Source organism: Thalassospira sp. UBA4513, from assembly GCF_002388495.1.
Lineage (GTDB): Bacteria > Pseudomonadota > Alphaproteobacteria > Rhodospirillales > Thalassospiraceae > Thalassospira > Thalassospira tepidiphila.
The window spans coordinates 62980-120246 of the sequence record NZ_DGMR01000021.1 but is presented as its reverse complement, the minus strand read 5'-3'; the positions used below and the strand labels follow the sequence as shown (position 1 = coordinate 120246).

Here is a 57267-nt window from a genome sequence, read left to right as displayed (position 1 = left end):
GTCACATGGCTAAAGAAGACGTTATCGAGTTTCAGGGCACTGTCGTTGAACTTCTGCCCAATGCGATGTTTCGCGTGAAGCTGGACAATGACCACGAAATCCTTGCTCACACCTCGGGCAAAATGCGCAAGAACCGTATCCGCGTTCTCGCAGGTGACCGTGTCAGCGTCGAAATGACCCCTTATGACCTGACCAAAGGTCGTATTACCTTCCGTTTCAAGTAATCTGAAACCACGACCAAGCGCAAATTGACCTTGTCTGGCGGGGCGTTTACCCTTGCCGTCAGGGCGCATTTTGTTGCCTGCATCGAAATGTGAGTATTTATCACATTTTTGGTCGGAATGGTCTGGGACGGATATCCGGGAGCCACATCTTGTCGAAACTGATATTGGCATCTGCATCGCCGCGCCGTCTTGAGCTGCTTGCGCAGATCGGAATTGTGCCAGATCAGGTCGTTCCCGCAGATATCGATGAAACACCCATGCGCGATGAAAGTCCGCGTCGGCTGGCGCTGCGTCTTGCCGAGGAAAAGGCACGTTTTGTTGCCAAATCCAACGGCGGGGCCTTTGTGCTTGCCGCGGATACTGTTGTTGCGTGTGGCCGGCGTGCGCTGGGCAAGGCCGAAGACGCGGCAGAGGCACGCAAGTTCCTTGAACTCCTGTCCGGGCGTCGCCACCGTGTTTACGGGGGGATGTGCGTGATCGCCCCGGACGGAACTGAACGATCGCGCGTGATCGAGACACAGGTAAAATTCCGAACCCTTGGTTCTGATGACCTGAAACGTTATCTTTCCCATGACGAGTGGCAGGGCAAGGCGGGAGCATACGCCATTCAGGGCTTTGCCGCGACCTTTGTGAAGGCGATCTCGGGATCGTACTCCAACGTTGTCGGGCTGTCGCTGTGCGAGGTGGACGGTCTTTTGCGCGGCCTTGGCTATCACCCCAAAGAGGTTTGATCATGGCAGTTGGCGGCATCCATAACTCCCGCCTGCTGATTGATGCCGTTGCGCTTGAGCGCAGGGTGGCTCTGATCGAAAATGACCGCCTGACGCGTCTGTGGATTGATCGTGGCGGTCCCGCAAGATTTGATATCCATCTTGGCCGTATTTCCAAAATGATGCCTGAAATGGCCGCCGCCATGGTTGCGCTTGACGGGCTGCCTGACGGGCTTTTGCCGTTTGATCGCTATAACGGCCCGCTGCATGAAGGGCAGTGGGTTCTGGTGCAGATCTCCCGCCTTGGTTTTGACGACAAGGGGGTCAAGCTTACCGGGCGGATCGCGATTGAAGGAGTCGGCATGATCCTTCGACCGGGGGCCAACCATATCGAGTTGCCGCGCAAGCTTAAGGATGGCGATCGGCGCACCGAACTTCATGAATTGCTAAGCTCTCTTCAGGCCGGACAGGACGGGATCATGCTGCGTTCCGTGGCACTCGACTGGACGCGTGATGCCATCACTGCCGAATACAAACTTCTGAAATCGCAATTGCAAAAGGCCGAAAAGGCCCTGTCCGAGGCATCGAAGCCGCAACTGGTCAGCGAGGCACAATCAGAAACCGATCAGGTGATCGAACGGCATCTGATGGCGGGTGGGCAATGCGTTGTCGATGGCACAAACGAATTCGTGCGGTTGCGTGGATTGCTGACGATGCTTGGCAAGTCGGATGACAATCTTGCGCGCCATGCGGGCAGCCGACTGTTATTCAATGATCAGGATATCGAAGACGAAATTGCTGCTGCCTTGGCGCCGCGTGTCGAGTTGCAGGGTGGGGGCTGGATTGCGATTGACCCGGCAACCGCGCTTTGTGCCATTGACGTCAATGCCGCCGGGGCAGATGCCGGGCGTGATAGCGAAACCCGTGCGGTCGAGGTCAACCTTCGGGCCGCAGCCGAAATCGTGCATCAAATCCGACTGCGCAACATCGGTGGTCTTGTGGTGATTGATCCGCTTCGCATGAAATCACGGGCAGGGCGCGACAAGTTTGATGCCGCAATCCGTGATGCCTTTGGCAGCGAGCTTGACGGTGCGGTTCAGATCGGTGGCTTCACGCGATTGGGGCTTTATGAATTCAGTCGACAACGTGCGGGCGAATCGCTTCGTGCCACCTTGTTTGCCAAACAGGAACACACCCCTCTTTTGCGAGATGCTGCGCTGAATGCCGTTGTGCGCGCCGTTGTTGCCGAAAGCCGAAACGGGGTGACCGGGATGGTAAATCTGTCTGTAAACCCCGGTGTGGCGAAGGCACTTGCGGATCAGGCCGATGCGATCCAGATCCTGACAAATGCATTTGGGGGTGCGCCGCAAATTGTCGCGGACCCGACACTTGAAGACGATGCCTATCGGTTGGAGAAAAACCACCATGAATGAAAAAAAGATAACGAAAACAGCCAGCTCCGACTGCGTGGTTTGCGGCAAACCGGCTGATGAAAAATACACGCCGTTTTGCTCCAAACGCTGTGCGGATCTCGACCTTGGCAAATGGATGAATGAAAGCTATGCCATCCCCGCCGCCGAGCCACCCGAGTATCTCGAAGACCTTGAAGATGAAGAAGAATTTTAATCCGACGCGTGATCGCAAAAAAAATGCGATTTGAGGCTGGACAAGCCCCAAAGGAGTTTGTATAACCCCGCTCGTTCCGCAGGGAACACTCCGGAAACGGAGACGAAAGTCGGATTTGCCCAGGTAGCTCAGTTGGTAGAGCAGTGGACTGAAAATCCGCGTGTCGGTGGTTCGAGTCCGCCCCTGGGCACCATCTTTCGGTAGCCAAAAAAGCCCGGCCTTCTGGCCGGGTTTTTTGTTTTTCAGCTCATCTACCGGTCGATTTAATTCGGGATCGGCAGGTCAAACCCGACCTTTTCCCCATTGATCGCATTGCCGATGCCCAGAATGTTTCCCTGTTGGCTCAGCTGGAATTTCCCAGCAGCGTAGCTGTCATCGTGGCAGATCAGTTCCCACCAGCCATGGGCGGGGGCCAGTCGATCATCGCGGACAAATTTGCCAAGGCAGGTCTGCGCGCCATAAACATCAAACATTCCGCCAAAGGCATTGGCCCGAACCCAGGTGTCATAGCGCGAAAACGGCCCGATGCGCGACCAGTTCAGATTGATTTTGACCATGGTGTTGGTGCTGTAGGGCACGGTCGATGCAGATTGTTTGGCCTGCCAAGCGTCATAGCTGATTTCAGGGGCGGTTGTGGTGGTTGTTGTTTTGCAGCCGCTGATCAGCATGGCAATCCCCATGATCAGGGCGGTCTTGAAAGTGTGGTTACGGCTAAGCATCTTCGCCCTCTGGCAGATTGAATTTGAACAGACTGTAACTGACAAAACGCAATTCGCAAACGGTGCGAAACTGTTATCAATATATGACGGTGCAACCATTCAGAATCGCCCTTGCATCAACGACTTGATGGGGCCTGTGTCAGGGGTGAATGCGCAAGGTATGTGCAAGCAATCTGTATCAAATGAACCTGATTGCCCCTATTTGTTTTCAAATGAAAACAGAGGGTTGTGCAAAATGCTGATCGGTCTTTTAAGGCTTGATTTTGGGGGCGTTTCTGCCTTTTGTTGCGAAAATCTTACATTCCGCTACCATCATTCCCGCTTCTTGTTTCAACCCGCTGAAACATAAAATTGGTTACTACTTGGTGGCGGAACAGCGCGACGTCGCGCTGTGACAATAACTCGCTTAGGGGAACCAGATGGCCGAGAAGCAGATCGAGATCGAACTTAAACTTCGCATCGATCCGAAACATGTCGCGCGTCTTAAAAACGCGCCGGTCCTGCGCGAGGTCAAGGAAGGTCGTCGTCTGGTGACCACGCACCTTGTCTCCATCTATCACGACACGCCGAAACTCTCGCTGGCTGAAAAGGGCCTGGCGGTCCGTCTGCGCAAAAAGGGCGCGAATGGTTGGGAGCAGACCATCAAGGCGACCAACGGCCTGCGTGAAGCCTTGCCCGAGCGTAATGAATGGACGGTCGAGCTTGAAGAAGGTGTTCTTGATCTTGACCGGTTTACAGACAAGGACGTCAAAAAGCTTCTTAAGAAGTTTGTGAAGAAAAAGAAGATCGACCGCATTTTCGAAAGCGACCTTAAGCGCGGGGCGGTGGATCTGACCTATCGCGATGCGGTGATTGAACTCGCCATTGATCAGGGTGTTGTCCGATCTGGCGAGAAGGAAGTGCCGATCTCCGAGGTCGAGTTCGAGCTCAAGGAAGGCCATCCGGCAGCCCTGTTTGACCTTGCACTTGAGCTGCAACGTACCGTGCCGCTGTTGCTGAGCATGCGGTCCAAGGCATCGCGCGGACGTGACCTGTATCTTGGCAATGGGCCGGGTGCATATCGGGCGGCGGCGGTACAACTGACCCCGGATATGTCGGCGGAAACCGCGTTTCGTGCCGTGATCGCGCAAGGGCTTCGCATGATCCTCAGCAACGAGGTCTGCGTGCGTCAGGACCTTGATATCGAAGGGTGCCATCAGATGCGGGTTGGCATGCGCCGCCTGCGCGTGGCCCTGAACCTGTTTAAGAAAAACCTGCCTGCGGGCGAGGCCGTGTTGCTCCGCCGGTTGTTGAAACTGTGCAGCAAGGGGCTTGATGGCCTGCGCGATTGGGATGTGTTCCTGACCGAAACACTGCCGATGATCGAGGAACGCTTCCCCGATCATGCGGGGGGGGCCGAGCTGCGCAAGGCCGCTGAAAAGCAACGCGAAGCCGCCCTTGCAAACGCACGGCATATGCTCGATCAACCGGAATATGGACAGTTGCTTTTGCTGCTTGGCGCATGGGCAAGCTATTCGCGCTGGGCATCAGGTGCCAGTGCCGAGCAAATGAAGGCGATGGCAGCACCCGTGTCGGAAATGGCCGAACCGCTTTTGGAGCAGGCCTATAAACGGGTCACCAAACGCGGTGATCATGTTGCGGGTCTGACGACGCCGCAACTTCATGCGCTTCGTCTTGATGTGAAGCAGATGCGCTATGGGACGGAGTTCTTCGGGGCCATTTACGGGTCGAAAAAGGTCAAAAAGTTCCGCAGCAAACTGACGACGATGCAGGAAATCCTCGGCCAGCTTCAGGATGCGGCTGTTGCCGAGGCCCGTTTGATGGCACTCGCACCACAGCTTTCAAAAGACGGGATGATTGCGGTCGGTCTGATATCGGGCTGGTTCGGGGCGCGCGCCGATCATCGTCTTGAGGGGATCGAAGACGCCATGCACGATTTCATTGATCAGAAGATATTTTGGAAATGAGGTTTCCCGGATTATTCCTTGATTGGGAATTCTTCGAGAATGTGTTTCGGTTGGTTATCCGCCCGATACTGGCATTATTCTTTACGTTTGAAGCGCCTGTGGCTCCTGACGATCAGATTGTAAGTCGGGCCACGCAGTTGAATATTGCAGAGGCATCCGGCAGAACAGTGACGTCTGTGAGCGAAATTGAACGCACAGGCATCTATAAGGACGCCGAGTTTGCCCAAAAATGGATACTGGATAATGGATGGGGGTATGTCCGTATCGGGTTCTGGGATGCAGGTATTCCAGCAGGGGCGGAACGCCTTGCTGTTTCAAGGAAGAACTTTGAAAGAAATACTGCAGTTCTGATTAAGCATAAAAAGCTTGTGAAGAAAGTTTCTCATCCAAATGGTGCCGAAGGAATGGTTGCCTTTGGCGACGGTGTAAACCACCAGCGCTGCTCCTTTGGCTTGGCTCTATTAGACCTTGATGGGTATCAAGGTTTCGACACGTTGATTGATACTGCGATATGCTCCGACGGCCCGTTAAAGCCAAACAGCGTTGAAAACCTGATCTGGTATCTAAAAATGGAACCGTGATCGGAGCATGCTTACGCAGCAGCCTGTTTCATATCCTGATAGGCGCTTAGAGCCCGCTCACGGCCTTCTTTCAGCCCAATTAAGGGCTCGGGGTAGGTTTTTCCCAAAGTTACGTCAGCGGCCTTGAGGATGAGCGGGGAGGCTTCCCACGGTTTGTGGATATATTGTTCGGGCATGTCTCGCAGTTCCGGGACCCATTGACGGACATAGTCGCCCTTCGGATCAAACTTTTCGCCCTGAAGCACCGGGTTGAAAATGCGGAAATAGGGCGCGGCATCTGCCCCGCATCCGCCGATCCATTGCCATGAAAACGGATTGTTGGCCGGGCAGGCGTCGACAAGCGTGTCGTCAAACCACGCCAGACCATCGCGCCAATGGATCAAAAGGTGCTTTACCAGAATCGAACCCACAATCATCCGAACCCGGTTATGCATATAGCCGGTATGCCAAAGTTCGCGCATGCCGGCATCGACAATCGGAAAACCGGTTTCACCCTTTTGCCAGGCGCGAAGGCCATTTGCGTCATCTGACCAGGGGAAATGCTTGAACTGGCCCTGAAGAGGCACAGAACGCAGATCGGCTGCATGATACAGGATGTGATGGGCGAATTCCCGCCAGCCAAGTTCGGCGATGAATTTCGAGGCGGTCTTGCCCTTGCCGGGATTGGCATCGGCATAGTGATTGGCGGCATGCCAGACCTGATAAGGGCTGATTTCACCAAAGCGCAAATGCGGCGAGAGTTCCGACGTTACCCGGCGGTCCGGGCGATCGCGCAGATCAGCATAATCGGTAAGACGGTCATCGATGAAGTCAAACAGCTGGTCTTTCGCGCCCTGTTCGCCGGGAGTAAAACGCTCCTCAAGGCCACCGGCCCAATTCACCGGCTTTGGCGAAAGGTCAAAGTCGGTGATGTTGATTTGTCCATCAACTTCACCTTTGAACAGCGCAATGTTGTTCGGGGCAGAATGGGGTTCGCGCGGGGTGGGGAGCTTCTGGCACGCCCGCCAGAACGGGCTATAGACCTTGAAATCGGTGCCTGATCCGGTTTTGACTTCCCACGGTTCAAACAAAAGATTGGCCTTGTGGCTTTCGCAGCTCAGGCCGTGGTCCTGAAGGGCTGCCTTGATATCTGTATCGCGCTTGGTCGATGGCTTGTCATAAAGCCGGTTCCAAAACACCGCCTTAACCGGTTTGTCATCGGCAAGGGTTTCGAGAACGGCTTTTGCATTCCCTTTAAACAGGCGAAGGGCGCGATCAGACTTTGTGTCGCCAAGATCGGCGATATCGCGGTTCAGCGCCGTCAGGCTTTTTTCCAGCCACCATTTCGCCGCGCCACCCAACTGATCTGAAATGACGTCGTCCAGAATAAAAACTGGAAGGACAGCACCGTCATTTTCCTTGGCCCATTTGATGGCTGCCAAAAGGGCCGGATTGTCCGCCAGTCGCAGGTCGTTTCGAAACCACATCACGGCGATCGGGCGTTCGGTCATCTGTCTTCCTGTGTTTTTTGGCGCATTTCGGGGGGGGATTTTAAGCCGGAGGGGAGAGAGCGTCACGACTGTGACAGCATCTAGAGGGAAGTCGTGCCGCTCTCTCTGGCTCGGGGTACATCAAGACTTACGTCTGATGGTTCTGACCAGTTCACTGAAACTTTCCGAAAGCACATCTTTTTTCCATCCGGCGAAACCAAGCACAAGACCGCGCACGGGTTCGGGCCCACTTTTTGACCGGGGATCGTGGAAATACGAAGACAATGCACGACAATCAAGGTCCGCCTTTACCAAGGCTTCCTGCATTTCTATGTCGTCCTGATCGCCGATCAAACGGGCACAAAGATGCAATCCCCCGTCCGAAGGCATCACCGACAGGATATCGGATGCATCCGCCGTGATCAGGTTTTGAAGGTGCGAACGTCGTTCGCCATAGCGCAGGCGCATCTTGCGCACGTGACTGCCAAAATGCCCCTCGGCAAAAAAGGCGCCAAGGGCGGCCTGTGTCGTCGGTGCCGGGACGCCATCGGCAAAACCGCGAATGCCGCGAAAGGCCGGAACCAGTGCGGGAGGCAACACAAGGTAACCAAGCCGGATGCCTGGGAACAGTACGCGCGAAAACGTGCCGACATAGATCACGCGGTTGTCGGTATCCAAGCCCTGCAGCGAAGAAAGTGGTGGCCCGTCATAGCGATACTCGCTGTCATAGTCATCTTCGACAATCCAGGCATCATTATCCTGCGCCCATTGCAAAAGGGCGAGGCGCCGGGCAAGCGAAAGCGTTGTACCCAACGGATAGTTCCGTGATGGCGTGGTGACCACTATTCTGGCCGGGGAAGGCGTTCGGGCAAGGCCTTCGATGTCGAGCCCATCCTCATCAACCGTAATCGGTTGAACCACAGCACCACTTGCCGCCAGAACGCCCCGAATGCCTTCATAGCCCGGGTCCTCTGTGGCGATAATGTCGCCGGGATCGACAAGGGCGCGTGCGGCAAGGTCAAGCGCCTGCTGCGCGCCCGAAACGATCATCACCTGATCGGCATTGCAATTCACCCCGCGTGATTGCCGCAACCATTTGGCAATTTCAGAACGCAGCAGCGGCAATCCAAGCGGATCATCGGGGATGGTCAGATCAATATCCGGCGCCCGCCAGGACCGGCGCAACAACCGGGCCCAAAGATCGAACGGAAAACCATCAAGATCGGGTGTTGCCGGGTTAAACGGACGGGCAATGCGAAAGCGCGGAAAGCGTCGCTGATAGGTCAGCATGCGCGTGGCACTTTGACTAAGCCTTATGGGGCGGTCATTTGCCGTCTGGGATTTTTTATCCGGGCCTTGGTCGCCCGTTTGCATATCCCGGTCAGGCAGGGTGCTGGCGACAAAGCTTCCGGCACCGACACGGGTTTCAAGATAGCCTTCCGAGGTTAGCAGATCGAAACTGGTCACCACCGTGTTGCGCGAAATACCAAGTGATTTGGCCAAATCCCGACTGGCCGGAAGGCGTTCGCCCGGATGCAACCGGCCATCCAGAATGGCGGATCTGATCCCGTGATACAGGCGGCGATAGGTGGTGGTGCCGCCATCATCGGCGGTATTGTCCGACTGGCTTGGATAAATCCAGCTGTAATCACTGCGCACCATCGCGACCCCGGTGAAAATTGGTTCTGTCACTTTTATTATAATGGACCTTTTGAAAAGTCCAATTTGATCCATGATCGGGCCAAATTCGACGCCTGATTTTTGACGAAGAGGTCCCGCCATGTCTGATCAATACGAAATCCATCCCCACACCAAAGTTGTCCGGGGGCCTAATCGCGCCAGTTATGACCGCGATCAGGTGCATGGCATTATTGATGATGCCCTGATTTGCCATGTCGGAACCGTGGTCAATGGGCGCCCCGCCATGATCCCGACCGCCCACTGGCGGGTGGGGGAGCGGATCTATATCCATGGCGCGTCAAAGAACCGCATTCTGGCCGCAATCGCAGATGGGGCAGAAGCCTGTCTGTGCATCACGCATCTGGATGGTCTGGTGATGGCGCGTTCGGCGTTTCACCATTCAGCCAATTACCGTTCCGTCGTCATTTATGGCAAAGGAACGGTGGTGAGTGAAGACGCCGAAAAGATGGAACATTCCCGGCTGTTTACCGAAAAACTGGAACCGGGCAGGTGGGAACACATCCGTCATCCCAACAAACAGGAACTCAAGGCAACCATGTTCTTGGGCTTTGATCTGGACCAGGTTTCGGCAAAGGTCCGTGCCGGCGATCCGGTCGATGATGATGAAGACTATGACTGGTCCGTCTGGGCCGGTGTCCTGCCCTGCACAACGACGTGGGGCGCACCGGTGGATGATGCGCGCATCAAGCCCGGGTTCGAGGGCAAAGGCTATCAGCGCAGGTAAACGCAAAACAGGCTGGCAAATCTGCCAGCCTGTTTCTTTTGGTCTTTAAGGATGGTCAGCGCCAATCAGTCGACCATGGCAGCGGCAATTTTCGCACCCAGGCGCGCATTGTTGCGCACAAGGGCTATGTTGGCTTCAAGGCTTTTGCCCTTGGTCAACTCGGTGACGCGGGCCAGAAGGAACGGGGTCACATCGCGCCCCTGAATGCCTTTTTCCTTGGCCTCGATCAGGGCATCTTCAATTGCCCCTTCGATTGCTTCGCGCGCCAGTGCCTTGTCGGCTTCTGGCGGGTTGCCAATAACGGCGCCACCTTCGAGGCCGAATTCCCATTTCGAATTAAGGAAAGCGGCAAGTTCTTCGGGGGTGTCAAGGCGCAGCGGCGCTTTTTGACCGCTTTCAACCGAATAGAATGCCGGAAATTCATCAGTGCCATAGGCAATAACCGGCACGCCAAGCGTTTCAAGATGTTCGAGCGTTTTGGGAATATCAAGGATCGCCTTTGCCCCGGCACAGACAACCGCAACACCGGTTTTGCCAAGCTCGGTCAGATCGGCCGACACATCGAAGTTACCCGCAAGGTCGCGATGCACACCGCCAATACCGCCCGTGGCAAAAACGCGAATACCGGCCTTTTCAGCCAGGATCATGGTTGCCGATACGGTGGTGGCACCATCACGTTTCTTGGCAAGGCAATAGGGGATGTCACGGCGCGACAGTTTGAGGATGTCGGTCCCCTTGGCGAAATATTCCAGTTCGTCGGGCGACAGGCCGATCTTGCAACGACCGCCAATCACGGCGATGGTGGCCGGGATCGCACCGTTATCGCGCACATCCTGTTCAACCGCACGCGCGGTTTCAAGGTTCTGCGGATAGGGCATGCCATGGGAAATGATGGTTGATTCAAGGGCAACAACAGGCTTGCCTGCGGCAAAGGCCCCTGCGACCTCGGGGGCGATATCAATATAGTCCGACATTCCGATATGCTCATATCTGGTTTAAAGTTTTAAAGGCCAGAATTAAACAGATCGGCCTTTGAAATCCAGCGCAAAGCAGGGTGTTTTGCGAATGGCTGCTGTGCGTTGCGGGGGCAACCGATGCCGCGTCGGCACGGCACCTGTGTCAGGCACTGCATTGTAAGTCGCTGATTTGGCGGCTATCGTAAACCCACCACCAACCCGTTCAAGGCCCATCTGAGAATGCATTCCAAGCCCACCCTGACCACCGGCCTCCTGATCTTTATGGCGGTCGGAAGCGGTCTGTCCGTTGCCAGTCTTTATTATGTTCAGCCATTGCTGGAACTGCTTGCCCGTGAATATGGGCTGAGTGAAACCAGTGCCGGTTTTCTGGTAACCGTGGCGCAGCTTGGCTATCTGACCGGGTTGATTGCCGTGGTGCCACTGGGTGATCATCATGAACGGCGCAAATTACTGACCGTGACCTCGGCCCTGACCGCGGTCGGGTTGCTGGCGATGGGGCTGGCACCGTCCTTTTTGATGCTGGTGGTGTTTAGTATTTCGGTCGGGATCACGTGTGTGACCGCGCAAATCCTTGTGCCACTGGCCGCCCACCTGGCGACGGATGATAAACGCGGGTCTGCGGTGGGGGCGGTGATGAGTGGCCTTTTGCTGGGCATTCTTCTGGCCCGGACATTTTCGGGCATCATGGCGGAGCTTGCCGGATGGCGGTCGGTGTTTATCGCCGCCTCTGTCCTGATGGCGATTTATGCGGTGGCCTGTTACCGGATTATTCCGCATATCCCGCCGACATCACACACCAGTTACCGCACGCTGTATCTTTCGATCCTGCATCTTTTTCGCGATGAACCGGTCTTGCGCCGCCGCAGCCTGATTGGCGGGCTGCAATATGCCGTGTTCGGGATTTTCTGGACCTCGATGGCCTTCATGCTGGTGCGCCAGTATGGCATGTCCGAAGCGGTGATCGGGCTTTATGGCCTGATTGGTGCAATCGGCATTCTGGCCGCCCGCATTGCCGGAAAGCTTGCCGACAGGGGCTGGGCACGGCTCAGCACCGGTGCTTTTCTGATGACCACCGTCTCAAGCTGGGGACTGCTGTATTGGGGGCAATGGTCACTGATTGCCTTTGCACTTGGCGTGGTGCTGATCGATCTGGGCATTCAGGGGGCGCATATTTCCAATCAAAGCGAGGTTTATCGCCTTAACCCCGAGGCCCGCAGCCGTCTGACCACGGGCTATATGGCCAGTTATTTCCTTGGGGGTGCCTGTGGCTCCGCCAGTTCGGCCATCGCCTATGGCATGGGCGGCTGGCCTGCTGTTGTGGTTCTTGGGGCCGGGGTGTCGGTCCTGTGTGTTGTGATCTGGGCCGGAACCGAATTGCGCTTTCCGGTTAAACAGATGAAACACGGCGGATAAGCCAAACCCGAAATGCCCAAAGCAAAACGGCCGCCCCATCAGGACGGCCGTTTGCGCAAAAAAGGATCTAAGCTGTGCTTAGTTCTTTTCTTTGTCGACGAGCTGGTTTGCAGCAATCCACGGCATCATCGCGCGCAGTTTGGTACCAACTTCTTCGATTTCATGTTCAGCATGCAGACGACGGGTTGCCTTGAACATCGGCTGACCACAATGCATTTCCTGAACGAAGTCGCGGACGAACTTGCCTTCCTGAATGTCGGTAAGAACTTCTTTCATGCGTTCTTTGACAGACGGATCGATCACGCGCGGGCCGGTGACATAGTCGCCGTATTCTGCGGTGTTGGAGATCGAGTAACGCATGTTGGCCATACCGCCTTCATACATCAGGTCAACGATCAGCTTAACTTCGTGCAGGCACTCGAAATATGCCATTTCCGGCGCATAGCCAGCTTCGGTCAGGGTTTCGAAGCCGTATTTGATCAGCTGGGTCAGGCCGCCGCAAAGAACAGCCTGTTCGCCGAACAGGTCGGTTTCGCACTCTTCACGGAAGGTGGTTTCGATAACGCCCGAACGACCGCCGCCGATTGCCGATGCATAGGACAGAGCAACTTCAAGCGCGTTGCCAGATGCGTTCTGTTCAATAGCTACGAGGCACGGAACACCGCCGCCACGCTTGTATTCGGAACGAACCGTGTGGCCAGGACCCTTCGGTGCGATCATCATGACGTCAAGATCAGCGCGCGGCTCGATCAGGCCAAAATGCACGTTCAGACCGTGTGCGAACAGAAGAGCAGCACCCTGTTTCAGGTTGTCGCGCAGCTCATCAGCATAGATCGCAGCCTGATGCTCATCGGGGGTCAGCATCATGACAACGTCTGCCCAAGCAGCAGCTTCGGCCGGGGTCATGGTTTTCAGACCGGCAGCTTCGGCTTTCTTGCGCGAGCTGGAGCCTTCACGAAGACCAACAACAACTTCCTTAACGCCGGAATCATGGAGGTTCAGCGCATGGGCGTGGCCCTGCGAACCGTAACCAATGATGGCAACTTTTTTGGATTTGATCAGATTAACATCTGCATCGCGGTCGTAATAAACACGCATCTTTCGATACCTCTGGACGTTGGACCACGCTGATTTTCATGCGTGGCGGATGGTAATAATTATTATGGGGCAGGCCCCAATGCCGTACCCGATGCGGATCACCGGGCAGGGCAAACTCACATCGTCAGTGTGCCGCGCGAAATCGCTGCCACACCGGTACGCGAAATTTCCGAAAGCCCAAGCGGCTCCATCAATTTGATGAAGGCGTCGATTTTTTCTGGGCTGCCGATGATTTCATACACGAAGGAATTGTTGGTCGCATCCACTGCGCGTGCCTTGAAAATGTCGGCAATGCGCAGGGACTCCACACGTTTTTCACCCGTTGCAATCACTTTGACCAGGGCCAGCTCGCGCTCGACACTTGGCCCGGCAAGGGTCAGGTCACTGACCTTGTGTACCGGAACAAGGCGCGAAAGCTGTGCCTTGATCTGTTCGATCACCATCGGGGTGCCCGAGGTAACCACGGTGATGCGCGACTGGTGGGCATCCGCGTCGACTTCGGCAACGGTCAGGCTTTCAATGTTATAGCCACGACCGGAGAACAGCCCGATGACACGGGCCAGAACGCCGGACTCGTTATCCACCAGAACGGATATGGTGTGTTTCGAAATTTCGGTTTCTTTCACGGTTTCGCTCCGCTAGGGCTCGGTCGGGGCAGAACGTGCCGCCCGCGCCGGCCTTTTCATTTTGATGTGATGGGATCAATTCGCACAGATTGTTTGTGCGGATCAGACCAGAACCATCCCTTCGTCGGAATCAATGGCTTCGTCGCCGTTGGTTTCCTGCCCAAGCAGCATTTCATTATGCGGCTTGCCCGACGGAATCATCGGATAGCAGTTTTCCTTGTCATCGACAGCGACGTCCAAAATCACCGGACCGTCAATTTCCAGCATCTTCTTGATGGCATCATCAAGATCAGCCGGGTTATTGCAGGTCATGCCGGTGAAGCCAAAGGCTTCGGACAGTTTGACGAAGTCGGGCAGGGTTTCGCTATAACTTTCGGAATAGCGCGACCCGTGCAGAAGCTGCTGCCACTGACGGACCATGCCCATATAACGGTTGTTCAGGATCACGGTTTTGATCGGCAGACGATACTGCGTCATCGTCGCGCATTCCTGAATATTCATCATGATCGACGCATCACCGGTGAAGCACACAACCGTCGCATCCGGGTGGGCGACCTGAACGCCAAGGGCAGCCGGCATGCCATAGCCCATGGTGCCCAGACCACCGGACGTCATCCATTCATACGGATGTTCGAACCCGAAATGCTGGGCGGCCCACATCTGGTGCTGGCCAACATCGGTGGTGATATAGGTCTTGCGATCACGGGTAAGCGCATGAACACGGCGGATAACGTGCTGCGGCTTGATAACGTCGGTCGGCTGTTTGTAGGACAGGCAGTGTTTGCTGCGCCAGCCTTCGATTTCTTTCCACCAGCTATCAAGTGCGTTGGCTTCGATCTTGTACTGCTTGGCTTTCCAGATCTTGATCATGTCTTCAAGAACATGGCCAACATCGCCAACAATCCCGATATCGACCGGAACGTTCTTGTTGATCGAGCTTTGATCAATGTCGACCTGGATTTTCTGCGAGTTCGGCGCAAAGAAATCAAGGTTGCCGGTGACACGGTCATCGAAACGCGCACCGATGGCGACCATGACATCGCAATCATGCATCGACATGTTTGCTTCGTAGGTGCCGTGCATGCCCAGCATGCCAAGATACTGCTTGTCTGACGCCGGATAAGCCCCCAGACCCATCAGGGTCAGCGTGATCGGCGCACCGGTCATGCGGGTGAACTCGGTCAGAAGCTTGCAGGCCTGCATGCCGGAATTGATAACCCCGCCGCCGCAATACAGGATCGGCTTTTTCGCCGATGCCAGCATTTCCATGGCTTCTTCGATCTGGCTGCGTTCGCCCTTGACCACCGGGTTATAGGTGCGGTGCTGAACCTGTGCCGGCTCCAGATACGGCGCCTTGCCAACCAGAATGTCCTTGGGCAGGTCAATCACGACCGGGCCCGGACGGCCGCTTGACGCGACGTGGAAGGCTTCGTGCATCGTGCGCGCCAGACGATCCGGATTTTTCACCAGATAGTTATGCTTGGTGCACGGGCGGGTAATGCCGGTGGTGTCGGCTTCCTGGAAGGCATCATTCCCGATCAGATGGGTCGGGACCTGACCTGTCAGGCAGACAACTGGAATGGAATCCATCAACGCGTCGGTAAGGCCCGTAACGGCGTTTGTCGCACCCGGTCCCGAGGTCACCAGCACAACGCCGACCTTGCCGGTCGAGCGGGCGTAACCTTCAGCAGCGTGGACAGCAGCCTGTTCATGGCGCACGAGAACGTGACGAATCCGGTTCTGTTTAAATATCTCGTCATATAGCGGTAGGACAGCGCCGCCAGGATAGCCGAACACGACTTCCACACCCTGATCAGCAAGGGCCTGCAACACTACTTCCGAACCGCTTAAAATACGTTCTGCCATGATTTTCGAGCCTCTTTACTTAGCGACAACAACGTGTCGCGTGATAACCGCGTGATTGAAACATGATCCAATTATCCTCGAATTGGAGTTGAAAAATCCGCCTAAACGGCGGTTTTCCGCCATTTCGGCGGGGGAAGGGCCAACCTATCGCCTCACTTTGGCGTGGTCAACAGAAATTGGTTAACATCATGACGCATTTTTGCTGCCAAACTTTCCGAATATTGCGCGTCGATGATTTCCTTGGCTAACATTTGATGCCTGAACCAGGTTAATTGCCGCTTTGCATAGCGTCTGGTTTCGCGCTGTGATTTCTCTTTGGCGGTGGCCAGATCAATCTCCCCGGCAAGGTAAGCTGCGATCTCGCGCACGCCTACGGCCTTCATAACCGGCGCTGTTTCAGGCAATTCGAGGGCAAGCAGGCCTTTGACCTCGTCAATGGCGCCCTGTTCAATCATCAGATCAAAACGCCGGTTGCAGCGGTCATACAGAATGTCGCGCGGCGGCATGTAACAAAGTTTCTTGAATTTCATGTTCGCGGGCGGGGTGATCACCGGTTCCTTGTGCCAGCTTGCCAATCCGCGCTCGGTATGGACAAAAACCTCGGCGGCGCGAATCAGTCGCTGGGTATTGCTGCCATCAAGGTTGGCGGCGGTTTCAGGGTCTTCGGCCTGAAGTTTGGCAAAAAACGCCGCGTGGCCAAGTTCTTCAAGCTCGTTTGTGACCTGATCGCGAATCCGCGCCGGGATATCGGGGATCGGCGCAATCCCCTCGGTCAGGGCATTCAGATACATGCCCGTACCCCCCGTGATGATCGGAAGTTTGCCACTGGCATGACAATCGGCAATCTCGGCCATTGCCATTTCACGCCATTTTCCGGCCGAGCAGGCTTCTCGTCCGGAAAGGACCCCATAAAGTCGATGCGGCGCACGCGCGATTTCACCGTCATCGGGGCGCGCAGACAGCACACGCAGTTCCTTATAGACCTGCATGCTATCCGCATTGATCACCACCCCGTCAAAGGCCTCCGCCAGATCAAGGGCAAGTGCCGACTTGCCGCTGGCGGTCGGGCCAGCGACGATCAGGACAGGGGCAAAAGAACTGCTGGCTTGGATGGCCGACATCAGGGTGCCTTCAGGGTAACGTGTTCAAAGGTCGGCCAGTCTATTGGGTTCGGCGCGACAGGCATAGGAATTTACGACGCAATTTCACGGCAAATAATGCGTCCCGGCCACCGGGGATGCGAAAGTTCTCTTGCCACAGTCCGGTGCAATTCGGATAAAGGCGACAACGATGTTTTATGCCTTTCCCGCCAAGGAGCCTAGCAACCATGAAATTGGTTCTCACCCTGATTGCCGCCCCGAATTCGAATGCGCTGACCAAGGCCGTGATTGATAACGCGGCAATCGCGCTGACCGGGGCGGGCGCACTGGTCGGGGATGTGACCTGGCTTGCCGAGGGTGAGGCGTGTGATCTTACTTTTGACGGGATCCCGCTTGATGTCGCCGACACGACGCTTTCCGAGGCAGAGCTTCCGGTGGATGCCATCACCCAGAAGGTTGCCACACGTCGCAAGAAGCTTTTGATTGCCGATATGGACAGCACGATTGTCACCGGTGAAACCCTTGATGAACTGGCCGAGTTTGCCGGGGTCAAGGACCGGGTGGCGGCGATCACCGCACGTGCGATGAATGGTGAACTTGATTTCGAAGCAGCCCTTGATGAACGTGTCGGTCTTCTTGAAGGCATGTCGACCGAGATGCTGAAAGAAGCCTGGAAAACGGTTGAATATACCGGCGGGGCAAAGCAACTGGTTGCGACGATGAAGGCCAATGGCGGGTTTGTTGCCCTGGTGTCAGGTGGATTTGATTTCTTTACCGGTGCGGTTCGCGCCGAGCTTGGCTTTGATTACGATCAGGCCAATGTCCTGATTGAAAAGGATGGCAAGCTGACCGGCAAGGTTCAGAAACCGGTTCTGGATCGTCAGGCCAAGGTCGATGCGCTTGAGAGCCTGTCTGCTCAGCAAGGCATCACGGTTGATGATGCGATTGCGGTCGGCGATGGTGCCAATGATCTTCAGATGATCTCGCTTGCCGGGACCGGGGTTGCTTTCCACGCCAAGCCATCGGTTCGGGAACAGGCGCGCATTTGCATCAATCATGGTGATCTGACCGCACTTTTGTATCTTCAAGGCTACGCGAAATCGGACTTCGTTTCGTAAGGTACGAACGGTTCAAACAAAAAGGGCGACCTGATCATCAGGCCGCCCTTTTTTTATATCAACTTAAGCCGGGTGGCTTATTCCTCGGTCGAGATCGTCAGGCCGAAGTAACGCGGGCCAGCCGATGTTTCGATCAGCATCAGGATGGTGCGTTTGTCATCGTCAACGGCGGCTTTGACCGCATCGACGACGTCGTCGACCGAATCAACCGAGCTGTGCGACGCTTCGATGATAATGTCACCCGGGCGAACACCCTTTTCGGCGGCGTAGCTGTCGCCGGAAACTTCGGTGACGATCACACCTTCGGTGCCTTCGGCAAGGTTGTAACTCTGACGCAGGCTTTCATCGACATTGGCGATCTTGATGCCAAGTTCATCGATGCTGGCCTCGGCAACAGCGGGTGCTTGCTGTTCCTGGGAGCTGTCCGCGCTTGTCGCGACGACTTCTTCCTCAAGTTCGCCAAGCTCGACCTGGACGGTCTGCTTTTCGCCGTCGCGCCAGATCACAACATCGACATCCTTGCCGATCTTGGTTTCTGCGACAATGCGCGGCAGACGACGCATCGACTCAACCGTTTTGCCATCAAAGGTCAGGATGACGTCACCCTGTTTGATACCGGCTTCCTTCGCCGGGCCATCTTCGGAGACGCCGGCAACCATGGCGCCGGTTGCTTCATCAAGACCAACCGAGTCCGCGATGTCTTCGGTCACGGTCTGGATGTGAACACCCAACCAGCCACGACGGGTGCGGCCATATTCCTTAAGCTGTTCGACAACGCTTTGTGCGATGCCTGCCGGAATGGCAAAGCCGATACCGACCGAACCACCCGACGGGGAATAGATCGCGCTGTTAATGCCGATCACGTCACCATCAAGGTTAAACAGCGGGCCGCCAGAGTTACCGCGGTTGATCGAGGCATCCGTCTGAATGAAGTCATCATACGGGCCCTGATTGATGTCGCGGTTACGTGCGGAAATAATCCCGGCGGTTACCGTGCCGCCAAGGCCGAACGGGTTACCGATTGCCATGGCCCAGTCACCGATACGTGCACTGTCGGAATCGCCCCATTTAACGAAGGGCAGGTCTTCTTTCGGTTCGACCTTAAGCAGGGCGACGTCGGTTTTCGGGTCACGACCGATCAGTTCGGCATCAAGCGTGTCGCCATCATGCAGGCGCACGGTGATTTCATCGGCACCGTCAATCACGTGGTTGTTGGTGACAATGTAACCATCAGCCGAGATGATAAAGCCCGAACCGAGCGCGGTCGCACGGCGGCGTTGCGGAGCCGGTCCGCCCTGGCCACCCTGACCGTTGCGGTCCATAAAATCACGGAAAAGGTCTTCAAATGGCGAGCCGGGAGGGAACTGGAAGTCCGGTCCCTGTCGTTCGGCGACCATCTGGCTTGTGGAAATGTTTACAACAGTCGGCAGAAGCTTTTCGGCCAAGTCTGCGAAACTCTCAGGAGCGGGGCGGGCATTCGCGATCTGCGAAACACTGGTCACGCCAAGGAGAACAATCACCAGTGCTGCGGTGACTTTCGTCCGCACCGGGTTGTATAATGCGTCTAGCATGTGTCTGATCCTGTTCGTTGCCGCGTTCACGGTATTTGTCATTCTCTTTGTGCAGCGCGCGGCGGGACTGTATTTCACCCGTCGCTTAAGTACTCAAATTAACCCCGACTTTGGCAGAAATTGGGCGGTACTTGGAAAAATCAAGGAATTGTGAGCACAAACTTGTGGCGCGTGGCCTTTGTCTGGCGGTTTCCCTGATCCTTGCGCCCGTTTGCTAAAGCCAGGTTCGTACTGCCCATATTCCGCCAATGGCAATGACAGCGGCGATCAATCCGCCAATGCGCAACTGCGATTCAGGAATTTCCTGAACAAGCTCCATCACCCTTTTCAGGCCGCCGGGAAACAGCGTGTAAAGCATACCTTCCAACGCGATGGCCAGAAGTATGGCTGTTGCAAGTTCCTTCATGATCAGGGACGTTCCGGCGTTTCTTTGTGATCTGTCAGACGGTCGCCCGACAAATCGAATTTATAAAAACAAAAAGGGCGACCTGCCCAATATGCAGGTCGCCCTTATGTTTTGTCTAGCGGCTTGTCGCTGGGCCAGACTTATTAAAGTACTGGAAAAACTCGCTGTCTGGTGAAAGCACCATGGTCGAGCCGTTATCAAGCGCAATTTTGTAGGCTTCGAGCGAACGATAGAATTCGAAGAATTCCGTGTCCTTGCCATACGCTTTACCCAGGATCACGTTCCGCTGCCCATCGCCCTCACCACGCAGGACTTCGGCCTGACGGTTGGCTTCCGCGATGATGCCGATACGTTCACGATCAGCTTCAGCCTGGATCTTCGCCTTAAGCTCTTCACCTTCTGCGCGAAGCTGTGCGGCTTCGGCAATACGCGAAGAACGCATACGGTTATACACCGCCTGCGAAGTTTCCTGCGGAAGGTCGGTACGACCGATACGAACGTCAATCAGTTCAACACCGAACTCTTCTGCCGGTTTGATCAGGGTCGACTGGATTTTCTCCATGATCTGCGCACGGTTGTCCGAAAGAAGCGTCACAAGCGGGGCCTGTGCCAACTCACCACGGATAACCGAGTTCAGACGCTGACCAAACAGCTGCACAAAGTTGGCAGAGTTGGTTGCGCGCTGACGGAAGATCAAAGGATCGATGATTTTCCAACGTGCAAAGCTGTCAACATTGACACGCTTCTGGTCAGACAGAAGAACCTGCTGAACCGGCGGATCAAGTTCCAGAATACGACGTTCATAATATTCAACGTTCTGGATCGGCAGTTTGAAATGCAGACCCGGTTCGGAAACCGCATGGACCGGATTACCAAACTGAAGAACGAGAGCCTGCTGGTCCTGACGTACGGTAAACACGCACATCGAACCAACGACAGCAGCAATAACCAGGGCGACGCCAGCGGCAATAAGTTTAGGACTTGCCATTAGTTGTTGCCTCCTGCATTCGCACGTTTCTGAACTTCCGGAAGCGGAAGATACGGGACAACGCCGTTACCTGCACCGTTCTGTTCCATGATGATCTTGTCAGACTTGCTCAAGACCTCCTGCATGGTTTCCAGATACAGACGACGGGTCGTCACATCCTTGGCCGTCAGGAAGGAATTATAGATGGAGATAAAGCGTTCTGCTTCACCCTCTGCTTCCTTGGTGACACGATCCTTGTATGCACGGGCCTGAAGAACCTGACGTTCTGCTTCACCCTTTGCACGCGGGATGATGTCGTTACGATAGGCCAGTGCTTCGTTCTGGGAACGATCACGGTCCTGACGGGCACGCTGCACATCGTTAAAGGCATCGATAACGTCGCGCGGCGGGTCCACTTTCTGCATTTTCACTTCGGCAATGAAAATACCAGACTCATAACCGTCCATGATTTCCTGAAGCAGGGTACGGGTCTGTTCTTCAACCCGGACACGGCCAACAGTCAGTGCTTCTTCAAGGTCGGTTTTACCGATGACCTCACGGATCGCACTTTCAGATGCCAGCTTGATGGTGTTTTCAGGATCACGCACGTTAAACAGGTAGGAACCTGCATCGCTGATACGCCACTGAACAACATAATCAATGTCGATGATGTTCTGGTCACCGGTCAGCATCAGGCTTTCTTCGGGCACATCACGCGAACCGTTTGATGTCACCGTGCCTGCACCGCGATAGCCAACCTCGATCTGGTTGGTCCGTTCGACGTTCGGCTTGATGACCTCGCCAATCGGGGCCGGAAGGAAGTAGTTCAGACCCGGACCCGTGGTGCCAACCCATTTGCCGAACAGAAGCGTTACACCCTGTTCGCCTGGCTGGACACGGTAGAAACCGGTCAAGAGCCACAACCCGATTACGGCGATACCGATCAGGACAAAGCCCTTGTATCCGCCACCACCGGGGAACAGCCGTTTAAGACGTTCCTGGCCTTTACGAATCATTTCATCAAAGTCGGGGGGCGTGTTTCCGCCGCCGCCACCACCGGAAGGACGCTGTCCCCACGGGTTCTGGCCGCCACCTTTGTTTCCGCCGCCGCCCCAGGGGCCACCGCCCCCTTGATTATTCCAAGGCATCGAGTTTCTTCCTCTTCTTGCCGTTCGGTGTTTATCTTTGTTTACCGAGCTTGGGGTAAGCCCCCAATGCATGCTCCGTCCAACAAGATCAAATTCGCTGATAGACCCCGGACATGCCGGGAAAATCAGACTTTTTTCTCACCAGTTTTGTACCCAACCTGTGATACGCCGGTTGGTACTGCAACAGATTGTAGCCAAATGCAAACTCACGAAATCTTGTTGGACGGAGCATGCCCTTAGGCCTTATATGACAGGTTGCCTTGCAAAACAATGATACGCGCCTGCAAGTTCTGTGTGACCACGGACTTAAGCCGAAATTTGGAGACCGCAATATGACTTCCCTCAACCGTGAACAGATTACTGCCGCGCTCGATAGCGTAATCGACCCAGTCGACGGCCAATCAATCACAGCCAAGGGCATGGTGCAAGGTATTGATATTCATGATGAAACTGTCAATGTTATGATCGCCGTTGATCCCGAACGCGGCCCCGCCCTCGAAGATTTGCGCCAAGCGGCAGAAAAAGCGGTGGCTGCTGTGAACGGGGTCACAACTGCCCGTGTGGCGCTTACGGCAGAGCGTCCCAAAGCCGCCGCTCAGCAAAGCACACAGCCGTCACAGCCAAGCCGCCCCGCACAACCGGGTCAGCGCCCGCAGGGTGGTGGCCAGATGCCGCTGGAATTGCCGACCGTGCGCAGCATCGTCACCGTGGCGTCCGGCAAGGGCGGGGTGGGGAAATCAACCACCTCGGTCAACCTTGCATTGTCGCTGGTGGCCAAGGGGCTCAAGGTTGGCCTGCTGGATGCCGATATCTATGGGCCAAGCCTGCCGCGCATGATGGGGCTTCGCGATGCCAAGCCGGTGCCGTCGAAAGAACATCAGGGCAAAATGATCCCGCCATCGGCCTTTGGCATGCGCATCATGTCGATCGGTTTCATGATCGAAGAAGAACAGCCTGTCATCTGGCGTGGTCCGATGGCGATGGGCGCGCTGGAACAGCTTCTGCGCGATACCGACTGGGGCGATCTTGATGTGCTGGTGGTTGATATGCCACCGGGCACGGGCGACATTCAGCTTTCCATGGCGCAACGCGTGCCGGTGACCGGGGCCGTGATTGTTTCAACGCCGCAGGACATCGCCCTTCTGGATGCGCGCAAAGGCCTTAACATGTTCCGCAAGGTCAATGTGCCGGTTTTCGGCCTGATCGAAAACATGTCCTATTACAAATGCCCGCAATGCGGCCATGTCGATCACATCTTTGATCATGGCGGGGCGCACACGGCGGCAGATGAACTGGGCGTGCCGTTCCTCGGTGAAATCCCGCTCGATCTTAAAATTCGCCTCGGCGCAGACGAGGGCAAACCAATTGTCCAGACAGAGCCCGAAGGCGAACATAGCAAGGCCTATGGCCTGATTGCCGACAAGATCGCCGCCGCCATCGAAGAGCGCGTTGGCCCGGCCGAAGCGCCGAAGAAAAAAGGCCTGTTCCCGAAGATTAGCTTTAAGTAAGGGCCTCAGCGTAGGCAAAGAAAAACCCCGCCAGATTGCTCCGGCGGGGTTTTTTGTTGGTTTTGTCTGAGGCCTGATTAAACGGCTTCGGCCATGAAGGACGGCATCCAGCCTTCATTGAGTTCGCGCAGTTCGGAGAGCGATACTTTGTCGCCGCCATCAATGACGACGGAATCACCGCCAGCCTGACCGATAATCACGGCTGCGACATTCGCACTGCCAGCCGCGTTCAGAACCTTGTCCGGATCGCGGGTTGCGATCACGTAGCGGCCCTGATCTTCGCCAAACAGCCATGCGACTTCGCTGCCTGCTTCTGGCAGATGCAGGTCTGCACCGATATTGCCCGCAAGGCACATCTCGGCAACGGTGACCAAAAGGCCGCCATCAGCGATATCGTGGCAAGTCCGCACCAGACCCAGTTCGATCAGTTCACGCACCAGCGTACCGGCACGCTTTTCCGCACCCAGATCGACCGGTGGCGGCGCGCCTTCTTCGCGACCTTCGATGGTCTTGAGATACAGCGACTGACCCAGTTCACCGGTGGCGGCACCGATCATGATCAACGCGCTGTCATCGCGTTTGATGCCGATCGTTGCATGGTGACCCAGATCAGAAATCAGGCCAACGCCGCCAATGGCCGGGGTCGGCATGATGCCAACGCCATTGGTTTCGTTGTAAAGCGACACGTTGCCCGATACGACCGGGAAATCCAGCGCGATGCAGGCTTCGCCAATACCCTGGCAGGCCCCAACGAACTGACCCATGATGCGCGGGCGTTCCGGGTTGCCGAAGTTCATGTTATCCGTGATGGCAAGCGGCTTGGCGCCGGTTGCAACCAGGTTGCGGTATGCCTCGGCAACGGCCTGTTTGCCGCCTTCGACCGGATCGGCCATGACATAGCGCGGGGTGCAGTCGGTGGTCGCGGCAAGGCCCTTGTTGGTACCCTCGACGCGGACAACGCCGGCATCACCGCCCGGACGGACAATCGTGTTTCCACGCACCAGATGGTCATACTGTTCCCAGATCCAGCGACGCGACGCGAGGTCGGGCGATGCGATCAGGGTTTTCAGCGCGTCAACATGACTGACCTTGGCCGAAATGCTGTTGGGATCAATGCGATCCTGTTTCGGGGTCGGTTCCCACGGACGATCATATTCTGGCGATGCTTCGGCCAGCGGATCAATCGGAAGATCACCGGCAACTTCACCATGCCATTTCAGAACCATGCGCTTGGTATCGGTGAGCGTACCGATAACGGCAAAGTCGAGTTCCCATTTGTCAAAGATCGCCTTGGCGGCATCTTCGCAACCGGGTTTCAGAACCATCAGCATGCGTTCCTGCGACTCTGAAAGCATCAGCTCGTAGGGCGTCATGCCTTCTTCGCGCATCGGAACTTTATCAAGCCAAAGTTCAACACCAACGCCGCCCTTGGACGCCATTTCGAACGAGGACGAGGTCAGGCCCGCAGCCCCCATATCCTGAATGGCGACGATCATGTCGGTCGCCATCAGCTCAAGGCACGCTTCCAGCAGGAGCTTTTCGGTGAACGGATCACCGACCTGAACGGTAGGACGCTTTTCTTCGCTGTCATCATCAAACTCGGCCGATGCCATGGTCGCGCCATGGATGCCGTCACGGCCGGTTTTCGACCCGACATAAACAACCGGGTTCCCGATGCCAGCCGCGGCTGAATAGAAGATGTTATCGGTATCAGCCAGACCCACGGTCATCGCATTGACCAGGATGTTGCCGTTATACGACGCATGGAAGTTGGTTTCGCCGCCAATGGTCGGAACGCCCATGCAGTTGCCATAACCGCCGATGCCTTCGACCACACCGCTCAGAAGATGGCGGGTTTTCGGATGATCAGGCTCGCCAAAGCGAAGGGCATTGAGGTTCGCGACCGGACGCGCACCCATGGTGAACACGTCACGCATGATGCCGCCAACACCTGTTGCTGCCCCCTGATAGGGTTCGATAAAGGACGGGTGGTTGTGGCTTTCCATCTTGAAGACGGCGGCCTGACCATCACCAATGTCAATAACACCGGCGTTTTCGCCCGGACCCTGAATGACCCAGTCGGCCTTTGTCGGAAGCGTTTTCAGCCATTTTTTCGAAGACTTGTAGGAGCAGTGCTCAGACCACATGACCGAGAAAATGCCAAGCTCGTTGATGTTGGGTTCGCGGCCCATGATTTCGAGAACGAGTTTGTATTCTTCTTCGTTCAGGCCGTGTTCCTTGACCAGTTCCGGCGTGATCGGGGTGCTGTTGAAATCGTTGGAGCTCACGATGCTGCCTCCACCATGCTTTTGAACAGATTGCGGCCATCGGTGCCACCATGCAGCGGATCGATTGCATTCTCGGGGTGGGGCATCATACCAAGGACGTTGCCCGCCTCGTTGATGATGCCGGCAATGTTGCGCTGGGAACCATTGAGGTTGGTCGCCGGATCCACTTTGCCATCCACATCGCAGTAACGCAGAACAACGCGACCTTCGCCTTCAAGGCGGTCAAGCGTGTCGCTGTCGGCAAAATAGTTGCCGTCGTGATGGGCGACCGGATATTCGACAATCTCGCCCGCGCTATAAAGATTGGTAAAGCGCGTCTCGGCGTTTTCGACTTTCAGATGCGTGTTCTTGCAGATGAATTTCAGGCTGGCATTGCGCATCAGCGCACCGGGCAGAAGGCCTGCTTCGGTGAGGATCTGGAAGCCGTTGCACACGCCAATGGTGGTCACACCCTGTTTGGCACGTTCGGCAACCGCACGCATGATCGGCGACTTGGCCGCCATGGCGCCACAACGCAAATAGTCGCCATAGGAAAAGCCACCCGGGACCATGATGATGTCGGTCTTTGGCAGCTCGGTGTCGCCATGCCAGACCAGGGTGGGCTCGGTGCCGGTGGCCTGCTTCAGTGCTGCGATGGCGTCATTCTCCCGGTTGATGCCGGGAAACAGGATGACAGCGGATTTCATGAAATACCGTCTCTTGATTAGTGTCGGTTACTTAATCCCGATAGACAAAGGCCCTGCCGTGACAAGACCCCGCCCGCCACGGGCGATCAGGCCAGCTCGATGCTGTAATCTTCGATCACGGTATTGGCGAGAAGCTTCTCGCACATTTCCTTGACCTCGGCTTCGGCCTTGGCGGCATCGGTGCCATCCAGTTCGAGTTCGATGAATTTGCCCTGACGGACGTCATTGACGCCATCAAAACCCAGGCCCTGAAGGGCGTGGTGAACGGCTTTGCCCTGCGGGTCAAGAACGCCGTTCTTCAGGGTGACATGAACACGTGCTTTCACGAGAAGCTCCTTTAAGTTCGCATGCGCGGGTCTCGCGCGGGGTTCTGTTTGCAAACAAAACGCTGTCCGACACACATGGCCGACCAGCCATAAGAAAAGGCCGCGCGAGCGCGGCCTTGGGGTGTTATTTGGTTTCGTCTTTTTTAAGCTGCTCTATTTCGGCGGACTCAGGGAGGACACCAAGACGGCGTGCGACTTCCTGATAGGCCTCTTCGACACCGCCGAGATCGCGGCGGAAGCGGTCCTTGTCCATCTTTTCGTTGGTGATCGCATCCCAAAGACGGCAGTTATCCGGGCTGAATTCATCGGCCAGGACCAACTGCGGGAAGTCGCCTTCCCAGACGCGGCCGAACTCAAGCTTGAAATCGACCAGTTTCAGACCAATACCGCGCATCAGACCACACAGGTAGTCATTGACGCGAAGGGTCATGCCGACAATTTCCTCAAGCTCTTCAGCACCTGCCCATCCCAGAGCGAGGATATGTTCATCCGACACCAGCGGATCACCGAGCGCGTCGTCCTTGTAATAGAACTCGACGATCGGGCGCGGCAGGCGTTCGCCTTCTTCAAGGCCAAGACGTTTGGCCATCGAACCGGCAACGATGTTGCGGACCACGACTTCGATCGGAACAATTTCGCATTTCTTGCAAAGCTGTTCGCGCATGTTCAGGCGGCGAATGAAGTGAGTCGGAATGCCGATTTCTGCCAGACGGGTCATGACGAATTCGGTGATCATGTTGTTCAGGACACCCTTGCCGGCAATGGTGCCGCGCTTCTGGGCGTTGAACGCCGTGGCGTCGTCCTTGAAATACTGAATGATCGTTCCGGGCTCTGTACCTTCGTAAAGAACCTTGGCTTTACCCTCGTAGATGGGCTGCTTTCTGGACATTGGCGGGATCTTTCACATCTAGGCCCGCCGTCCGACGCAGCAGGCACCCTGAAATTCGCGCCCTCCGTATAGCAGTGCTTGGCGAGAAACTCAATTGTCGCTTAAGCTCTATTTATGCAAACTTGATAATCGAAATTTGCAACCGTCAGCATCTGTATCGCAGAGGGGCGGAATTGCTGCGATAACCTGTTGAACTGAAAGGCGTTGATCGCCATCTGGTGTTAGACGTCGACCGGATGGAACGGTGTTTTGTCGGGCTGGCCTTCGGCAAACAGCCAGACCGGTCGCCTCGGCAGTTCATGTTCGCTTGTGGGAATCGCCGGAAGCCCGATCAGCGACGAACAGATGGTCTCAAATCCGATATTGCTGCGCACCAGCATGGCATCGGCACGGATGTCATGATGATCCGGGTCCGGGGCCTCCGTTCCGGTATCAGCCAGAAGCGCCTGCCAGGCAAACCAGTCGTCGGCTTCGGGGTGCGGGGCCGGGGCACTGATAAAGCGTGGCAGATTGCGTTTGGTTCGCGCACTGTTTTGCGTGTCATTCAGATCATGGGCGGTCAGAATCGAAAGACCTTCGGGGATTTCAGTGATTTCGATCTTGCCCGTACCGCGGTTCGCCAGCCAATAGGCATCCCGGTTATCAGCGATCACCATGTTAAACGGGCGATAGGCATCGCCATCCAGCTCGGCAAGGGCTTGTGCAGCGTCAATCGCGTCGGCATGGTCAAGTGCCTCAAGCGGGAGTTCGCCGCGTGATCGTTTGCCATCGGCAGGGCCCAGCGTGCCATAGCGGTTGAGCACGGCGGCAACCACCCCGTCCTCATTGACACCAAGCCAGGTTCCCCCGGCGGTTTCGTCCAGGCCCGCGATGACATCAGGGCGGTCTTCCCAGTGGCGCGCAGGCGCCTTCCAGGGACGGTTATTCATTTCATCGCGATTGGCGCCAATGATCACCGGCCAGTCATGGTCGGGGCGGCGTAAAATAATGACTGTACACATGAGCCAGATCAAAGCGTGCGGAACCGCACTTTGTCAAATTCAAAAGTATCAGGCAACGGGGTGAAATCGGTGTCGTTTATTGTCATATAAAATGCTATGACAGACAATGGCTTGACCGGTTTGGCTCCGATGACAATGTGACCAGCTTACAGAAGGAATCGATTATGAGCAGCTTTAATGATCGTGAACGCGGGTTTGAAGCAAAGTACAGCTTTGATCTTGAACAGGATTTTCGCGTCGAAACCCATCTTTATAAAATGCTGATCCAGTGGGCTGGCGAACAGATGGGCATGTCCCCCGAAGAATGTCAGGATTACACGCGCAAGATCATTGGCGAGGTTGTTGCCAACCCGCGCGAAAACGGTGTTGTTGCCCTGTTGCTGGCCGATTTTGGACGCAAAAATATCGACGTCACAGCCTCTGCATTGAATGTAAAGCTCGAAGAACTACGTCCGGTTGCGCGTGCAGAAGTACTGTCGTGATTGCGCGCTAGTGCATCTGCTTGGAAAACTTCTCGTTTGCTAATATGTGCAGCCTTACGTATCCTGAGCTCCCCAGACCGAAAAATTGAGTAGGTGCAACCTTTTGGTGTGGTATCCTTCGCAGGTAGGTGAAGGAGCCGATTAGGTAGATGAAAGGCGACAGCATTGCGTATCCTTTTGGCGGACGATCACGATCTTGTTCGTGAGGCAATCTCGCTACTGTTCCAACAGTATTTCGATGACTGTGAAGTGGCCGAAGCAGGGGCATTGGACCCCGCACTCGAGCTGATAGCAGCCAATAATACATTCGATCTGGTGCTGCTTGATCTGCGCATGCCGGGGATGAATGGGCTTGAAGGTTTGAAGCGCACCTTGGAGAAGGTGGCAGATTCGACCTTTGTGGTTCTGCTTTCTGGCGCATATCGAAGTGAAGATGTCCGCAAGGCGCTTGAGGCCGGCGCGCATGGCTTTATTCCCAAGACCCTGCGTGGGCAGGCCTTGGCAAATGCTGTGCAGCTGGTTCTGGCTGGTGACAAATACCTGCCGTCGTCCATTCTGAACGACATGAATGACAACATGTCAGGCGGGGGCGATGGCGAAGGTCGCCTTGCCGGTGGCTTTGGCAGCGAGGGTGATTTTGGCCGTCTGACACCGCGTGAACGTGAAGTTCTTGCACTGCTGTCAGAAGGACGTCCGAACAAGGACATCGCTCGTCACCTTGATCTGCGCGAAATCACGGTGAAGTACCATCTGAAAAACATCTATCGCAAACTGAACGTCTCGAACCGTGCGCAGGCCGTGAAAATGGCCCTTGAAGATATGGCGCGGTCCGGAACTTTGTAGTAAGTTCGACAAAGGCAGCTCAGTTTGGCGCTCAAATCCCGGCTCGTGATTTCACGGGCCGTTTTTTGTTGCCTGAACCGGCTTTTCTCCCTCGTCATTGAAAACGAAACGAGGAAAAACATATGACCGTCACCATCGCACTTGTCGGCGATTACAACCCGAACGTTACCGCCCATCAGGCCATCCCGAAGGCCCTCGACTTGGCCGCCAAAAATCTTGGACTTACCGTCACATTTCACTGGGTCGCGACATCCGACATTGATTGCCCAGATGCCCAAATCCTTGATGGCTATAACGGGATATGGTGCGTGCCTGCCAGCCCCTATCAAAGCTTTGACGGTGCACTTGCCGCCATTCGGCGTGCCCGTGAAAACCGCATCGCTTTTCTGGGAACCTGTGGCGGGTATCAACACGCAATCCTGGAATATGCCCGTAATGTTCTTGGTCTTGCTGATGCGGCAAATGCGGAAATCGACCCGAATGCTTCATTGCCCCTGATCGCGCCGCTTAGCTGTGCGTTGATTGATCAAGATGGTGGGATCGACCTTTTGGAAAACAGTCTAATTCGCGATGTCTGTGGCACCGCGCATTTGACAGAAACCTATCGCTGCTCATTCGGGTTTAATCCGGAATACGCCCATCTGCTTGATGGCCGGGATCTTCGGATTGTGGCCTGGGATCAGGATCGCGATCCGCGCGCGGTTGAGCTTCGCGGGCATCCGTTCTTCATCGGAACCGCGTTTCAGCCCGAGCGTGCCGCCCTTCGGGGTGAAGATCATCCATTGATCAATGCATTCGTCCGTGCCGCGGCGGGCTGACAACCTTTTTGAAGGTCCCCTGCACACCTGATGTGTGCGGGGGGCCTCATTTATCAACTTTGCTGTGATGGCATATTTGGCAGGCGGCGTTGCATCGGTGGGGTGCGTCCGGATTGCATTACGACAACCCCGGTCAGGATTGCCACCAGTGCAATCAGATCAAGCAGTTGAACGCTTTCCCCTAAAATCAGCGAGCCGGTCAGAACGGCGATAATCGGCGGGATATAGGTCACGCTTGCCGCTTTGACCGCACCAAGATTCTCGACAACGAAGTAATAGCACAAATACGCAAAGCCGGTGCCAAACAGACCAAGCCCAAAGAACAGACCAAGGGCGATCCAGCCATTGTCAAAGATCGCGCTGGCGCCGTCAAAGTCGGTGGTAACCAACAATGTCAGCGCGGCAATACCCAATTGATAGGTGCAAAGTGCAAGGGGCGAAATGCCAAGCGGGCTCAGGAACCGGCGGGCATAGACAAAGGACAGGCCAACGCAGAGGGACCCAAGTCCGATATACCCAACCCCGGCCAGATCATTTGCCGAAACGCTTGCGTCCCAGGGGCGCGCAATCATCGCGACCCCGATAAAGCCGACCCCCAATCCAACAAGCGAGCGACGATTAACAGGCTCATCGCGCAAAAAGGCCGCCGCGGTGATAAACGAAATCATCGGAATGGCACCGCTCAGCATCCCGGCAAGGCTTGATGGCAAAAGCTGAATGCCCTTGGCAAAGCTGAAATAGTAAAGACTGCCCGCCAGAACCGACATCACGATGAAATGGTGCGCAAAGCGCAAATGCCGCCATTTAAGTTTTCGCCCGATCAGGGCTGCGGCAAAAACCGGCAGGAACCCCATAAACACGCGAACGGCGGCAATCTGTGTCGGGGTGATCAGGGTGCTGGCGCTTTTGTTAAACAGAAACGTCATGCCCCAGGCAAGGGCCAGAAACCCGAACACGATATAGGCTTTGTTTTTCATGGTGGCGGACCAGTTTGGAAAAATCATGGCCGATTGTCTAAATTCCCGGTAGTTTTCACAAATCATACTATCTGGGTCATGAAATAGAAAAACTGCACTATGAGCTCATATCCACCACTTAAATCACTGCCAGCGTTCGAGGCATCCATGCGCCTGAAAAGCTTTGCGCTGGCGGCGGATGAATTGAATGTCACGCCCGGTGCGGTGGGGCAGCAAATCCGCAAGCTTGAAGACTGGCTTGGGGTGGAGTTGTTTACGCGCACAGTCCGGCAGATCACGCCAACGGCGGATGGTCTGGCTTATGCTGCGCGCATTGCCCCGGCCTTGCAGCAGATCCGCGATGCCAGCCATCAATTGCGCGACCAGTCAAATCATGCGGTGCGGTTCGTTATGCCGCCAAGCTTCGCGGCAAAATGGTTTTCCAAACGGATGTCGCGGTTTCTGATCGCCCATCCCGAAACCTCGCTTCATGTCGGATCATCATCGATCCTTTTGGATTTTGATCATGATCCGGTCGATCTGGCGGTGCGCTATTTCGATGGCGTCGATGAAAGCCTCGAAACCATACTGCTGTATCAGGGGCAGGCGGCGGCCTTTTGCGCGCCGTCCTATCGCGACGGGTTGGGACTGGATCGCCCCGATGACCTTGCGCGGGCGACGCTGCTGAATGATATCCTGCATCCGTGGTGGGAAGAATGGCTGGGCCGGTTTTCAACCCTGACGGCGCCCGACATTCGCGCCATAAAACGCGTGGAAATCGATCAGACATCCATGGCGATTGAGGCGGCAATTCATGGGCAGGGCGTTGTTCTGGCCAACCCGCTTCTGGCCGAAGAAGACATTTCCGAAGGCAAGCTGATCCACCTGTTTCCGGACCAGGTCGTCAAAGTGCCGTCAGGCTATTATCTGGTTTGGCCCAAGAACCGTGATCTGCGCGCACCGGTCAAGGAATTCCGCGACTGGCTGTTGGCAGAGGCCAGCGACCTTGCCATCAAATAACAAACCCCGGCCGAAAGGTTTCGACCGGGGTTGTAAAAGCGGTACGGCGCGGATTACAGATCGCGGTTCATGGTGTAGGTGCCCATGTAACTTGCCTTGCCCAAAACATGGCCTTCGATGGCGGCAAGGGCATCCGGGCCGGTAAAGGGCTCTGGCAGGTCGATCTTGTCGGTATCAAGCGCATAGACCGTGAAATGATAGTGGTGAATGATCGAATCATTCCATGGCGGGCAGGGACCGTCATAGTCGCCGTAATCACCACCCATATCGGTATCGCCGGCAAACCAGTCGGTATAGTTGTTCAGGCCCGCCGTGCCATATGGCTTGGCACCGGGCATCTTGCCCTTTGGCGTCACACCATTGGACGCGACACCTTCTTCAAGCTTTGTGATGCTGGCAGGGATATTGACCAGAACCCAGTGGTAAAAATCAACACGCGGCAGGCTTGCCGGGACTTCCTTGCCTTCGATATTGACGTCCTCGCCCGATGACGGGACATCCGGGTCGTGGCAGATCAGGGCGAAGGATTTGGTGCCTTCGGGAATGTCGCTCCAGGAAATGGCGGGACTGATATTGTCCGATGTTTCAAACCGGCCCTCTGCCGGGATTTTACCGAACGCGAACTTGGCCGGGATCGGCGCGCCGTCTTCCCATCCTTTGATGCTCAGTTTCATTGCTATGCCTTTCCTGCAATTGACATTTTTTGATGTGTTGGCTGTGTTCGATATAGCTCAGCATCAATGATGCGCAATGTCAAAGGCCTGTATTGCTGCACTAGCCAACGAAAAAGCCCCGACCATGCGGCCGGGGCTTTAAAGCAGGCTTTGGTATTTTGCTTAGTCCGCAAAGACACGGGCAAAGATCGTGTCGACATGCTTGGTGTGGTAGCCAAGGTCAAACAGCGCTTCGAGCTTGTCCATCGGAATGCGGTTGGTGACGTCTTCGTCGGTTTTCAGAAGCGACAGAAGATCGCCTTCGCGGTTCCAGACCTTCATCGCGTTACGCTGAACGATGCGATACGAATCTTCGCGCGAAACGCCATACTGGGTCAGCGTCAGCAGAACACGCTGCGAGAAGACCAGACCACCCATCTGGTTCAGGATCTCGTCCATGCGCTCCGGATAGACAACCAGGTTTTCAACAACGTTGGTCAAACGCATCAGGGCGAAATCAAGCGTGACGGTCGCATCCGGGCCGATGTTACGTTCGACCGAGCTGTGCGAAATGTCGCGCTCGTGCCACAGGGCAACGTTTTCCATTGCCGGGATGGCCATTGAACGCACCAGACGGGCAAGACCGGTCAGGTTTTCGGTCAGAACCGGGTTACGCTTGTGCGGCATCGCCGAGGAGCCTTTCTGCCCCTTGGAGAAGAATTCTTCAACTTCGCGAACTTCGGTGCGCTGCAAGTGACGGATTTCGGTTGCCAGATGTTCGATCGACGATGCAATCACGCCAAGGGCTGCGAAATAGGCGGCATGACGGTCGCGCGGGATCACCTGGGTCGAAACCGGTTCCGGTTTCAGGCCAAGCTTGGCGGCAACATGTTCTTCAACACTCGGTTCGATGTTGGCGAATGTGCCAACCGCGCCGGAAATTGCGCAGGTCGCGATTTCATCACGTGCGGCAACAAGGCGATCACGGTTACGTTTGAATTCCGCATAGAAGGTCGCAAGCTTCAGACCAAAGGTCACCGGCTCTGCGTGGATGCCGTGCGAACGGCCCATGCAGGGGACGTCTTTGGTTTCATAGGCGCGCTTTTTAAGTGCTGCCAGAAGCTTGTCCATATCTTCAAGCAGGATGTCGGTTGCCTGGGCAAGCTGCACGTTAAAGCAGGTATCAAGCACGTCCGAGCTGGTCATGCCCTGATGGACAAAACGGGCTTCTTCGCCGACCTGTTCGGCCAGTTCGGTCAAAAACGCGATCACATCGTGTTTGACTTCGGCTTCGACGGTGTCAATGCGGTCGATGCGGTCCTGGGTATAGGGCTTGTCGCCTTTTTCCCAGACAAGCTTGGCGGAATCAGCCGGGATAACACCCAGTTCAGCCAGTTTGTCAGCAGCGTGGGCTTCGATTTCGAACCAGATACGGAACTTGTTCGCCGGTTCCCAGATGGATGTCATCTGCGGACGGGAATAACGGGGGATCATGCGGTCGCCTCCGGGCAAGATGGTTGGGTGCCGGAAATAGATCTCGATGATCGGAATGCGTAGTTGATTGCACGATCACGGCGCCGGCACGCTTTCACGGGGTCGGATAGTCCATTCCGGGCAAATTGGCAACCCTGCAGACGGGTATAGCAGGATTGTGAAGGCGATTTTGCCACCGAGAAACTTGTTTAGGGTCTGTCCTGAGCCTAATCTTAGAAAAATAGCAACTTATTGAGAATATATCCTGTAAGCAGGCAGGATGTATCTTCGACGACGCGGTTAATCCGAATGCGAAGTGGGCAGAATTTTTATGGCGCGTGAACGCGACGGGGCCAACAATCATCAGAAAGATGTGACACAGGTCCGCAATACAGACGCAAACTATCTGGCGGAACTGGTTGAACTGGGTATCGCCCTGTCGGCACAGCAGGGGCGCGAAGAGCTTAACCAGAAAATCCTGATGGCCGCGCGTAACTTCACCAACGCCGATGGTGGATCGCTTTATGTCGTCAATCAGGACGAAAGCGAACTTCATTTCCGGATCATGGTCAATGATACGCTTGAGACGTTCTTTGTTTCGGGCCGCGAAACCGAGAAACCATTCCCGCCCTTGCCGCTTTATGACGACGAAGGCCGCCCGAACTACGCCAATATCGCGACCTATGTCGCGCTGACCGGCAAGGCGATCAATATTGATGACGCCTATAGTGCCGAGGGATTTGATTTTACCGGCACCCGGGCATTTGATGCCAAAACAGGGTATCGGTCGAAATCCTTCCTGACCGTGCCGCTTAAAAACACCAGCGGCGTTGTGATCGGCGTTTTGCAGCTGATCAATGCGCGTGACGATGCGGGCAATGTGATTTCCTTTGATCCGGCGATTGAACCGATCATCAATGCGCTGGCCAGTCAGGCGGCGGTTGCCATTGAAAACAGCCGGTTGCTGGTGGCACAGCGCGACCTGATGGAAAGCTTCGTCCGCGTGCTGGGTCAGGCGATTGACGCCAAATCACCGCACACCGCAGGCCACTGTTCGCGTGTGCCGATCATAGCGCGCATGCTGGCGCAGGCGGCTGTGGATGACCGGGATGGCACCTTTTCCAATTTCTATCTGACAGACATGGAATGGTACGAGCTTGACCTGTCGGCCTGGCTTCATGATTGCGGCAAGATCGTCACCCCTGATCATGTGATGGAAAAGGCCACCAAGCTTGAAACCATCCATAACCGTATTCACGAAGTCCGCACGCGCTTTGAAGTACTGCGTCGTGACGCCGAGATCGAGATGCTTAAACGCAAGCTGGATGGCGAGGACGCACTTAAGTGCGAGGCCGATTTTGCCCGCCGGGTGACCGAACTTGAAACCCAGTTTGCCATGGTGGCGGATGCCAATATTGGCGATACCGAACTTGATACCGACACCATCTTTGCCCTGCATGACATCGCAGAGCAGGAATGGACGCGATATTTTGATCGCACCATCGGCTTGTCCTGGTCGGAACAACAGCGCCTTGATGATGCGAAACTCGCCGAACTGCGCGCAACCGGCACTGAAAAGCTTCTGATGGATCGCGAAACCGACATCTATAACGGTTTTAACCGGGGCGAGCTTTATAACCTCTCGATCCCGCACGGCACCCTGACATCCGAAGAACGCCAGGTGATCAACGATCATGTTGTCATTACCCAGGATATGCTGGCCCAATTGCCATATCCCAAGGAACTGCAACGCATTCCCGATATTGCCGGAAATCATCACGAAAAGATGGACGGGTCCGGGTATCCGCGTGGTCTGACGGGCGATGATATGGGGATCCTCGAAAAGGTCATGGTGATTGCCGATGTCTTTGAGGCGCTGACAGCTGTAGATCGCCCGTATAAACGGCCGAAGACATTATCTGAATGTATCTCGATCCTGGCCGACATGCGCGACAAGGGGCAGATCGATAGCGACCTTTTCGAGCTTTTCCTGACAAGCGGCACTTATCAGGAATACGGACGCAAGTATTTGCGCGAAGATCAGCGCGACGAAGTCGATATCGCACAGTTCATCATCTCCAATCCTGACTAGACAGCTTTCTGCACACGGATCAAAAAAAGACCGCCACAAGGGCGGTCTTAAAAGTTCGGGTGCAGTTTCTTGGGAGGCTCTTGTTGAACTAGATGCTGTCATGGAAGTGACATGCGACTTCCTGACTGTCTGAAACGCGTTCCAGTACCGGTGGCTCCTGTGCGCATTTATTCTTGGCAAATGGGCAGCGGGTCCGGAACACGCATCCTGATGGTGGTGACAGCGGGCTTGGCAAATCACCGGTCAGAACAATGCGTTCCTTATTGCGTTCGATCTCGGGATCGGGGATTGGAACGGCAGAAATCAGGGCCTTGGTATAGGGGTGTCGTGGTGCGGCATAGATGCTGTCACGGTCTGCAAGTTCGGCGACATTACCCAGATAGAGAACCATGATGCGGTGACAGATGTGGCGGACAATCGACAGGTCATGGCTGATGAAAATCAGTGACAAGTCAAATTCACGCTGCAATTCCTGCAACAGATTGACGATCTGGGCCTGAATGGAAACATCAAGCGCTGAGACCGGCTCGTCACAGACAATCAGTTTGGGTTCCAGGATCATTGCACGCGCAATGCCGATGCGCTGGCACTGGCCACCGGAAAACTCATGCGGATACCGGTTGATCATTTGCGGCAACAGGCCAACGCGCGCCATCATGCGTTTGACCCGTGCCTTGATTTCTTCCTTGCCGAGTTCCGGCTTATGGGTGACCAGCGGTTCGGCAATGATTTCGCCAATCGTCATGCGCGGGTTCAGGCTGGCCAACGGATCCTGAAAAATGATCTGCAGGTCCCGACGCAATGGCTGCATGTCACGATGTGGGGCACCGACAATGTTCTTGCCGAGCCAGGCAACCTGGCCATCGGTTGGTGGGATCAATTGCAGGATCGCACGGCCAAGCGTGGATTTGCCACAGCCGGACTCCCCGACAATACCAAGTGTCTCGCCGGGATAAAGATCGAAATTGACGCCATCCACGGCCTTGAGCTGCCGGTCAGGCGCAAACAGGCCCTTGGATGGGATCGGGAAATGAACCTTGAGATCGCGGACCGACAGGATCGGTGAAGCGTCTTTTTTTGCGGAATTGTTCATCACGCTCATTTGTCATCCTCCCGGAAACAGGCGCTGGCCCGGCCATTGCCAAATTCCCTCAAAAGCGGGCGTTCCGCACAGCAGCGATCAAACACATATTCGCAACGTTCCTGATAGGCGCAGCCTTTTGGAAGGTTCTGCAAGTTGGGCGGCTGGCCGGGAATGGCAAACAGGCTTTCTTCATCGGCGCGATCAATCCGTGGCATCGATTTCAAAAGGCCTTCGGTATAGGGATGATGACTGTCGTAATAGATGTCGCGGACCGATCCGGTTTCGACAACACGCCCGCCATACATCACCATCACCCGGTCACAAAGACCCGCCACCACGCCCAGATCATGGGTGATCATCACGGTGGCTGTGTTGAAGTCTGTTTGCAGATCGCGCAACAGATCAAGGATCTGTGCCTGTACCGTTACATCAAGGGCGGTGGTTGGTTCATCGGCAATCAGAACTTCCGGGTCACATAACAGCGCCATGGCGATCATGACGCGTTGGCGCATGCCGCCGGAAAACTCATGCGGATACATGTGAACGCGCTGGGCCGCGCCGGGAATTCCGACACGATCAAGCATGGTGATTGCGCGCGCCAAGGCATCGCTTTCCGACATGCCACGATGTTCGACCAGAACTTCCGTCATCTGCCGGGAGATTTTCAGAAACGGGTTCAGTGATGTCATCGGATCCTGAAAGATCATCGACATCGACACACCGCGAATTTTGTTCAATTCGCGGGTCTGCAGATTGAGGATTTCCTTGTCCTTGTATCGGACCGAACCGGTGGATGCGCCGTTTTTGGCAAGCAATCCCATCAGCGACAGGAAAATCTGTGTCTTGCCGGATCCGGACTCCCCGACAACACCAAGCGTCTCGCCCGGATCAATGTGGAAATTGACGTTATTGACGGCCTCGACCTCGCCATCCGGGGTCTGAAAGCGCGTGGTCAGGTTTTCGACAGTCAGAATATGATTTGTGGTCATGGTTTTTCCTTGTCCTCCCTTACCTGTCTTTCGGATCAAGCGCATCGCGCAGACCGTCACCGATGAAGTTAAAACAGAACAGGGTGAGTGCCAGGAACACAGCCGGATAGATCAGCATCCATGTTGATGCCTCGATCACCTTGGCCCCTTCGGAAATCAGAACGCCCCAACTTGTCAGCGGCTCTTGTACGCCCAGTCCAAGGAAGGACAGGAAGCTCTCGGTCAGGATGACTTGCGGAATGGTCAGCGTCATATAGACAATGACCGGGCCCAGCACGTTGGGAATGATGTGGCGGAAAATGATCTTGAAGTTCGAAACACCGGTTGCGTGGGCCGCTTCGATAAATTCGCGCCGACGTAACGACAATGTCTGACCGCGGACAATACGGGCCATGGTCAACCATTCAACCGCGCCAAGGGCGACAAAGATCAGGAAGATGTTTCGGCCAAACACCACCATCAACATGATGACAAAGAACATGAAGGGCAGGGAATAAAGCACATCGACAAACCGCATCATGATGCTGTCGATCTTGCCGCCGAAATATCCGGCAACTGCGCCGTACGTAACGCCGATGATCAGCGAAACCGTGGTAGCCAGAAGCCCGACCGCAAGTGATACACGCGCGCCATAAAGCACCCGGATAAACAGATCGCGGCCATTGCCATCGGTGCCAAAGATATGGCCGTTTTCCCAGTTCGGACCTTCCTGGATATAGCCCCAGTCGATCTGGTCATAGGCATAGGGGCTCAGAAGCGGGGCAAAGATCGCGAGTAACGTAATAATGCCCAGAATGATCATTGAGGCGACAGCCGCCTTGTTGCGGAACAACCGGATACGGGCATCGCGCCACAGGCTGCGACCTTCGATTTCTTCGGCCGCGCCGGCTGATTGCAGCAGAGCTGTTTTTTCAGATTTATTCATTATCAGCGTGACTTCAGTTTGGGATCAAGAAGGCCGTAAATCATGTCGACCAGGAAATTCAGCAGAATGATCATCACCGCATAGACAATCACCACCCCCATCACGAGCGGGTAGTCGCGGTTCAGCGCTGCCTTGATGAAATAGGTGCCGATACCGGGCACGCCAAAGATGCTTTCGATCACGACCGAGCCGGTCATGACGGCCGCCGTTGCCGGACCAAGATAGGAAACAACCGGTAACAGCGCGCCCTTGATGGCGTGGCGATTGACGACAAGCGTCTCGCGAAGGCCCTTGGCACGTGCGGTTCGGATGTAATTCGAATGCAGAACCTCGACCATCGATCCGCGGGTCAGACGTGCGATATAGGCAATCTGGGGCAGGGCAAGTGCGATGATCGGAAGGATTTTGTATTCAAGTTCCCCATCCCCCCAGCCAGCGGTCGGCAGGATCGACAGATAAAGCCCAAATACCAGCGATAATAACGGCGCCATGACAAAGTTCGGAATGGCGATGCCGATCATCGCGACACCCATGACAACGAAATCAACCGCGCTGTTTTGTCGAATGGCGGCATAGGTGCCAAACGCGACGCCAAACACAAGCGCAATGGCAATCGCACTCAAGCCCAGCTGCATCGAGGCAGGGGCACCTGCCATGATCAGTTCGGCAACCGAAAAGTCGCGGATTTTAATTGATGGTCCGAAATCGCCTCGGAAAAGCTTGCCGATATAGATCGCGTATTGTTCGACCAGCGGCTTATCAAGGTCATAGGCAGCCTTGATGTTCTTTTCGATTTCCGGCGGCAATGCGCGTTCCTGATCGAACGGGCCGCCCGGTGCGATACGCATCATGAAGAAGGCGACTGTGATCACGATGAACAATGTCGGGATCGCGATCAGCAGGCGCCGAATGGCGTAAGATAACATTTTCTCTCATCCCCGTCGGGGTGGTCACAGGCTGCGGGCGGGAGGAACACCACACAGCCTGCGACACGAAGGCAGGATTTACTCGGCGATGTCGAGCCAGCGGGTCAGGTGACGATCCGGGGCATTATCGATCCAGCCCTTGATCTTTGGTGAGACCAGCTGTTTCGAGACATAGTAGTAAATCGGGATGTAGGGCTGTGCCTCCATCATGATGGCTTCCGCGCTATGCATCAGTTCTGCACGCTTTTTCAGGTCGCCTTCATTCTCGGCAGCCAGCATCAATTCGTTGTAGCGCGGGTTATCAAATGCTGCATAGTTCAGCGGGCCGGTGCGTTCCTCGCCGAGGAACAGGAAGTTCTGCGCGTCGTTGTAATCGGCAATCCAGCCAGCACGGGCGACTTCAAAGTCACCGACTTTCAGGTCGGCATAGTGGATTTTACCTTCGGTGTTAAACAGCTCTGCATCGACGCCGATCTGTTTCCACATGTTCTGTACCGCAATCGCGATGCGTTTGTGGTTTTCAGATGTGTTGTAACGCAGCGTGAATTTAAGCGGGTTTTCGGCGGTATAACCGACTGCTTCCATCAGTTTCTTGGCTTCGGCGACCTTGTCACCATACGAAAGGTCTTTCCAGGAAACATATGCAGGCTCGGTATAGTTACCGGTTCCCGGCGGAACAAAGGAATAAGCCGGAAGTTCGCCGGTTTTCAGAACCGCGTCGGTGATTGCTTCGCGGTTGATCGCAAGCGACAGTGCCTTGCGGACGTTCGGATCCTGGAATTTCTCTTTGTCGGTGCGGATCGCGTAATAATAAATGCCAGCATAGGGCGCGATGCGCAGGCTGTCGGCCAAATTGTCACGCAGCCAGGAAATCTGTTCGGATGCGATGTCGCGCGCAACGTCCAGCTCTTCGGCACGGAAACGGTTCTGCATCGCCGTGCGGTCTTCGTAGGTGTAATAGATCACCTCGTCGATCGGAACGTTTGCGGCGTCATAGAATTCTTCGTTCTTGACCAGTTTGGTGTGAACGTTTGGCACCCATTCGACAAGTTTGTAAGCGCCGTTCACAACGATATTTTCCGGCTTTACCCAATCCTTGCCGTATTTTTCAACGACATGACGCGGAATGGCGAAAGCGGTCTGGTGGGTCAGCTGTGCCAGGAAATAGGGGGCAGGTGCGGTCAGTTTGACTTCGAGGGTATGGTCATCAATGGCCTTGGCTGCGAGTTTCGCGCCATCCTTGCCAGTGTTAACTTCCTCAGCACCTTCGATGATGTAAAGCAGGGATGCGTATTCCGCACCCAGTGCCGGATCAAGAAGACGTTCCCAGCCGGCGATAAAGTCCTGTGCCGTCACCGGGGTGCCATCCGACCAGTTATGGTCGCGGATTTTGAAGGTGTAAGTCATTCCGTCTTCAGAGACGGTCCAGCTTTCGGCTGCACCGGGAACCGGTTGGCCATCCGGGCCATATGTCAGAAGGCCCAGCGACATATCATCGGAGATACGGCTGGTCTGAACGGTAGAGATGAAATGCGGATCCATTGACTGCGGTTCGCCGTCGTTACCAATTCGCAGGATCTTTTCGGCCTGCGCCTGGCTGGTCGACAACATCGTCATCGATCCGGCAATCAAGGCGGTACCCAAGACAAAAGCACGTGAGGATTTTAGCAACCCGTTCACGAGACCTTTTGCAGTCATCGCGTTGTCTGACATCTAAAATGTCTCCCTTGTCATTTTGATTTTTCGTTACGTACCTCCCAGAAAGTACGTACGTGAAAATACTGATCCGGGTATGCGCTTACTGCAAGGTAGATTCTACACAACGGGGCAGATAGATTAATGCTTGCGCGGGAAAACGTTTTCAATCGTTAATTGTTGTGCATATGGGGATTTATGTCGAATTTATTACGGCGTTTGGCGTTCTTAACACCGATCGTCCGAAAACCGCCAGGATGATATGGTTTCAGTGGATGATCGCGCAAAAGTGGTGGTCTGTGCTGACACCGTTCCCATTCGACCGTCTCGCACATCACAAGATGCGACCGAATCGCAAGAAACCCGGCCCATATGGCGGTCACAGGACGGATTTTAAAACAGCAGATATTTGAAAGGGAACTCTTTTGCAGACCCGGTGGCGATCTGATTGCAATTTTACGAACGCGTGGAACCTATCAAGAATATGGGTGAAAATAAGTGCGTGAAGAACAGTGCGATCAAGGCGATATTGCATAAATCGGGTTGTTTTGATCGCAGTGCCTGCATCCATCTTGCTGAGGCCCTTCAAGTAAGTCTTGGTTGCAGCGTGCCTGATAGTCGCGTATTTCCGTAGAGTTCGTTGCGGCCCTTGCGTTCTGCTCGGCCAAGCATATCCCACCAACAGAAACCGCCACTGAAGGCGCAGGAATGATTGAAACATTCGACATTCTTTTTCTGATCGTTTCGGTTCTTGGCGTATCGCAGGCGATTTTCCTGATTGTCCTGTTGATGGACGAAGGCAAGCGTTCTTTTCGCGCCAATCGCTGGCTCATGGTGTTCGGATTTTCGGTCGGTATGAGTTTTATCGACGATACGTTCGACCCGTTCATCAGTCCGATAGTGAACCTGTATCTTGTGCCGGTTTTTGCGCCATTCTTTTTTGCCTTTATACCGTCGATATATTTGTATTTTCGGGAAGTTTCCGGCAATCCGGTTTCCCGGCCCTACCGGCATTTTCTGGTATTAATCCCGGTGACTGCAGCGATCGGGCTTATGGTTTACCTAAAAAGTACGCGGATGGTCGCCAATCAGGATCATGTGCGTGATGTCGGGTTGCAGATTGCGTTTTCATCGCAAGGGCTTGCCAATTTGGTTCTCCTGGCGATTGTCATCCTGTTTTGCGTGTCGTTTGTCGGTTACATGGCTGGGATATGGCGGCTCGCGCGGCGTTATTTGCGACAAGCCAATTGGCAACTCCAAGCCGACAGTGAACGAATGCGTCGCTGGATTATCGAACTTCTTGTCGGGATGACGGTGTTGTTTACCGTCTTCACCTTGACCAATTTGCTGGATCTGTTTGTCTTTCACGCGGAATGGCTGTCGCTTGGTGTCAAGGTGGGGTTTGTGGTTGTGTTCTTCCGCATGTGTCAGGTTATTGCGCAGAACCCGGCGATCTTTGTGCAAGCGGAAACCGAAGACGGTGCCCAGGACAATCTGCCTGAACGTCAGGAAACCGGCCAAGGGCCGGACACCCAGCAGCCCCCGTTGTTGCGTGCAATTGTTGATGACCCCGGCATCGACCGTATTCGCACCCGCCTTGCAAGGATCGTTGCAGACCGCAATGTGATGCTTGATCCATTGCTCACCATGCCGAAACTGGCTTCTGCTGTCGGGGCGACGCCCAACCAGCTTTCCTTTGTCTTGAACCAGCATCTGGGCAAAAGCTTCTTTGATTTCGTTAATGAAGTCCGGGTTGACGAGGCTTCTCGCCTGCTGATCGAGGAACCAAATCGCACGATCCTAGATATCGCAACCGAGGTCGGCTTCAATTCGAAATCGACCTTCAATCAGGCGTTCAAGAAAATCACCGGTCATACACCAAGTAACTATCGTCAGAACAATTTCGCAAAATCAAATAGTTAAGGCGTATGAATGCGCATTCGTACCTGTTTGGCACGGATTGTAAGTACAAGGCTATAAAACCGGACGCCTTCTTTGGCACGCTCGGGCAATGTCGCGACATCAACAACACAATTGGGATGTTTAGACATTATGGTATCGCATTTTTGTTCTCGTCGTTTGGGGGATGCAATGGTGCTGGGCGGACTTGGCATCTGTACGGCAGCCATCATCATCATGCTTGCCAGCAGCGCACACGCCCAGACTGCAACGCCTGGACAAAGGGAAATCATCCGCGAACAGGTAAATCCGCAGACCGAAGACCCACTTAAACCCTGGCTTGGCGGCGATTGGCAGATCGGTGCCTTCGGCCAGATCAGCAGCAATCCCTATCGCGGGGCCGATAGTACAGATTTAGACGCGCTTCCGGTATTGGCCTACGATGCCGAACGTCTTCGTATCGGTATTGACGGCATTGATGCCAAAGTCTGGATGAATGACTTTGCCAGCGTTTCGATCATTGGTGGCCTTCGGATGGAGCCATTTGATCCGGGTGACTCAAGCTATCTGAACGGGCTTGAAAAACGCGATATGGCATACGAAGCCGGTATCGGCGGATCGCTGCGTGTTTGGCACGGCGAGCTTCAGGCAAGCTATCAGACTGATCTCAACAATGCTCATGGCGGGCATGAGGTGGATGTTGCTTATTACCTGCCAACCGAATACGAAAAGTTCAGCTTCAATGTCGGCGGTGGTGTGACCTGGCAAAGCGAAGACCTGGTTGATTACAACGTCGGCGTACGTCGCAATGAAGTGCGCAGTGATCGTGGCTTCTATTCCCCCGACGCCACCTTTATCCCGCATCTTGATTTCAGTGTGACCTATCCGGTGACCGAAAGTTTTGCCGTCGTCGGGACCACTGACGTTAAATTCCTGCTCGACGAATATACTGACAGTCCGATCATTGATGAGGACTATGTGCTCAGTGCTGGTCTGGTGCTGGTCTACACCTTCTGACCCTGAACCGTCTCCCTGTCATCATCTTACCTCGAACTTGTCGGCAAGCAATCAGGCTTTGCCGACGAGACGGACCGGCATCCCCCACTATTGCAACCAACTGCCGGTCCGTTACCTCTTTGCGCGACTTTGTTCCTGATCGATGACGGGTATCGGGATAGCAGCCAGTTTCACCCTGATACCTTCAGTTGCAGCAAATCCCATTTGTTGCCATAGAGGTCCTCAAACACGGCGACCATGCCATAGGGCTCATCGCGGGGAGCTTCAAGAAAACGAACCCCTGCATCAACCATGCATTTGTGATCGCGCTCAAAGTCATCTGTGTTCAGGAAAAAGCCAACCCGACCGCCGGTTTGATTGCCAATCGCGCTGACTTGGTCGTCATTGCCTGCCTTCGCCAGCAAAACACGTGTTTCACTAGCTCCCTTCGGGGAGACCACCACCCACCGTTTCCCGCAGCCCATGTCGGTATCTTCAATCAACTCAAAGCCGACTTTTTCGGTGTAAAATGCGATGGCTTCGTCATAGTCGCGCACGACAAGGGCGAACAAACCGATATGGGGCATGGCTATTTCGTGGTGGGAAATGGATCAGGGATGGCAGCTATATCAGGCCAAGCGTCTTAAAGGAATTATATCCGGCACGGCTGATGATGATGTGATCATGCACGGTGATGTCCATTGCTTTGGCGGCATCAACAATCTTGCGGGTCATGTCGATGTCACCCTTTGACGGGGTGGCATCGCCGCTTGGATGGTTGTGCACCAGAATAAGGGCGGAGGCATGCAGTTCAAGCGCGCGCTTGATGACTTCGCGCGGATAAACCGGCGTGTGATCGACCGTGCCGTGTTGATGGCATTCATCGGCGATCAGCCGGTTCTTGCGATCAAGAAACAGCAGATGCAGTTCCTCGTTCTTAAGATGCCCGATCCGGGCCCGGCAATAATCAATAAGCTGTTCCCAACTGGCGATCACCGGCAATTCCATCGCCCGTTCGCGTGATAGGTGGAGCGCGCAGGCTTCGGCAATCTTGATGGCGGCAATCCCCGCATCCCCAAGGCCTTTGGCGGTTTTGAGGTCTTCGGGACGGGCGGCCAGAACATTGGCAAAGCTGCCAAATTGCGCGATCAGCGATTTTGCCAGTGGTTTGACGTCGCCCCGCGGCATTGCCATGCACAGCATCAGTTCAAGCAACTCGTAATCGGCAAGGGCGGTCGCACCACCCTTGATAAACCGATCCCGCAGCCGTTGGCGATGCCCGTGATAATGGGGTTTTGCGGATTTGGATTTTTCGACGTCCACTGCGTCGGTGCCGGATACGCCATGCGTGCCCGATGCATGCGCTGTGCGGGCCTGATCGAAAAAGACCCGCGTGCCATCATCAATTTCTGATGAGGTTTGTTGGGCAGGAGTGGAAGCAGCTTTGCGATCCTGTTTTTCGCTCAAATCTGCTTCCCCTTTTTAGGTGCCCGTTACTCGGCAGCTTTGCTGAGATCGTAGGGCGGCTTTTCCAGACCGGCGGGGGATCGGGTAAATACTTCAAACCCGTCTTCCGTCACGCCGAGCGAATGTTCAAACTGTGCAGACAGTTTGCGGTCTCGCGTCACGGCTGTCCAGCCATCGGGCAAAATTTTACACGCATAGGTTCCCTGATTGATCATCGGCTCAATCGTAAAGATCATGCCGGGCTCAAGCACCAGTCCTTCGCCCGGTTTGCCGTAATGCAGGATATTGGGCGCATCATGGAACACCTGACCAAGCCCGTGGCCGCAGAAATCACGCACCACCGAAAAACGCTCGCTTTCGGCATAGGACTGAATGGCATGGCCGATATCGCCAAGGGTTGCGCCCGGCTTGACGGCATTGATGCCGCGCCAAAGCGCTTCATAGGTCACATCTACCAGACGCTGCGCCATGACCTTTGGTGTGCCTGCGATATACATGCGCGACGTATCGCCATACCAGCCATCAAGGATGACGGTGACATCGATATTCATGATGTCGCCGTTGGCGAGTTTCTTGTCGCCCGGAATACCATGGCAGACCACATGGTTGATTGAGGTACAGGTGGATTTCGGAAAGCCGCGATAGCCAAGGCAGGCCGAGATCGCATTATGATCGCGGATATATTCATCACACAGGCGATCAAGCTCACCGGTGGTGACACCCGGAACCACATGCGGGGTAATCATATCAAGCACTTCTGCTGCCAGCTTTCCAGCGGCGCGCATGCCTTCAAATGCTTCGGGGCCGTGAATTTTAACTGTTCCGTTCGCCACCCGAAAATCTCCTTAAACTCGGCTAGGTATGTGTCTGTTTTATAGCCCAATGACATAAAGCCAGACGCCATAATTGGCAAGGATTGGCTGATATGCGCGGGCTTTGATGCTTACAACCCGGTGATCGGAAGCGCGTTTCGCACTGTGACTGCGCTGGTATCAATTGAACAATCATAGGCAATGGCTTCAACCCCGTTGGCCCGCGCAGCCTTGAAGCGTTCGCCGTAATGCGGATCGATGTCGGTCGCCAGTGTGAAACGATCACAATCGGTGCGCTGGATCAGGTAAAACATCACCGCCCGGTGGCCCTCGGCAACCATATCGGCCATTTCATCCAGATGCTTTGCCCCGCGTGCGGTGACGGCATCGGGGAATTCTGCAAGGCCCGGAACGTCTTCGTCGCGTTTTAGGTGAACGTTTTTGACCTCGACATAACAAAGGCCGCGGTCGGGATCAGACAGCAAAATGTCGATCCGCGAATTCTTGCCGTATTTGACTTCACGCTTCAGGCTTTCATAGCCCGTCAGTTCGGGAATTTTCCCGGCAAGGATTGCTTCTTCGACAATGGCGTTGGGGTGCGCTGTATTGATGCCGACCCATGCATCACCGATCTGGCAAAGCTCCCAACTGTATTTCAGTTTGCGTTTCGGATTGTCTGATTGCGACAGCCAGACATCAATCCCCGGCTCCTTCAGCCCGATCATCCCGCCGGGATTGGCGCAATGGGCCGTGATCACTTCACCACTCTCGAGCTCAACATCGGCGAGAAACCGTTTGTACCGTTTGATCAGTTTGCCGTGGATCAGGGGTTGGGGAAGTTGCATGTCGACCTTTCGGGAATTCTATCCTGACATAAACTGTCATGTGATGGGCGTTATCAGACTGCCAATTTCGCGGCAAACAGGTCATACATCAACCCCTTGCAGTCACAACCCTTTCACGGAGCCATCATGCGTCAAAGTCTGCGCGACAAAATCATTGCTGTTTGCGACAAGAAAATCGCGCAAAAGGGGCCGGATGTCGGCCTGTCATTCTATGCGTTCTTTGCCAATCGCAATGATGACCCGGACACATTGTTGGAGGCCGCAACATGGTGGATCAAAACCCACGAGCTTGACCACTTTGAAAAGGCGACCAAGATCCGCGACATGGTCTTAGCCGGGAAGTGATCCCAGCTTGAGCCAGCTTTATTGCTTTTTCGCGTCATCACCGAGGAAATCAACCAGGCTGACCTGACCCGTTCCACGGCGTAGCGGTTTGGGCTGGCTTTCATCCGGGGCCCAGGCGGTCAGATAGATCACCTGAAACTTGGCATGGATGCGGCCATCAGGTCGTCCATGGCGTTCGTGATAAATTGCTGCTGCCCGGGCAAGGGTGCTGCGTTTAGTGAATTTCTTGGATCGTTTGGCAATCAGGTTGCTTTCGCCCATCCCCGAAAGATCCCGCATCAGTTTCAGTGCGTCCGGGTAGTCGATATAGATGTCATCGGCATCGACCACGGGCAGGGCAAAGCCACTGCGCTGCAAAAGTGCCCCGGCATCCTTGACGTCGACAAACGGTGATACACGCGGGGATACGCCGCCTTCTTCCTCGGCCTCCGCCGTCATCAGAGCTTCGCGCAAGTCCTTGAGCGTCTCACCCCCAAGCAAGCAGGCCAGAAACAACCCGTCGGGTTTCAGGGCGCGGCGTGCCTGAAGCAACATACCGGGCAGGTCATTGACCCAATGGAGTGACAGATTGGACAGGATCAGATCAAGCGATCCTTCGGCAAAGGGCAGGAATTCCTCATCCGCCACCAGAGTGCCTTTGCCGTTATTGGCCTGTGCGGCCTTGGCATAGCCCCGCGAAATATCGCTTTGATACAGCGTTTCGATGCCGCCGCGTGTGCCGATGATCAGGCCCAATTCACCACTATGGCAGCCAAGATCGACCGCCAGCGGAAATGTACGCGTGGTGTCATCAAGACGATCGGCAAGGCGTTCGGCTGTTTCGGCAAACAGGAAATTATAATCCTGTGCCTTGGTCGCCGCACGGTCGCGGCGGAGTTTCAGGATGTCTCGATCAAAGACGGTGATCGGATCGGCCATGGGGCGGGAAGCTCCGGCTAAAATCGTTGTAAAAGTTACGATCTAGATAGAGCTTTGATCCCGCCCTTGCAATCGAAGAACCAGAAATCCATTCAGCCTATATCGACAGAACCAGTGGCGTTGGTTCGCCGTCTTCCGGTTCGGCAGGGACAGCGCAACAGATCAACGCTTCGTCTGCGCCGACTTTTGCGCTGGGCCGGTTTTTATAGGTCACGCTGCCCTGTGTGATTTTGGTGCGACATGTGCCGCAATTCCCGCCCCGGCAGCTTGCCTCAGGCGTGAGACCAGCATCCTCGGCCAGTTCGAGCAACGTCTTGTTTGCATCCGGTTGCCAGACGGCAGACCGGTTTGATTGGGCAAACTCGACCTTGGTGGGCTTGCTGCTTGCACGGGGCAATTCGGGAACGTCGTCATCGCTGTCCCGACTGCGGGTTAATGACGCGGGGCCAAATGCCTCTGCGTGAATGCGCTTGTCGGCGATGTTAAGCCCGCGCAGCCCGTCATAAAGGCCTTGCATGAACGGGGGCGGGCCGCACAGGTAAAAGTCAAAATCATCAAACGGCAAAACGGCCCGCAACAGGTTCATGTCGATATAACCCGATGCTTCGTAATCCTTGCGCGGTGTCGCGCCATCGGGATCACCAAGAACCCGGATGATACGGATGTTGCCCTGGGCGGCTTTGACCAGTTCGACAATTTCCGCATCAAAGGCACGGTCAGCAAGGCTCCGTGCTACATAAAACAGCCAGATCTGGCGGAAATTGCGTGTGCGTAATCCCTCGTAAACCGCATGGCGCATCATCGACATCATCGGCGTGATGCCAATCCCACCTGCCATTAAAACCATCGGCCGTTTGATATCCGGCAGCAGGGAAAAATCACCAGCAGGGGCGCGTGCCTCAAGCGTATCGCCAACATTCAAGTTGTCATGAAGATGGCCGGATACCATGCCTTCGCGTTTGACACTGATCCGATAGTGCGCATCCGACGGTGCGCTGGAAAGTGTATAGGTTCGGATCAACGGTTTGTCATGGCCCGCCACGTTCACCCGGATTGGCAAATGCTGACCGGGGTTAAACGATACCAAGCCACCCTGATCAGCCGGTTCGAGGTGGAAGGATTTGATCAGATGGTTCTCTTCTGTCATCCGCACCACTTTGAACGAGCGCCATTTTTGCGCGGCGCTCATCGCGGCAAGCTTCTTCTCGGCACTTTCCCAATCCCCGGTCAGAAGGCTGTTGGGGGACATGCCCTCTTCCTGCGGGCGCCAGCGGATTGGCAATGCCGATGCCCGCCAGACTGATTTGCGCGGGAAAACACGCCACAGCCGTTCGGCACCCTTGAAAGCACTGATTTCCGGGCCTTCGGTGATGACTTCTGCATCACCGGTAATTTGCAAGACATCACCGGTCGCAAAATCGGTAAAGACAAGACCTGCCTTGGGATTGCACAGGATATTGCCCAGCGTATTGAAAAACTGGTTTCCGGCGAAATCAGGAATAGTCAGGGTGCCATCGGTATCCACATGAACAAAGCCCGGTTTGCCACCACGATGGGATGCATCAACTTCGCGATGCCCGCCGTCACGATCAACATAGGTCGCAACGAAAAAGGTATCGGCCTGTGCAATCAGGTTTCGCGCCCGTTCATCAAGTTCGCCGGATATTTCGGGTTTGGATGTCGGTGCAGACATCGGGTCGCGGACAAATTCGAAATCGCGCAGACGGATATATTGCGGGCAGTTGCCAAAGCTGTGCCCGACCCGAATGTCAAATTTCGTACCAGTCTGTGCGGTAATGCGTCCATTCAACCGGTTGCGGCGACGCGTATGCAATTCGATGCCGATCATGCCAATCGGCTTGCCGTCGCCCATCCCGGCATCGGCGGGGTCATCGGCGTCGCGTGGTAAATTGACGGACAGGTGATAGGGATCAGATGCCGACAAGAACCCAGGATGATTGGCGCGTAATGTCGCCCAGACATCATCGTTCTCGTCAACAGTTCCGAACACGGCAAAGGGCAGTTGCGGATAAAACTGGCGATGTTGATCGATCAGGTGATCACGCAGAACACGTTTTCCGACATCCGCCATTTGTTGACGAACACCCACACGTTCCTGCATCTCGATTTCACCTTGGTGCCAGGCCTCACGGTCTTTTGGGGGCATCACTGGTGTGGATGTCGTAGTGTTGGCCGTGTTCATCTCGTGCTCCTGTCCATTGGAAAGACGGTATCGAGGAGTAGCGGGGCAGGCAGGTCAGACGGGGCCGGCGCTTTGAGTTCTTGCGCGTTACGCGCAGGGATCAACGACCGGCCCATATCATCACGAAGCCGCCCGAAGACCGACCGATGACGTTTCAAACGGGACAAAGCCCGGCAGTGCTTCAATACGTTTCAGCCACGCAAGAACATGCGTGTAGGTATCAAGCGCGACATTGCCTTCGGGGGCGTTGGCGATATAGCTGTAAAGGGCGATATCGGCGGCGGTCGGATGATCAAGCGCAATCAAGTCGCGGTTTGACAGGCGATCATCGATCAGTTTCAGCACGCCATGCGCACGGGCAATGACATCGTTTGCATCAAACTTGGCGCCAAACAACGTCAATAGACGTGCTGCACACGGGCCGTAGGCAATTTCACCCGCAGCAACCGAAAGCCAACGCTGAACCTGTGCCAGATCGGCTGCATCTTCGGGGAGCCAATTGGTCGCGCCGACCTTTTTGGCGGCATAGACCATGATTGCGATGGAATCCGCGATGACAAGGTCGCCATCTTCAAGCACGGGAACCTGCCCGAACGGATTCAGTTTAAGGAATTCCGGGGACTTATGTTCGCCATTGACCATGTCGACATGAACCAGTTCGTGATCAATGCCAAGCAGGCTAAGGAAAAGGTGGGCGCGATGGGCGTGTCCCGACAGCGCGAAATAATGCAATTTCATGAAACATCCTCCGAGTTACTGGTTCGCATGGGGCGAAAACGGAGGATATTGTGATTATTTCTATTTAATGATGGAATTCCGTTATTTGGAAATTTAGTATTCCGTTAAGTGGAATAATCACGGGGCGTAAGATGGACCGTTTCGAAGCAATGAATGTGTTTGTGCATGTGGTCGAGGCGCGCAGCTTCGCCGCTGCTGCGCGCGCATTGCGTCAAAGTCCGCCTGCGGTCACCCGCGCGGTCGCGTATCTGGAGGATGTGACAGGCGCACGCCTTCTGACGCGCACAACCCGGTCGGTCACGGTGACAGAGGCCGGTGCACGGTATTATGCAGACTGCAAAAGGTTGCTGGCCGACCTTAAAGAAGTCGAAGCCGCCGCTGGTGGGGCCTATGCCAAACCAAGCGGTATGTTGACCATCACCGCCCCGGTTCAGTTCGGCCAGATGCATGTCGCCCCGATTGTTGGCGCATATCTGGATGAATATCCCGACATGCGCGCGCGCCTTTTGCTGTTTGATCGCATCGTCAATATTGTCGAGGAAGGCATCGACCTTGCGGTGCGTATCGGTGATCTTGCCGACTCATCGCTTAGTGCCGTGCGGGTTGGAGAGGTCAGCCAGATACTTTGCGCTTCACCAGTGTATTTTCGGAAATACGGAACGCCGCAACAGCCGTCTGAGCTTGCCGCGCATCGCATCATTGCCACGACCGGATCGTCCGCGCGGCTTGATTGGCAATTCAGATCCCCGGATGGCGGGCGCAAGATCGGCTTCTCCCCGGATGCCAGATGGCAAACCAATTCGATTGAGGCGGCCCGAAATGCCGCCCTTGAAGGTTGGGGAATTGTGCGCATGCTGTCCTATCAGGCGGCCCCGTATCTTGCGGACGGGCGGTTGGTGGCCGTGCTTGGCGATTATGATCCCGATCCGGTCCCAATTCATCTGGTCCATCCCGAGGGCCGCCATGCCCCGGCAAAGGTTCGGGCCTTTATTGATCTGGCGGCGGACACCTTGCGGAAAAATCCGTTATTTGATTTTGGCTAATTCAATCCTTGCGTGTGCTATGCTGCCCGTTCCTTAAGGTGATCGTGGATAGCATTGCAGATGATCGAATGGGTCCGCACCGTCGCAACCATGGGCGTTAACGCCATCTTACCACCGCGGTGCGGTGGCTGTGGCGATGTGACCGATACCACCCATGCGGTCTGTGCCGCGTGTTGGGCGGGTTTAAGGTTTATCACGGCCCCGCAATGTGCCTGTTGCGGCTATCCGTTCGAACTTGATGATAGCGCTAACATCGGCGGTGATCTTGATGAAAGCGGACAGATTTTGTGTGGCAATTGCCTGCAAAAGAAACCGGCCTTTGATCAGGCACGGGCGGCACTGGTGTACGATGATCAAAGCCGCGAATACCTGTTGCGGTTCAAGCATGCGGATCGCGGTGAACTGACGCCGCTTCTTGCGCGCTGGGTCTATCAGGCGGGCAGGGGAATCTGGGATCAGGCCGATCTGATCGTGCCGGTGCCGTTGCATCGAAGACGGCTTTTGAAACGGCGCTATAACCAGTCGGGTCTTTTGGCCGCTAAGCTTTCGCAGATGACCGGCGTGCCATGGGATGGGCTGGTTCTGGCCCGTCACCGCAACACAAGAAGCCTTGGCGGGCTTGGGCCGTCTTCACGCAAACGCGAAGTTGGCGGGGCATTTGTTGTCGACGAAGCGCGCGCTGAGAAATGCAATCTTGTCGGGGCGCGGGTGGTGTTGGTTGACGATGTTCTGACCACCGGGGCAACGGCCAATGCCTGTGTCCGGGCATTAAAACAATCAGGTGTTATGCACGTATCTGTGATCACGGTTGCACGTGTCGTGCGATGACGCATTACATTAATTCTGATATACAGCGCTCATCTGAACGTAATTCCGCACCGTATCATATGCTGTGATCCCCTGTTCAGCGGGGCTTTGGGCATGATCGGCTGCAAGAAGAAGGATGATTGCAACATGGCAAAAGTTGAAGTCTATGCCACCGAATGGTGCCCATATTGCAAGCGTGCGCGCAAGCTGCTTGAGGAAAAGGGTGCGAAATACCAGCTGATCGATGTGATGATGGAACCGCGTCGCAAAAAGGAAATGATGGACCGTGCCAATGGCCGTCACACCGTGCCGCAGATCTTCATCAATGACGAACATATTGGCGGCTGTGACGAGCTGATGGCGCTGGAAGCTGCCGACAAGCTCGAAGCCAAACTGTCTGCCTGATCGCCATTTGGCTGATTAACGGCAATAGTCATACAAAACCCCGGCCAGTTTGGCCGGGGTTTTTATTTGTCTGATGATTGCGATCTCAGCCAAAGGTGGTTTCCATTTCCTTGCGGAAGGCAATTGCCGGGTCCTTGGCATCAAATTCGACATCATCCCAGGTAAGCGTCTGATCCATCGCCACCGGTCGTTTGATTTTCAAATGGTGCGCAAGCCCGATCGGAAGGGCATTGCGCGACTTTGACGTCAGGGCAGGCATCAGTTTGCCGTAAACCGTATAGCCGCCCTCGCCATCAAGCATTTCACCGGGTTTAAGATCACGCTTGGCGGTGGCAACCGCATCGCCCGACCATGCGCGCGAGGTGCCGGTGGCTTCGCCGCGTAGGGCGGCAGACGCCACCGAAATGCCAAGTTCCAACCCGATCAGGTGATAGGGCTTATACATGGTCGAATATTGTCCGCTTGGATCGGTCAGAAGGCCATATTCATTAAAGCAGCGCGCGACATAGTCGCTGGGGGCCTCAAAGGTCACATAAACGCCCCAGCGCAGATCGCGAAACACCGGACGGGTATCGCGTTCAAGGCTTGAAACCACCTCGACCGTGCCTTTGCGATCCAATATGCCACCACTTTCACGCGGGCAAAGTAGTCGGGGCAAATCGTCAACGCCACAGGCCGGGAACTGCAATCCGCAATCCTGTGGCACAAGATCACAGGCATTGGACACGGCCGCCATTTCGATGGCCGATTTGGTGCCATCCAGGAAGCTGTTGAAAATTTGCGGGTTCATGCCGCCCGCCTGTGCCTGTTCAGGTGTCAGGCCATAGTGATGCCAGACATCATCGGGCGTGACATGATGATAGATCGGAAGATATTTGGTGCCCTTGCCAGCACACGTTACCGGCAGGCCAATCGCGCGAGCCCAATCGACCATTTCCGAAATCAACGCCGGTTGATCGCCATAAGCCATGGAATAAACAAGACCTGCGGCCTCGGCCCGTTTGGCAAGAAGTGGCCCGGCAAGTACATCGGCCTCGACATTGACCATGACGATATGGCGGCCATATTCGATGGCCCTAAGCGCAAAGCGAATACCGGCTGCGGGACTTCCGGTGGCATCAATAATGACTTCAAGCCCGTCTGCGGCGATCAGGGCATCGGCATCCTCGGTGATCCAGGTAGTGCCATCGCGGTAAGCCGATGCGCTGTCCTTTGCCGCGAACTGATCATCTGACCAGCCGACACGGCGCAAGGTGGCCTTGGCGCGGTCGATACTCAGATCCGCAATGCCCAGAACGTGATAGCCCGGATGATGACCGGCCTGACTTAAAAACATCGATCCGAACTTGCCAGCACCGATGATGCCAACCCGGACGGGATTGCCTTCATCGGCCCGTTTACGGAGCTTTGTATCAAGGTTCATTGGCGTTCCTCCCAGACAGGAAACTTGTCGTTCTTATATGGTTCTGCCTTTGGCGACGCGGACGGGTCATTGGCAGATTTTTTGAAGTCGATGGGGATTGGTGGTGCGAAGGGCGACGAAATAGTGAGCTGTTGGTGGCAGCGAGGGGAAGGTCAGCTTGGCTGTTCCATTCGGGAAATCAGGCGATCACGTGCATTGCGCCCATGATCGCGCGCCAGTTTTTCGGCAAGAGGACCATCGCCGACACAGATTGCATCGGCGATGGCCTGATGTTCCGTCCAGATCGGATCACGGGGGTACCCGATCTGCAGGTAGGCATGCATCACTCGTCTGATCTGAAGCCAGACTGCGGCTGATGCTTCGGGCAACAGGGGGTTACCCGACAAACGGTAGATCGTTTGATGGAATGCGACGTCGGCTGCAACAAGGTTTGCGGTGTCGCCGCTGCCCAGAGCGTGGTGTCCCTGTATAATGGCAGCCCGCAAAGCCGATTCCCGATCCGGTGCCTTGGTTTCAGCAGCAAGACGACCTGCAAGCCCGTCAAATGCTTCTCTCAGGTCATAAACGTGACGGACAAGGTCGCTGTCGACAGGCGCAACGCGATATCCGCGCCGTCCCATTGGTTCGACCAGTCCGTCACGACGCAGCAACCCCAGAGCTTGCAACACTGGTTGCCGCGAGACATTGAGTTCCTCGGCAAT

The 57267-nt window shown here is 55.2% G+C and carries 55 protein-coding genes and 1 tRNA gene; 22 read left to right on the top strand and 34 right to left on the bottom strand.

Annotated features, from left to right (window positions below; genetic code table 11):
* Positions 1-5 precede the first annotated feature (5 nt).
* The 5 genes from infA (at position 6) to B2T33_RS08425 (ending at position 2753) form a co-directional block, all read left to right on the top strand.
* The gene (gene infA / locus B2T33_RS08445) at positions 6-224 is read left to right on the top strand and encodes a translation initiation factor IF-1 (protein ID WP_007092059.1); all 219 of its coding nucleotides are present in this window, start codon (positions 6-8) and stop codon (positions 222-224) included.
* 149 nt (positions 225-373) lie between these two features.
* The gene (locus B2T33_RS08440; protein ID WP_197145542.1) at positions 374-955 is read left to right on the top strand and encodes a Maf family protein; all 582 of its coding nucleotides are present in this window, start codon (positions 374-376) and stop codon (positions 953-955) included.
* A 2-nt stretch (positions 956-957) separates the two neighbouring features.
* The gene (locus B2T33_RS08435) at positions 958-2367 is read left to right on the top strand and encodes a ribonuclease E/G (protein ID WP_197145541.1); all 1410 of its coding nucleotides are present in this window, start codon (positions 958-960) and stop codon (positions 2365-2367) included.
* A complete protein-coding gene (locus tag B2T33_RS08430) occupies positions 2360-2560 on the top strand; it encodes a DNA gyrase inhibitor YacG (RefSeq protein ID WP_008891756.1) in 201 nt (66 codons plus the stop codon). Before B2T33_RS08435 ends, B2T33_RS08430 begins: the two co-directional genes overlap by 8 nt.
* A 117-nt stretch (positions 2561-2677) precedes the next feature.
* Positions 2678-2753: transfer RNA gene (locus tag B2T33_RS08425), tRNA-Phe, on the top strand.
* Between the two features lie 70 nt (positions 2754-2823).
* Here B2T33_RS08425 and B2T33_RS08420 read toward each other — a convergent pair.
* Positions 2824-3279, bottom strand: a complete 456-nt coding sequence (locus tag B2T33_RS08420) for a hypothetical protein (RefSeq protein WP_286791672.1) — start codon at positions 3277-3279, stop codon at positions 2824-2826.
* A gap of 419 nt (positions 3280-3698) precedes the next feature.
* Between B2T33_RS08420 and B2T33_RS08415 the strand changes: the two genes are divergently transcribed.
* Both B2T33_RS08415 and B2T33_RS08410 read left to right on the top strand, forming a co-directional pair.
* Complete coding sequence (locus B2T33_RS08415; RefSeq protein ID WP_286791671.1) at positions 3699-5246, top strand: CYTH and CHAD domain-containing protein; 1548 nt, start codon at positions 3699-3701, stop codon at positions 5244-5246.
* Positions 5243-5827: a hypothetical protein gene (locus B2T33_RS08410; RefSeq protein ID WP_197145538.1), complete on the top strand. Its 585-nt coding sequence runs from the start codon at positions 5243-5245 to the stop codon at positions 5825-5827. Before B2T33_RS08415 ends, B2T33_RS08410 begins: the two co-directional genes overlap by 4 nt.
* A gap of 11 nt (positions 5828-5838) precedes the next feature.
* Here B2T33_RS08410 and B2T33_RS08405 read toward each other — a convergent pair whose 3' ends face one another.
* The gene (locus B2T33_RS08405; protein ID WP_197145537.1) at positions 5839-7317 is read right to left on the bottom strand and encodes a cryptochrome/photolyase family protein; all 1479 of its coding nucleotides are present in this window, start codon (positions 7315-7317) and stop codon (positions 5839-5841) included.
* A gap of 120 nt (positions 7318-7437) precedes the next feature.
* On the bottom strand, positions 7438-8988 hold the full coding sequence (locus B2T33_RS08400; protein WP_286791670.1) for a PLP-dependent aminotransferase family protein: 1551 nt from the start codon (positions 8986-8988) through the stop codon (positions 7438-7440).
* Between the two features lie 88 nt (positions 8989-9076).
* Between B2T33_RS08400 and B2T33_RS08395 the strand changes: the two genes are divergently transcribed.
* The gene (locus B2T33_RS08395; RefSeq protein ID WP_197145536.1) at positions 9077-9721 is read left to right on the top strand and encodes a pyridoxamine 5'-phosphate oxidase family protein; all 645 of its coding nucleotides are present in this window, start codon (positions 9077-9079) and stop codon (positions 9719-9721) included.
* 65 nt (positions 9722-9786) lie between these two features.
* On the opposite strand, the gene B2T33_RS08390 is transcribed toward B2T33_RS08395, so the two are convergent.
* A complete protein-coding gene (locus tag B2T33_RS08390; RefSeq protein ID WP_197145535.1) occupies positions 9787-10695 on the bottom strand; it encodes a pseudouridine-5'-phosphate glycosidase in 909 nt (302 codons plus the stop codon).
* 222 nt (positions 10696-10917) lie between these two features.
* Between B2T33_RS08390 and B2T33_RS08385 the strand changes: the two genes are divergently transcribed.
* Positions 10918-12111 (top strand): MFS transporter, encoded by a 1194-nt coding sequence (locus B2T33_RS08385; RefSeq protein ID WP_197145534.1) that lies wholly within the window; start codon positions 10918-10920, stop codon positions 12109-12111.
* A 78-nt stretch (positions 12112-12189) separates the two neighbouring features.
* Here the strand turns inward: B2T33_RS08385 and ilvC are convergent, their stop codons facing one another.
* The 4 genes from ilvC to miaA form a co-directional block, all read right to left on the bottom strand.
* On the bottom strand, positions 12190-13209 hold the full coding sequence (gene ilvC / locus B2T33_RS08380) for a ketol-acid reductoisomerase (RefSeq protein ID WP_008891746.1): 1020 nt from the start codon (positions 13207-13209) through the stop codon (positions 12190-12192).
* 116 nt (positions 13210-13325) lie between these two features.
* Entirely contained in the window at positions 13326-13835 is a 510-nt protein-coding gene (ilvN, locus tag B2T33_RS08375) for an acetolactate synthase small subunit (protein ID WP_008891745.1), read from the bottom strand.
* Positions 13836-13937: 102 nt separating this feature from the next.
* Positions 13938-15701 (bottom strand): acetolactate synthase 3 large subunit, encoded by a 1764-nt coding sequence (locus B2T33_RS08370; RefSeq protein ID WP_008891744.1) that lies wholly within the window; start codon positions 15699-15701, stop codon positions 13938-13940.
* A gap of 152 nt (positions 15702-15853) precedes the next feature.
* Positions 15854-16822, bottom strand: coding sequence for a tRNA (adenosine(37)-N6)-dimethylallyltransferase MiaA (gene miaA / locus B2T33_RS08365; RefSeq protein WP_197145533.1), 969 nt, complete (start codon positions 16820-16822; stop codon positions 15854-15856).
* A 206-nt stretch (positions 16823-17028) separates the two neighbouring features.
* Here miaA and serB point away from each other — a divergent pair, with 206 nt between their 5' ends.
* Positions 17029-17919 (top strand): phosphoserine phosphatase SerB, encoded by an 891-nt coding sequence (gene serB / locus B2T33_RS08360; protein ID WP_197145532.1) that lies wholly within the window; start codon positions 17029-17031, stop codon positions 17917-17919.
* 77 nt (positions 17920-17996) lie between these two features.
* Here the strand turns inward: serB and B2T33_RS08355 are convergent, their stop codons facing one another.
* The 4 genes from B2T33_RS08355 to hflK all read right to left on the bottom strand — a co-directional run bounded on the left by B2T33_RS08355 (position 17997) and on the right by hflK (position 22011).
* Positions 17997-19490 carry a DegQ family serine endoprotease gene (locus B2T33_RS08355; RefSeq protein ID WP_197145531.1) on the bottom strand — a complete coding sequence of 498 codons (1494 nt, stop codon included), beginning with the start codon at positions 19488-19490 and terminating at the stop codon, positions 17997-17999.
* Between the two features lie 214 nt (positions 19491-19704).
* Positions 19705-19896 carry a DUF2065 domain-containing protein gene (locus B2T33_RS08350; RefSeq protein WP_062956136.1) on the bottom strand — a complete coding sequence of 64 codons (192 nt, stop codon included), beginning with the start codon at positions 19894-19896 and terminating at the stop codon, positions 19705-19707.
* 115 nt (positions 19897-20011) lie between these two features.
* On the bottom strand, positions 20012-20884 hold the full coding sequence (hflC, locus tag B2T33_RS08345; RefSeq protein ID WP_197145530.1) for a protease modulator HflC: 873 nt from the start codon (positions 20882-20884) through the stop codon (positions 20012-20014).
* Positions 20884-22011: an FtsH protease activity modulator HflK gene (gene hflK / locus B2T33_RS08340; RefSeq protein ID WP_197145529.1), complete on the bottom strand. Its 1128-nt coding sequence runs from the start codon at positions 22009-22011 to the stop codon at positions 20884-20886. The genes hflC and hflK overlap by 1 nt, the downstream gene beginning before the upstream one ends.
* A gap of 332 nt (positions 22012-22343) precedes the next feature.
* Between hflK and B2T33_RS08335 the strand changes: the two genes are divergently transcribed.
* Positions 22344-23519 (top strand): Mrp/NBP35 family ATP-binding protein, encoded by a 1176-nt coding sequence (locus tag B2T33_RS08335; RefSeq protein WP_197145528.1) that lies wholly within the window; start codon positions 22344-22346, stop codon positions 23517-23519.
* Between the two features lie 77 nt (positions 23520-23596).
* Here the strand turns inward: B2T33_RS08335 and purL are convergent, their stop codons facing one another.
* From purL to B2T33_RS08310, 5 genes are all read right to left on the bottom strand, one after another.
* Positions 23597-25807, bottom strand: a complete 2211-nt coding sequence (gene purL / locus B2T33_RS08330; RefSeq protein ID WP_120224558.1) for a phosphoribosylformylglycinamidine synthase subunit PurL — start codon at positions 25805-25807, stop codon at positions 23597-23599.
* Positions 25804-26493 (bottom strand): phosphoribosylformylglycinamidine synthase subunit PurQ, encoded by a 690-nt coding sequence (gene purQ / locus B2T33_RS08325; RefSeq protein WP_064779515.1) that lies wholly within the window; start codon positions 26491-26493, stop codon positions 25804-25806. Before purQ ends, purL begins: the two co-directional genes overlap by 4 nt.
* A gap of 86 nt (positions 26494-26579) precedes the next feature.
* Positions 26580-26819 (bottom strand): phosphoribosylformylglycinamidine synthase subunit PurS, encoded by a 240-nt coding sequence (gene purS / locus B2T33_RS08320; protein ID WP_008891731.1) that lies wholly within the window; start codon positions 26817-26819, stop codon positions 26580-26582.
* A gap of 124 nt (positions 26820-26943) precedes the next feature.
* Entirely contained in the window at positions 26944-27708 is a 765-nt protein-coding gene (purC, locus tag B2T33_RS08315) for a phosphoribosylaminoimidazolesuccinocarboxamide synthase (RefSeq protein ID WP_008891730.1), read from the bottom strand.
* A gap of 221 nt (positions 27709-27929) precedes the next feature.
* Positions 27930-28709, bottom strand: a complete 780-nt coding sequence (locus B2T33_RS08310; RefSeq protein WP_063088929.1) for an NRDE family protein — start codon at positions 28707-28709, stop codon at positions 27930-27932.
* Between the two features lie 164 nt (positions 28710-28873).
* Between B2T33_RS08310 and B2T33_RS08305 the strand changes: the two genes are divergently transcribed.
* The 3 genes from B2T33_RS08305 (at position 28874) to B2T33_RS08295 (ending at position 30852) form a co-directional block, all read left to right on the top strand.
* Positions 28874-29191 carry a DUF1476 domain-containing protein gene (locus B2T33_RS08305; RefSeq protein ID WP_008891728.1) on the top strand — a complete coding sequence of 106 codons (318 nt, stop codon included), beginning with the start codon at positions 28874-28876 and terminating at the stop codon, positions 29189-29191.
* Between the two features lie 165 nt (positions 29192-29356).
* Entirely contained in the window at positions 29357-30034 is a 678-nt protein-coding gene (locus B2T33_RS08300; protein WP_008891727.1) for a response regulator, read from the top strand.
* 122 nt (positions 30035-30156) lie between these two features.
* Complete coding sequence (locus tag B2T33_RS08295) at positions 30157-30852, top strand: CTP synthase C-terminal region-related (seleno)protein (RefSeq protein WP_197145527.1); 696 nt, start codon at positions 30157-30159, stop codon at positions 30850-30852.
* Positions 30853-30905: 53 nt separating this feature from the next.
* Here the strand turns inward: B2T33_RS08295 and B2T33_RS08290 are convergent, their stop codons facing one another.
* Complete coding sequence (locus tag B2T33_RS08290) at positions 30906-31829, bottom strand: DMT family transporter (protein WP_252723960.1); 924 nt, start codon at positions 31827-31829, stop codon at positions 30906-30908.
* 99 nt (positions 31830-31928) lie between these two features.
* On the opposite strand from B2T33_RS08290, the gene B2T33_RS08285 reads away from it, so the two are divergent.
* Positions 31929-32828: a LysR substrate-binding domain-containing protein gene (locus B2T33_RS08285; protein ID WP_197145525.1), complete on the top strand. Its 900-nt coding sequence runs from the start codon at positions 31929-31931 to the stop codon at positions 32826-32828.
* A gap of 53 nt (positions 32829-32881) precedes the next feature.
* On the opposite strand, the gene B2T33_RS08280 is transcribed toward B2T33_RS08285, so the two are convergent.
* Positions 32882-33502 (bottom strand): YbhB/YbcL family Raf kinase inhibitor-like protein, encoded by a 621-nt coding sequence (locus B2T33_RS08280; protein ID WP_197145524.1) that lies wholly within the window; start codon positions 33500-33502, stop codon positions 32882-32884.
* A gap of 162 nt (positions 33503-33664) precedes the next feature.
* Positions 33665-34975 (bottom strand): adenylosuccinate lyase, encoded by a 1311-nt coding sequence (gene purB, locus B2T33_RS08275; protein WP_197145523.1) that lies wholly within the window; start codon positions 34973-34975, stop codon positions 33665-33667.
* 310 nt (positions 34976-35285) lie between these two features.
* On the opposite strand from purB, the gene B2T33_RS08270 reads away from it, so the two are divergent.
* On the top strand, positions 35286-37046 hold the full coding sequence (locus B2T33_RS08270) for an HD family phosphohydrolase (RefSeq protein ID WP_197145522.1): 1761 nt from the start codon (positions 35286-35288) through the stop codon (positions 37044-37046).
* 88 nt (positions 37047-37134) lie between these two features.
* Here the strand turns inward: B2T33_RS08270 and B2T33_RS08265 are convergent, their stop codons facing one another.
* The 5 genes from B2T33_RS08265 to B2T33_RS08245 all read right to left on the bottom strand — a co-directional run bounded on the left by B2T33_RS08265 (position 37135) and on the right by B2T33_RS08245 (position 42683).
* Positions 37135-38148 carry an ABC transporter ATP-binding protein gene (locus B2T33_RS08265; protein WP_197145521.1) on the bottom strand — a complete coding sequence of 338 codons (1014 nt, stop codon included), beginning with the start codon at positions 38146-38148 and terminating at the stop codon, positions 37135-37137.
* Entirely contained in the window at positions 38145-39119 is a 975-nt protein-coding gene (locus B2T33_RS08260) for an ABC transporter ATP-binding protein (protein ID WP_197145520.1), read from the bottom strand. Before B2T33_RS08260 ends, B2T33_RS08265 begins: the two co-directional genes overlap by 4 nt.
* 19 nt (positions 39120-39138) lie before the next feature.
* Positions 39139-40044: an oligopeptide ABC transporter permease OppC gene (gene oppC, locus B2T33_RS08255; protein ID WP_197145519.1), complete on the bottom strand. Its 906-nt coding sequence runs from the start codon at positions 40042-40044 to the stop codon at positions 39139-39141.
* Positions 40045-40046: 2 nt separating this feature from the next.
* Positions 40047-40970 (bottom strand): oligopeptide ABC transporter permease OppB, encoded by a 924-nt coding sequence (gene oppB, locus B2T33_RS08250; RefSeq protein WP_197145518.1) that lies wholly within the window; start codon positions 40968-40970, stop codon positions 40047-40049.
* Between the two features lie 78 nt (positions 40971-41048).
* A complete protein-coding gene (locus B2T33_RS08245) occupies positions 41049-42683 on the bottom strand; it encodes a peptide ABC transporter substrate-binding protein (RefSeq protein ID WP_197145517.1) in 1635 nt (544 codons plus the stop codon).
* A gap of 690 nt (positions 42684-43373) precedes the next feature.
* On the opposite strand from B2T33_RS08245, the gene B2T33_RS08240 reads away from it, so the two are divergent.
* Positions 43374-44588: an AraC family transcriptional regulator gene (locus B2T33_RS08240; protein ID WP_197145516.1), complete on the top strand. Its 1215-nt coding sequence runs from the start codon at positions 43374-43376 to the stop codon at positions 44586-44588.
* Between the two features lie 129 nt (positions 44589-44717).
* Positions 44718-45581 carry a MipA/OmpV family protein gene (locus tag B2T33_RS08235; protein WP_252723959.1) on the top strand — a complete coding sequence of 288 codons (864 nt, stop codon included), beginning with the start codon at positions 44718-44720 and terminating at the stop codon, positions 45579-45581.
* 170 nt (positions 45582-45751) lie between these two features.
* On the opposite strand, the gene B2T33_RS08230 is transcribed toward B2T33_RS08235, so the two are convergent.
* The 4 genes from B2T33_RS08230 to sfsA form a co-directional block, all read right to left on the bottom strand.
* Positions 45752-46147, bottom strand: coding sequence for a VOC family protein (locus B2T33_RS08230; RefSeq protein WP_197145515.1), 396 nt, complete (start codon positions 46145-46147; stop codon positions 45752-45754).
* Between the two features lie 37 nt (positions 46148-46184).
* Positions 46185-47027 carry a RadC family protein gene (radC, locus tag B2T33_RS08225; protein WP_197145514.1) on the bottom strand — a complete coding sequence of 281 codons (843 nt, stop codon included), beginning with the start codon at positions 47025-47027 and terminating at the stop codon, positions 46185-46187.
* A gap of 26 nt (positions 47028-47053) precedes the next feature.
* Positions 47054-47860, bottom strand: coding sequence for a type I methionyl aminopeptidase (gene map / locus B2T33_RS08220; protein ID WP_197145513.1), 807 nt, complete (start codon positions 47858-47860; stop codon positions 47054-47056).
* 110 nt (positions 47861-47970) lie between these two features.
* Entirely contained in the window at positions 47971-48684 is a 714-nt protein-coding gene (gene sfsA, locus B2T33_RS08215; RefSeq protein WP_197145512.1) for a DNA/RNA nuclease SfsA, read from the bottom strand.
* Positions 48685-48810: 126 nt separating this feature from the next.
* On the opposite strand from sfsA, the gene B2T33_RS08210 reads away from it, so the two are divergent.
* Positions 48811-49029, top strand: coding sequence for a DUF6500 family protein (locus tag B2T33_RS08210; protein WP_197145511.1), 219 nt, complete (start codon positions 48811-48813; stop codon positions 49027-49029).
* A gap of 18 nt (positions 49030-49047) precedes the next feature.
* Here B2T33_RS08210 and B2T33_RS08205 read toward each other — a convergent pair whose 3' ends face one another.
* The 3 genes from B2T33_RS08205 to B2T33_RS08195 all read right to left on the bottom strand — a co-directional run bounded on the left by B2T33_RS08205 (position 49048) and on the right by B2T33_RS08195 (position 52888).
* A complete protein-coding gene (locus B2T33_RS08205; RefSeq protein ID WP_197145510.1) occupies positions 49048-49947 on the bottom strand; it encodes a methyltransferase domain-containing protein in 900 nt (299 codons plus the stop codon).
* 97 nt (positions 49948-50044) lie between these two features.
* Positions 50045-52150 carry a pyridoxamine 5'-phosphate oxidase family protein gene (locus B2T33_RS08200; RefSeq protein ID WP_197145509.1) on the bottom strand — a complete coding sequence of 702 codons (2106 nt, stop codon included), beginning with the start codon at positions 52148-52150 and terminating at the stop codon, positions 50045-50047.
* Between the two features lie 120 nt (positions 52151-52270).
* Entirely contained in the window at positions 52271-52888 is a 618-nt protein-coding gene (locus tag B2T33_RS08195) for a glutathione S-transferase family protein (protein ID WP_286791669.1), read from the bottom strand.
* A 131-nt stretch (positions 52889-53019) separates the two neighbouring features.
* Here B2T33_RS08195 and B2T33_RS08190 point away from each other — a divergent pair, with 131 nt between their 5' ends.
* The 3 genes from B2T33_RS08190 to grxC all read left to right on the top strand — a co-directional run bounded on the left by B2T33_RS08190 (position 53020) and on the right by grxC (position 55143).
* On the top strand, positions 53020-53931 hold the full coding sequence (locus B2T33_RS08190) for a LysR substrate-binding domain-containing protein (RefSeq protein ID WP_197145507.1): 912 nt from the start codon (positions 53020-53022) through the stop codon (positions 53929-53931).
* A 60-nt stretch (positions 53932-53991) separates the two neighbouring features.
* A complete protein-coding gene (locus B2T33_RS08185; protein WP_286791668.1) occupies positions 53992-54759 on the top strand; it encodes a ComF family protein in 768 nt (255 codons plus the stop codon).
* Positions 54760-54885: 126 nt separating this feature from the next.
* Positions 54886-55143, top strand: a complete 258-nt coding sequence (gene grxC / locus B2T33_RS08180; protein ID WP_008891709.1) for a glutaredoxin 3 — start codon at positions 54886-54888, stop codon at positions 55141-55143.
* Between the two features lie 85 nt (positions 55144-55228).
* Here grxC and B2T33_RS08175 read toward each other — a convergent pair whose 3' ends face one another.
* Both B2T33_RS08175 and B2T33_RS08170 read right to left on the bottom strand, forming a co-directional pair.
* Positions 55229-56566 (bottom strand): NAD(P)H-dependent oxidoreductase, encoded by a 1338-nt coding sequence (locus B2T33_RS08175; protein ID WP_197145505.1) that lies wholly within the window; start codon positions 56564-56566, stop codon positions 55229-55231.
* 152 nt (positions 56567-56718) lie between these two features.
* A partial coding sequence (locus tag B2T33_RS08170; RefSeq protein WP_286791667.1) for a GntR family transcriptional regulator occupies positions 56719-57267 on the bottom strand: 549 nt, incomplete at its 5' end.

Bases quoted from the DNA above. Each gene is read 5' to 3' on its own strand.
- infA (WP_007092059.1), top strand. From the start codon at position 6: ATGGCTAAAGAAGACGTTATCGAGTTTCAGGGCACTGTCGTTGAACTT.
- B2T33_RS08435 (WP_197145541.1), top strand. From the start codon at position 958: ATGGCAGTTGGCGGCATCCATAACTCCCGCCTGCTGATTGATGCCGTT.
- B2T33_RS08430 (WP_008891756.1), top strand. From the start codon at position 2,360: ATGAATGAAAAAAAGATAACGAAAACAGCCAGCTCCGACTGCGTGGTT.
- B2T33_RS08420 (WP_286791672.1), bottom strand. From the start codon at position 3,279: ATGCTTAGCCGTAACCACACTTTCAAGACCGCCCTGATCATGGGGATT.
- B2T33_RS08415 (WP_286791671.1), top strand. From the start codon at position 3,699: ATGGCCGAGAAGCAGATCGAGATCGAACTTAAACTTCGCATCGATCCG.
- B2T33_RS08410 (WP_197145538.1), top strand. From the start codon at position 5,243: ATGAGGTTTCCCGGATTATTCCTTGATTGGGAATTCTTCGAGAATGTG.
- B2T33_RS08405 (WP_197145537.1), bottom strand. From the start codon at position 7,317: ATGACCGAACGCCCGATCGCCGTGATGTGGTTTCGAAACGACCTGCGA.
- B2T33_RS08395 (WP_197145536.1), top strand. From the start codon at position 9,077: ATGTCTGATCAATACGAAATCCATCCCCACACCAAAGTTGTCCGGGGG.
- B2T33_RS08390 (WP_197145535.1), bottom strand. From the start codon at position 10,695: ATGTCGGACTATATTGATATCGCCCCCGAGGTCGCAGGGGCCTTTGCC.
- B2T33_RS08385 (WP_197145534.1), top strand. From the start codon at position 10,918: ATGCATTCCAAGCCCACCCTGACCACCGGCCTCCTGATCTTTATGGCG.
- ilvC (WP_008891746.1), bottom strand. From the start codon at position 13,209: ATGCGTGTTTATTACGACCGCGATGCAGATGTTAATCTGATCAAATCC.
- B2T33_RS08370 (WP_008891744.1), bottom strand. From the start codon at position 15,701: ATGGCAGAACGTATTTTAAGCGGTTCGGAAGTAGTGTTGCAGGCCCTT.
- miaA (WP_197145533.1), bottom strand. From the start codon at position 16,822: ATGTCGGCCATCCAAGCCAGCAGTTCTTTTGCCCCTGTCCTGATCGTC.
- serB (WP_197145532.1), top strand. From the start codon at position 17,029: ATGAAATTGGTTCTCACCCTGATTGCCGCCCCGAATTCGAATGCGCTG.
- B2T33_RS08355 (WP_197145531.1), bottom strand. From the start codon at position 19,490: ATGCTAGACGCATTATACAACCCGGTGCGGACGAAAGTCACCGCAGCA.
- B2T33_RS08350 (WP_062956136.1), bottom strand. From the start codon at position 19,896: ATGAAGGAACTTGCAACAGCCATACTTCTGGCCATCGCGTTGGAAGGT.
- hflC (WP_197145530.1), bottom strand. From the start codon at position 20,884: ATGGCAAGTCCTAAACTTATTGCCGCTGGCGTCGCCCTGGTTATTGCT.
- hflK (WP_197145529.1), bottom strand. From the start codon at position 22,011: ATGCCTTGGAATAATCAAGGGGGCGGTGGCCCCTGGGGCGGCGGCGGA.
- B2T33_RS08335 (WP_197145528.1), top strand. From the start codon at position 22,344: ATGACTTCCCTCAACCGTGAACAGATTACTGCCGCGCTCGATAGCGTA.
- purQ (WP_064779515.1), bottom strand. From the start codon at position 26,493: ATGAAATCCGCTGTCATCCTGTTTCCCGGCATCAACCGGGAGAATGAC.
- purC (WP_008891730.1), bottom strand. From the start codon at position 27,708: ATGTCCAGAAAGCAGCCCATCTACGAGGGTAAAGCCAAGGTTCTTTAC.
- B2T33_RS08310 (WP_063088929.1), bottom strand. From the start codon at position 28,709: ATGTGTACAGTCATTATTTTACGCCGCCCCGACCATGACTGGCCGGTG.
- B2T33_RS08305 (WP_008891728.1), top strand. From the start codon at position 28,874: ATGAGCAGCTTTAATGATCGTGAACGCGGGTTTGAAGCAAAGTACAGC.
- B2T33_RS08295 (WP_197145527.1), top strand. From the start codon at position 30,157: ATGACCGTCACCATCGCACTTGTCGGCGATTACAACCCGAACGTTACC.
- B2T33_RS08290 (WP_252723960.1), bottom strand. From the start codon at position 31,829: ATGAAAAACAAAGCCTATATCGTGTTCGGGTTTCTGGCCCTTGCCTGG.
- B2T33_RS08285 (WP_197145525.1), top strand. From the start codon at position 31,929: ATGAGCTCATATCCACCACTTAAATCACTGCCAGCGTTCGAGGCATCC.
- B2T33_RS08280 (WP_197145524.1), bottom strand. From the start codon at position 33,502: ATGAAACTGAGCATCAAAGGATGGGAAGACGGCGCGCCGATCCCGGCC.
- purB (WP_197145523.1), bottom strand. From the start codon at position 34,975: ATGATCCCCCGTTATTCCCGTCCGCAGATGACATCCATCTGGGAACCG.
- B2T33_RS08270 (WP_197145522.1), top strand. From the start codon at position 35,286: ATGGCGCGTGAACGCGACGGGGCCAACAATCATCAGAAAGATGTGACA.
- B2T33_RS08265 (WP_197145521.1), bottom strand. From the start codon at position 38,148: ATGAGCGTGATGAACAATTCCGCAAAAAAAGACGCTTCACCGATCCTG.
- B2T33_RS08260 (WP_197145520.1), bottom strand. From the start codon at position 39,119: ATGACCACAAATCATATTCTGACTGTCGAAAACCTGACCACGCGCTTT.
- oppC (WP_197145519.1), bottom strand. From the start codon at position 40,044: ATGAATAAATCTGAAAAAACAGCTCTGCTGCAATCAGCCGGCGCGGCC.
- oppB (WP_197145518.1), bottom strand. From the start codon at position 40,970: ATGTTATCTTACGCCATTCGGCGCCTGCTGATCGCGATCCCGACATTG.
- B2T33_RS08245 (WP_197145517.1), bottom strand. From the start codon at position 42,683: ATGTCAGACAACGCGATGACTGCAAAAGGTCTCGTGAACGGGTTGCTA.
- B2T33_RS08240 (WP_197145516.1), top strand. From the start codon at position 43,374: ATGATTGAAACATTCGACATTCTTTTTCTGATCGTTTCGGTTCTTGGC.
- B2T33_RS08235 (WP_252723959.1), top strand. From the start codon at position 44,718: ATGGTATCGCATTTTTGTTCTCGTCGTTTGGGGGATGCAATGGTGCTG.
- B2T33_RS08230 (WP_197145515.1), bottom strand. From the start codon at position 46,147: ATGCCCCATATCGGTTTGTTCGCCCTTGTCGTGCGCGACTATGACGAA.
- sfsA (WP_197145512.1), bottom strand. From the start codon at position 48,684: ATGCAACTTCCCCAACCCCTGATCCACGGCAAACTGATCAAACGGTAC.
- B2T33_RS08210 (WP_197145511.1), top strand. From the start codon at position 48,811: ATGCGTCAAAGTCTGCGCGACAAAATCATTGCTGTTTGCGACAAGAAA.
- B2T33_RS08205 (WP_197145510.1), bottom strand. From the start codon at position 49,947: ATGGCCGATCCGATCACCGTCTTTGATCGAGACATCCTGAAACTCCGC.
- B2T33_RS08200 (WP_197145509.1), bottom strand. From the start codon at position 52,150: ATGAACACGGCCAACACTACGACATCCACACCAGTGATGCCCCCAAAA.
- B2T33_RS08195 (WP_286791669.1), bottom strand. From the start codon at position 52,888: ATGAAATTGCATTATTTCGCGCTGTCGGGACACGCCCATCGCGCCCAC.
- B2T33_RS08190 (WP_197145507.1), top strand. From the start codon at position 53,020: ATGGACCGTTTCGAAGCAATGAATGTGTTTGTGCATGTGGTCGAGGCG.
- B2T33_RS08185 (WP_286791668.1), top strand. From the start codon at position 53,992: ATGATCGAATGGGTCCGCACCGTCGCAACCATGGGCGTTAACGCCATC.
- grxC (WP_008891709.1), top strand. From the start codon at position 54,886: ATGGCAAAAGTTGAAGTCTATGCCACCGAATGGTGCCCATATTGCAAG.
- B2T33_RS08175 (WP_197145505.1), bottom strand. From the start codon at position 56,566: ATGAACCTTGATACAAAGCTCCGTAAACGGGCCGATGAAGGCAATCCC.